This window comes from Oscillibacter sp. MSJ-31, assembly GCF_018918025.1.
Lineage (GTDB): Bacteria > Bacillota > Clostridia > Oscillospirales > Oscillospiraceae > Hominicoprocola.
The window spans coordinates 1-56,319 of the sequence record NZ_JAHLPT010000007.1 but is presented as its reverse complement, the minus strand read 5'-3'; the positions used below and the strand labels follow the sequence as shown (position 1 = coordinate 56,319).

The window sequence follows — 56,319 nt, the reverse complement described above, 5'->3', positions numbered from 1 at the left end:
CAGCGGGTTAAAGAAGCTGCTTCGGGGCGAGATAGGCGAGATAACAAAAGAAGAGAAATCTTATTTAAGCAGGAACCGCGAACAATGCTTAATGGCATTTCTTCAAGAGAAGTTCAAGCGTGAAAACGAGGGCAAAGAGGTCTATATATCTCTTGATATCCCCGAAATCTTAATAAACATCAATGCGTTCGATTAAATCAAGATGATACCCGCCCTGTGAGGCGGGTTTTTATTTTGTATTCAAGAAAACGGTTATGGACAGCTTCCTATCAATTTGTGGTATAGGGATATATTTGGTTGAACATAAAAGGGCAATCTTTTGGTATGCTCAAACCGTTATTTTTCAAAAATTTTTTGAGAAATGGTTATATTCTTATATTTTAATTAATATAATATATTAAGAAGAGACACAAACGAACTTTCTATTTTATGGGGGAATTTCAAATGAAAAATCTTTTTAGAACGATAGCAATTATTGTCCTTGTTGCGGCGATGATGACAGGGGCAACGACTTATTCCAAGGCCGAGATAACAGGGTTCTCAAGGATACAGATGACAGAGAAAAGAGAGAGGGCCGAAAGAATATGCCTTATGGAAGAGATGAGCACAAAAAATGAAAAAACCGCTTATACGGCGAATACAGCCGTTTTGAGAGGGGGTATAGGGTATGGGTGTAGCAAGACAGCAATCATACCCGAAAACGCACAGATAGCCGTATATGGTGAAAGAAACGGCTTTTCTTATGTAAGTTATGGCGAAACATATGGATGGATGAAGAGCGAGAATATCATCGACTACAGAATGGGAACAAAACAGGAAGAAGAGCCAGAGATGACAAGCGAAAAGAAGATACATTATTCTTCGTCTTTTATGAGCACATACCTGAGACAGATGAGAAAGTATGACGGGAACAATGCGATTATAGAGAGCACAAAGGCCAGGATGAGCGATAAACAGATGATGCCAGGTATAGACGATTATGTTTTCTACAAAGAGATAGCAGGGACCTACACAATGGATGACATCGACTTCCGCAGCAGCAGCGATACAATGACAGCCAATGAATTTGCCCACCTTTATTACCTTGACAGCGGTATAACGATTAATCTGACCCAGGACACGAAAGCATACTGGTTCAAGGCAAGCGAGAAAACATATAGAAATCTGAAAGCCCTGGATGCTTACCTGAACAGAATAGTCAGAAGTATCACAAATAAGAATATGACGGAAATGGAAGCCTTGGGGGCCATATACGACTATACAAAGGACAACCTGGAATACCAGAACGAAGAAGAGAACAAGAGGCTAAAAGGCTTAGATACCGTCCTGACAACAGGCTCGAGCATATGTGAGGACTATGCCCTTCTAATATTTGAGTTAGGGACAAGATGTGGCCTGGACATATCATATGTCAGGGGCAATACCGATTTTGGTCTTCACGCCTGGAACAGTGTAGTCATCGACGGGACTACCTACTACCTGGATGCCACCAACTACGATGACACGAGCACAAGCGACTATTTCCTATTCAGCGACAACACATTCAATGACACAGAGAATATGAGAACGATAGACTTTACAATGGGAAGGTGATTTATATGTTATACGGTTCAGAAAATTTAAGACCGTCATTAAAGAAGAGCGTTATATCTGCCCTGGCATTTCTCTTCATTGGTATGTCCATATTTTCATATGTGATGTTCAATGTTGTGATACCCTACCGAGAGAGCCAGGAAGAGAAGCATATCACAGTAAACACCGAGACAGCCGAGACGATAACCATAGACGGAAAAGAATATTACATTATAGATAAGGACGGTGAGGCGAAATGAGACGAAAAATGACAGCAGCCTTGATAGCCCTGACGATATCTTTGACCGCGTTCATCGGGGTATATTCCTATAACAGAGGGATGAAAAGCATCGAGACCCAAAACGAATACGACGGGTTCTGGGGAACCTACCACTATTACCAGCGAACGAGGACAACAGCCCTTGTATGCTACTCAGTAGCCAACCCTGGCGATGTGGAACCAGAGACCGCATACGCGGCCCATACGACCATTATGAGAGCCGGTATGGGTTATGGGTGTGATAAGATTACCGTCATTCCAAAAGGGGCACAGATAGCCGTTTATGAAGAAAGCAGGGGCTTCAGGTTCGTAGAGTATAACGGGATGAAAGGATATATTCCAGCCGATGATATAGCAGCGACCGCCCCTTTGAACGATAGAGAGATAACGGTAGAGCCGAGCAGCAGCAAGATACATTATACTGATTCCTATTTCTCTTACATCATCAATCATATGTATCCCCTGGATGATGACTTTCCCTATCAGTTCGTCCTTGACGAAGAGAAAGAGCGGTTCAAGATAAACTATGGGGACTACATCTACTACGAGACATACCAGGGAAAGTTTGAAGCGAATACCAGGATGTATTACTACCCCAGAGAAGAACTGACAGACTGGAAACCTATCGTAGAGCATACGCAGCTATATAAGGACGCTGACATATTCTTCTTCGATTACGGCCCGTCAGCATATGTCAATGAGAATACCATTCTTCTTTATGCTACCCTGTCCGAGAGAAGATACGAGCAATTAAAGGCCCTGGATGAAGCCCTGGATGCTATTGTTCGAGAGATAACCAACGAAGATATGACCGAGCGGGAAGCAGTAAAGGCCATATTTGATTATGTTTGTGATAATTTCGATTACCCAGACGATGAGGATGAGTATTTACGGGGCCTGGACTTCAATCTTCGGACAGGCACGGCGGTATGTGAGGGATATTCGATGCTATTCTTTGAACTTGCTACCCGCTGTGGTATCCAGGCCGAGTATATAGAGGGTGAGGCAAATGGCGGTGGACACGCCTGGAATAGTGTAGTCATCGACGGGAATACCTACTACCTGGATGCCACCTGGGCAGACAACAAGGGTATCAAAGACGCATACTTCCTTGTCGATGACCAGGACATATCAGGCAGCCAGAGGACAGTATTAGCCCGTTTGAAATGGTAAGACATCAAAAAGTTATATATTAATTAACCACATAATACTATGTAATATAAAACAATTTTAATTTTATGAGAGGTGTTTTTTATGTTATTTTACGGACCATATACAGATGATAACAATAGAGTAATGTCAGAACAGGAGGTGCTTGCCGATATGATTAGTAAGCCGACCGACCCGACCGAGCCGAGCCGTTGTTCAATGGACGAGGTATGTCAGCAGTTCAGATACGCGATGATTTTAAATCGTGGTAAGGATATCTACAACAACTATCAGCGTTTATTCGGTGAGACACTTTCCCACTGTAATGTTCTCTTGAAGTATTACAAGGAATATTCCTGTAGGTGTGAGTATATCTACGACAAGGAAAAAGAGCACTACAGAGAGCCAAGCATCATAGAAATGATGGAAGCCAGGAAAAACTTCAAGCCATCTCTTCGGCAGCAGGCATTAGAATTGGACCCAGCCAACAAGGAAAGAAGAGAAAAGGCAAAGGTCCTGGACGAAATTGAGAAGTAAAATACAGAGGACCGCCCGAAAGAGCGGTCCTTTTTCTATACCCATATATACATACAAAGGCCGTTTTTCTATCAAGCGGTCTTCTTTTTCGCCCATCCATACCCCCTATTTTCCTGTTTAGGACACCATATATACATATATCTCAGGCCCGTAGGGCCAAAAATGTATTAACATTTATACATACATTTTGCGTTTTTCGTTGTTCTTTTCCGAGAATATACATATAAATGTATTAACATTTATACATATATTTATACATACATTTATACATACATTTTGGAAATTTCGGCATTTCGGGGGCAATGTATTAACAAATGTATATACATTTATACATATATTTGTACATACATTTATACATACATTTTGGTTTTTGCCCCCATTTTTGAGAAAATGTATATACATTTATACATACATTTGTACATACATCGGGAAATTAAGAGAAAAATGGTAATACATTTATACATACATCGGGGACCGTCCATCTATCGACGGTCCTTTTCGATTAACGGTATCTGGTAATACGCGGGGACCAAATAACTTGCTTATCGATACTGATAGGGGGCCGCTTGAGGAGTAGCGTCCCCTTTCTTTTCTCTTCCCAGCCTGACCGACCATACCATTTTGCCAGCCACACCGACCGCATTTTTCCCGCTTTTTATCAGACATCTATCCTGCCATATTTCAGGGAATTATTTCCTTATTTTCTATCTCAAATCATCTATGATATCTGGCCTGTTTTCAGGGAATATTTTCCTAAGATTTCTGACATCTCAAAGATAGATTTTACAGGTAATTTTTCCCTATATATTCCCGCATCTTTCAGGGGCATATTTCATCTTGTCCAGTCCTATACCTGACGGTATAGGGTGATGATATTCTGCCAATGTTCCTGCCATCATCTCATCATATTTCATCCTGTTATCATCACATATGGGTATCATCTATCTATCTATTTCAGCGTGTGGGTATCTCATTATCATCCTGGTTTATCCACCTGATATGGCGGGGTATCATCGGGTATAGTTCGTCGTATTTCTCATTATGGTCCATTGTATTTTAGGGTGGTAATTCTCAATTTTTCAATAAATGGACGGTGGGTATGGCTCAAAAATACCATTTCATTTACACGGTATTTTGGGGTATTTTTTCGGTAGCAAGCATTGGCTATTGCGGAACGCAATACCCGCTTGTGCGGGGGATACCCCCTCAACCCCCATTCCGTCCCATTACCCTGACGGGCAATGGATACGGTCGCTACGCGAGCGGGCTGTCGCCCTGAAAATTTTACTTTTTTGGCAGTTATAGATTTCCCTTTTTCTTAATAATATATAATATACATTTTTACAAAAAAGGGGTGATTTCCAATTATGCGAATCGATATGAGAATCAGCGACGATGAATGGAAAGATTATGAAAAACTGGTAGAACTGTCCGATAAAACACCGTCTGCCTACTTCAAGGAAATAGGCAAATGTGGGGTGATATATTCCCCCGATTACACGGCTATCAGAGAGCACACAGAAGAGATAAAAAAATGTCGTGAATACATCACATCTTTACTCTATACGATACAGGATACAGACGAGGCATACAACACCGATATCGAGAACATTTTACTGGTCCTGAACAAGCTGCTGAACAGCGAGAAAAATCTTCTTACAGCAATGGCAAGAGAGAGGAAACAGACATCAGAAGAGATGAAAAAGATAATAGAGAATAAGATAGATGAGATAGCAGCAAAGAGGCTGGAGGTGGGGGCAGATGATATGTAAGATATGGCCCATCAAGGCGGGTAGGGGTGGAGCAGAGAAGAGTTTAAAGGACAGCATCGACTATATCAAGAACGACGAGAAAACAGAGAGCGGCATTGAAATAGCGAGTCAGGAAGAGATAGCACTTGGCAGGACGGTTGCTTATATGGCGAACGAGTATAAGATAGGAAAGCAATACATATCTGGCTATCTGTGCGACCCTGAACTTGCTATTCAGGAATTCAGAGATACAGCAGAGCAGAACCTATCAAGAGTGGGAAAGACCCTGAATGATGACAGTAATGTTATAGCATTCCATATCATCCAGTCCTTTCCTGACAATCTGGACATCGACAACGATTTGGTCCACCAATGCGGCCTGGAACTATGCGAGAAGTTGGGACTACATCAAGCGGTCGTATGCTCTCACATCCATCCAGCAGTAAACGAGAAGACTGGCGAGATAACCGGAGTCCAGAAACATAATCACATTCTTATCAATGCCCACTGTCTTGACCCAGAGAAGCAGTATGGCAGAAAAACAAAGATGAAATACAACAACTGTAAAGAGTCTTATGCCAAGTTGAGAGAATACAACGACGAGATAGCCCTGAAGCACGGGCTACCCATTATAGAGGACCCTGCCAATGATAAATCTCTATCCTGGTATGAAAAGCACCAGATAGATATGGGCGAGAGTTGGAAGCAGACTATCAGGGATGATATAGACAGCATCAAGAGAATATCGAAGTCATGGGATGAGTTCAAAGAGCATATGGAAGAGGCTGGGTATTCGATAAGAGAGGGAAAATACATAACCTATCATCATCCAGACAAAAAGCAGGGCGTTAGAAATAGAAGCCTGGGTATCGGATATGGGAAAGAGGAATTGGAAAACTACTGGAAAGAAATTGAGAAGATAAGAGACCAGGCACGAGAGGAACACGAAGAGTTAAGAGATGCCGAGGGTATGGGGCAGTATTATTATGACCCGAACTGGACGAGCAGAGATTATAAGGTCCCCGTCGAAGATGAGAGAGGAAAAAAGAGGAATATTGTCGAATTGATATTCCGTTTGGCAGTATCAGCGATGATAGCAAACGAACCAGAACCCGAAAAGCAGCCCCAGGTTTATGCCAAAGTCGATTATGCTATTCAGAATATGATTAATACAATGAAAGAGGCACAGGACAAAGGAATAACAAATCTTCCGACATTAGAGAGCAAATTTCATAACACGGGCATTGAGATGTCTAAGGTAAGAAGTAAGAAAACGAAGATGGAAAAGGTCCTTACTGAAATGGACAAAGTAAGAGAGATGATAGATGCTTACAATGAAAGCCCGTCAGATGCCATGAAAGAACTGTTGGCAAAGAAATATTATACGGATGAGAACAGGAAAAAGACATTCATTCAGACGAAAGAAGATATGGACGGGTTTATTAAGGAACACAAGAGGGTCCAGGAAGAGATAGCAAACCTGGAAAGTAAGTATATGGAACTGAAAACTAATTACAGGGACTTAAAGAGAATACAGCACGGTATCGAGAAAGCCCAGGACGAGAACTACTGCTGCTTTAAGAAAGAGAAGACCAGAGAAATTGAAATGGAACCAGAAATCAAACAAAAGGAGGAGCATATCAAATGATGAAAAAACTTCTATCTTTATTATTGGCAGGAATTACAGTAATGTCCCTTGCTACCCCTGCCTATGCTAATTTTCACCGTTTCGCATTCGATTGTGTGGAATTCAGAACTGAATTGCCTCTTCATAGCATCCAGGATGATTTAAACGAGGAAAAGGCATATAACACGGATGACCCGAGACTATTGAGAGACCCGAGCGGGACAATGGCATATGACGCTGGGTTATTCTTCGACAGGGGCATAGCAGAAGACGGGCAGACGATATTACCGCTATTCAGCCAATCATCATATGAAATGGCACGGTATTTTAACAGCCTTGGAAGATTGGATGCCGAGGGCGAGTATTACAATCTGGGAAGAAAGGTATCCGAGGCAGAGGCCGTAGCAAGCCTGGTAAGGATGTTGGGAGAAGAGGAAAACGCACTGAACGGGAACTATTCGATGCCCTATTCCAATGTTCCAGCCCAATACAGCAAATACATAGAATATGCTTATAACAAGGGCTACATAGATGACACATTCAGCCCTAATAAGATGATGGGTATGAGAAAGTATATCGCTATATGCCTGAAGACCATGGGTTTTGTCGAGGGGCAAGATTTTCCGAAGAGCGACCCAAGGCGGTTGGCGAGTAAGGTGGGAATTATTAACCAGCCAGATTGGAACGATAAAGCAGATATAAATAAGCAATGGATGATAGGTTTGGCTTACAATACCCTGGCAGCGAAAGACTTTAAAGATTTGAGAAACGGACACAAGATACAGGGTTACGTAATGACCAAGGATATCAGGACGAATATGATACTTGGTTCAAATGGAATATGGGACTACCGTATTTATGATACGATACAGAGAGGCATATTCCTGAAAGACCCAAAGTTTAAGCTGACGAGCGAAGATTTGTCCTACGGCAAAGAGAGTGTGATATCTGGGTTCCTGGATGCTTACGGCAGCACAGGTTCCGCCTATCTCTACACTAAGGGCGATTATATGGTATACAGCAGCAGAATGAGAATGGAAAGCGATATATATGAGGGGCATCCCATTAAACTTTCAATGAGCATGGAAAAGGCAGCGAAAAATAATAATGGGGACAATATTGAAACCCTGACCACATTCTTCAATGCCGTATATTACCTTACAGGCGATTTGGAATTCAGCAGGAACCTTTATGGACTGATAATGGAAAGATATCTGCTTCAAGATTTGGGCGGAGTCATTCCAAGTGATATGGCGAATAAATACGGGTTTACCGTTAAGAGTGAGATAGAGGACGAAAGAGATATGATTTATTCCACGATATCTTCCCGTGGGAAGACATACAAGATGAGATATTCCTATCAGCCCGATTACTACCAGATAGAGTTCAATTTCTAAAAAAATAAGACCAGGTAATTTCTTACCTGGTCTTTTATTATTACTTTGTGAGTTCCTGGAGGAATGCCACGCGGCCTTCGGTATTCTCTCTGCTTGTGGTGTGGAACTTTGCGAACTTGGCGTATTCTTCGTTCGTATCCTTTTCGGAAATGAATTTACGGAAGTTCATTTTGAAACGGTCAATAGCTGCTTCATCATCTTTGATGCCGTAGATAGTGTAGAGAAGCGGAGCAACCATAGATTTCTTCACATTCCTGAACTCATCGTTCCCAATGATGCTATCGAGAATGGAAAGAGACTTCGCAACACCGTCAACGATTTCATCCTTACTGACGCTGTTGGCGAACCCTTTCAGGAATTCCTTGACTTCCTTGGCAGAAAGGCCGGTAGATGTGCCAGAGCAGAGCATAAAGGTCTGGCAGATGACCATTTCGTTTTCATCTTTCTTCACCTGTCCAGGCGTGAGGCCCAGACGGGACATAACAGGAAGATTGGCGAGTTCTCTGACTTTCATTGCCAGTTCATAGCCCATAACTGTCTTATTCTTCTGGGCCTTGGAAAGAGCCACGCCGTTGTTGAGGCGGTCGAAAATCTCAACGATATCTTCAGGGGACGCATCTTCGAGAGTGATGACCTGAATTTCAGAGGCCATAATCTTGTCCTGAAGTTCTTCGGGCAGCTTATAATACATAAGGCCGTTATATTCGACTTCAACCTTGCCGTCATAGGCAAAGGTATCCAGCTTTTTCAGCTTGAAGCCGTGGCCCTTGTTTTCGGTAAAATCTCGAAGAGTGGAAAGACGCTGGCAACCATCAATAATGGTCTGGACGCTTTCACCTTCGGGGGTAGTATATGCGACCGCATAGACAGGCGGAATGGGATAACCACGCATAAGGGTATCGATAAACTTGGACTGTTGAGCAGGAAGCCACTGGCCCTCTTTTCTCTGAAGGTAAGAGGTAAAATTGATTTTGCCCTTGGCGATATCTTTGAGTAAAGATTGAACTGTCCTGACTTTGATAGTAGTATCCATAATGACAGGTTCCCCTTTCAGTATTGTATAAAAGCATATTATCATTTCTCTAAAAATATGTCAATTTGTCTTTTTGTTGCTTTTTGGCACATAATATCGTATTATGTTTTTATGAGAGGGGGAGCACAATGGATATTTACTTCGAGCCAATGGACCGCTTCCAAATCGAGAAGAATGTTGACGATTTTATTTGTAGCCGTATAGCAGCCAAAATAGAAAACCATTCTTCCACGCCAGACTATGAACTAATTCCAGAATTAAGCAGCATCTTTACTGTTGATGATGTAGCAGACTATTTGAAGATAAATAAGAAAGCCGTATATGCCCTTATTCATTCTGGAAAACTTCCCTATTTCAAACCAGATGGGAAACAGTTCCGTATCACGAAGCGGGACCTTATCAGTTTTATCGAAAGAGGTATCGAAGAGCAGGAACGGGAACGGCAGCAAGGAAATCTCGACAAGTATAAGACATTATTTAAAGGACGGTGAGCGACATTGTTGATATTAGGAATCAATAAGGTGTTGAATTGGGTCCAGATAACGGCAGGCGGAAGAAGATATACCTGTCCCACCAAAATAATTGACGGAGTTCTTCAATTCAAGTTTAAAGGTCAATGGCATCTGGTATCTGACCATGTTTCGGAATATACCCATGAGTTAGTCCGTGAAGCAGGAAAACTAATTTCAAGAGATTATAAGGGATAAAAACAATAGGACCGTCTCACACAAGATGAGGCGGTCCTAATTACAGGAGGTGATGCCGCGTAGCAAATCACTATATATACTACACGGCAGACACCGAAAATATAACGGTATAATGCTTAATAAAAAAGAACATCCGTAAAGGATGTTCTTTCTGGAGCGGGTAATGGGAGTCGAACCCACCTATCAACCTTGGGAAGGTCGCATTCTACCGATGAATTATACCCGCATATTCTCTTGACAGGGGCTATTATAGCATATGAGAAATGAAATATCAATATGCTACATCATAACATATACAACCCGATTGTTCCCGATTAACGATTATAATACCATATACATACCATAACATTTGGCCTTTTGGCCTGTCCGAAAAACCCGCCAGCCCTTGATATTGCTGGGTTTTTCTAAAATGTTTATGGATACTTGGGAAGCCGATGCACTACCGATGTACTAACCCTGCAAAGTGAGGCTATTATAGCAGACTTCCCCGCGCAATGCAAGGCGAAATTTGCCTGCCGGCACAGTTTTCCGTATATGCCCCCGGCGGGCGGCATAGGATGGGGCAAAGGACATAAAAAGGAGTGCATCCCATGAAACGAACGGTATTTTCTCTGCTGGCAGCCTTCGCCCTGTGCGTCAGCGCCGCGGCAGCGGGGCCGGCGGTGAGCTGTCCGAGCGCACTGCTGATGGAAAAGCAGACCGGCACGGTGCTCTTTGCGCAGGATGAACACACGCCGCGTGAGCCGGCGAGCGTGACGAAGATCATGACGCTGCTGCTGGTGATGGAGGCCATCGACTCCGGCGCGCTCTCCTACGACGATGTGGTGACGGGCTCGGCGCACGCGGCGGGCATGGGCGGCAGCCAGATCTGGCTCAAGGAGAACGAACAGATGACGGTGCGCGACCTGCTCAAGGCTGTGTGCATCGTCTCGGGCAACGACGCGGCGGTGGCGCTCGCCGAGCACCTTGCCGGCAGCGAGGACGCCTTCGTGGAGCGCATGAACGCGCGGGCGCAGGAGCTCGGCATGAATGACACGCACTTCGTCAACTGCACGGGCCTGCCCGCGGCGGGACACCTCACGAGCGCCTATGACATCGCGCTCATGTCGCGCGAGCTGATCCTCAGGCACCCCGACATCCGGCAATTCACGACCGTCTGGATGGATTCGCTGCGCGGCGGAGAGTCCATGCTCGTAAATACAAACAAGCTCATCCGCTTCTACGACGGCGCAACCGGCCTCAAGACCGGCTCGACCGGCTCGGCGGGCTATTGCCTGAGCGCGACGGCGGAGAAAAACGGCATGGAGCTCATCGCGGTCGTGCTCAAGGGCAAGACAAGCGACGAGCGCTTCTCCGACGCCAAGAGCCTGCTCAACTACGGCTTTTCGACCTGGTCGCTCGTGACCGTCACACCCGACGAAGTGCTGCCGCCCGTACCGGTGACGCTCGGCGTGCGCGGCACGGTGCAACCGGTGCTCACGAGCGAGAACGCCCTGCTGGTGGAAAAGGCGCTGGCAAACGGCCTGACGAAGGAGGTCGCGCTGGCGGAAAGCGTCGCCGCGCCGGTATACGCGGGCGACACGCTCGGTCAGCTCACGGTGCGCGACGCGGCGGGGAACACGGTCGCCGAGCTGCCCATCCTCGCGGGCGAGGACGTGGGCCATGTGACCTTCGTGCAGATGCTGGGACGCTGTCTTGCGCGTGGCTTCTGCATGGGACCGCAGAGCTGAACCCCACCGAAAGCGGCAAAATTCGCGAAATGACCAAAAGAAGCCGCAAAAATTTTACATTTTCTCTTGACAAAACGCGGCAATGGTGTATACTATCCTTGTTTTTAATAAGTCTTGATAGAGGCGCGGCCAACATCAGTAGCTCTGCATAACCGGCAGGAACCGGAGAGCGAAAGGGGCGGCCGCCGAGGGGACACACGGATTCCTGTGCGTGTGTTCACCGGGCCGGGGGATAACATCCGTCGGACTGTCGCCGAAAGGCGGAGAGCTGTCATGATCGGAATACGACCGAAAGCGTATTTGCAAAAGGTGTTGTGTTTAAGTCATGATGGAAGCATCATGGCTTAAATTTTTTGTGCAGACGCACGAAAGGAGAATTCCTCATGTTTGTCAACACCTTCTGGTCCCTCGTTCCCCCGATCGTCGCCATCGGCCTTGCCCTGCTGACGAAGGAGACCTACTCCTCCCTCTTCATCGGCATCGTCGTCGGCGCCCTGCTCGCCACGGACTTCAGCCCCATCGGCGCGCTCGACACCATCATCAACGACGGTCTGACCGCCGCCATCGCCGACAACGCCGGCATCTTCCTCTTCCTCGTGATCCTCGGCGTGATGGTCGCGCTCGTCAACGCCACCGGCGGCTCCGCCGCCTTCGGCCGCTGGGCCGCGAGCCACATCCATTCCAAGGCCGGTGCGCTGCTCGCCACCTTCGCCCTCGGCGTGCTGATCTTCATCGACGACTACTTCAACTGCCTCACCGTCGGCTCCGTCATGACGCCCGTGACCGACAGCCAGAAGATCTCCCGCGTGAAGCTCGCCTACCTCATTGACGCCACCGCCGCGCCGATCTGCATGATCGCGCCGATCTCCTCGTGGGCGGCCGCCGTCTCCGGCGTCGCCGCGAAGCTCGACACCGGCGTGTCCGGCATCCAGCTCTTCATTGAGGCCATTCCCTATAACTTCTACTCTCTGCTCACCATCGTGTTCGTCATCACCATGGTCGTTCTCGGTGTGGACTACGGTCCCATGGCCGCGGCAGAGCTCAAGGCTGCCCAGACCGGCGACCTCGGCGCGCTGAGCGACGAGCACGAGGAGGGCTCCTCTCGCGCGAATATGTGGGATATGCTCATTCCCATCTTCCTGCTCATCATCTTCTGCGTCATCGGTCTGATCTACGTCGGCGGCTTTTGGGATCCTGAGACCAACGCGGGCGACTTCATCGCAGCCTTCGGTGATACCGATGCCTTTGTGGGCCTGCCCTGGGGCGCGTTGATCGCGCTGGTCCTGTCCATCATCTACCTCTGCGCGCGCCGTGTCATCACCTTCAAGGGCGCTATGGGCTGCATGACCAAGGGCTTCAACGCCATGGTCCCCGCCATTCTGATCCTCACCTTCGCCGTCTCCCTCAAGAGCATGACGGGTCTCCTCGGCGCCGCCGATTATGTGGAAGGTCTGATGAAGCAGGCGTCCGAAGGTCTCTTCATGCTGCTGCCCGCTATCATCTTCGTGGTCGCCTGCCTGCTGGCCTTCGCCACCGGCACGAGCTGGGGCACCTTCGGCATCCTCATCCCCATCGTGCTTCCTATCTTCAACGCGGCTCCCGACCTGCAGATCATGGGCATTTCCGCCTGTCTCGCCGGTGCGGTCTGCGGCGACCACTGCTCCCCCATCTCCGACACCACCATCATGGCGTCCGCCGGTGCGAACTGCAACCACATCGAGCATGTCTCCACGCAGATCCCCTACGCCGTCACCGTGGCTGCCATCTGCTTTGTGAACTACATCCTTGCGGCGTTTATCCGCAACGTGGTCATCAGCCTCGCCATCGGCGTGGTCATGGTCATCGGCACGCTGCTGGTCATCCGCTCCGTGCAGAGCAGGAAGGCCGCCTGAGCGTAAGGCTCTGCGCACTGCTTCCGCCGATAAAAACGCTCCGACCGATTTTCGGTCGGAGCGTTTTCTTATAGGCTTTGGTATCCCAAGCGGCGCACTTCTATGATAACGAGATTTTAGGGTATCAAGCACAATCTTATCGAGGAAAATCGAGCAAAAAAGAATGGTGGTATGTGGCGGCCAGTAAAAATTGCCCCGACACAGGCAGACGAGGGCCATCTACAATTTCCCTTAAAAACCTTTGTTGAGTAAGTTGCTTGCTATCATTGTTACTATCCCAAATTGAAAAAGGTGCAGAAAAAAGAAGAAAGCGGGTGGAAAGCCCGTAGTCCAGGCGCTCCGTAAGGGGCGCCTTTCTTTTTGCCCAATGGAGGTGAGAACGTGGGCAAGCAAGCATTTGACTATTATTACGGCGACGAAAGCAATCAATTTTCGTTCTACCGTATCCCCCGCCAGCTTATCACCGGCGAACAGTTCAAGAAGCTGTCTACCGACGCCAAGCTGCTCTATGGCCTTCTCCTTGACCGCATGGGGCTGTCCGCTAAAAACGGCTGGTACGACGACCAAGGCCGTGTTTATATCTACTACACACTGGACGAGATACAGGCAGACCTGGGCTGCGGGCATGAGAAGGCCGTCAAGCTGCTGGCCGAGTTGGACACAGGCAAGGGTTTTGGCCTGATCGAGCGCGTCAAGCGGGGCCAGGGCCGTCCTGCAAAAATCTATGTCAAGCGGTTCACCACCGGCGAAAAACCGCCGCAACCCTCCCAGCCGCAGGACATTCCCAGACTTCCGATTTTCGGAAGTCAAGACTTCGGAAAATCGGAAGTCAAGAGTTCCGAAAAGCAGAAGTCAAGACTTCCGGTTTTCGGAAGTGCAGACTTCGGAAAATCGGACGCAATCTATATTGAATCAAATCAAACTGACCCCATTCAGCTTGATCCATCTGTCCATCCATCCCCCTCCCCTCCGGGAACAGGATGGATAGATCGGATTGATTGCGGGAGAGATGTGCGGGAAAGTATTGACTACGCTGCCCTCTGTACCCAGTTCAACCGTGAGGACGTGGATGAGGTGGCGGAGTTGATAACCGATGTTCTATGCAGCACCCGCGCCACCCTCCGCATCGGCGGCGAGGAACTTCCCACCGCCCAGGTGAAGGAACGCTTTTATAAACTGGACTATTCGCACCTGGAATATGTTTTTGACTGTCTGCGGAAGAACACGACCAAAATCCGCAACATCCGCGCCTATCTGCTGACTGCCCTTTACAATGCCCCGGCCACCATCAACAACTACTATCAAGCGGAGGTACAGCACGATTTTGGCCCTTAATATCGGTTGAAAATGCGTCTCAAATCGAGACGCATTTTTCGACAAAATAAGCAAAAGGAGGACTCACCATGCCAGACAAGAAGAACCCGTTGATCGGCGCTTTCCGCGCCCCCGTCCCCGGCGCACCGCCTGATAAGCCCGCCGAGGAAAAGAAACCCGTCGAGCCGCCCAAGGCCGCGCCTGACCCCAAGGCCACCGCCGACGCTCCCGGCAAGCCCACCGAGGAAAAGAAACCCGCCGAGCAGCCCAAGGCCGCGCCTGACCCCAAGGCCACCGTTGCCGCTCCCGGCAAGCCTGCCGAGGAGAAGAAACCCGCCGAGCCGCCCAAGGCCGCACCTGACCCCAAGGCCCCCACCGACGCTCCCGGCAAGCCCGCCGAGGAAAAGAAGCCCGCCGAGCCGCCCAAGGCCACGCCTGACCCCAAGGCCCCCGCCGACGCTCCCGGCAAGCCTGCCGAGGAAAAGAAACCCGCCGAGCCGCCCAAGGCCGCGCCTGACCCCAAGGCCCCCGCTGATGCTCCCGACAAGCCCGCCGAGGGAAAGAAGCCCGCCGAGCCACCCAAGGCCACGCCTGACCCCAAGGCCCCCGCCGACGCTCCCGGTAAGCCTGCCGGGGAAAAGAAGGGTGCCAAAGCGTCCAAGGCGGCGGCTGACCCCAAAGCCCCCGCCGCACCCGACAAGCCTGCCGAGGAAAAGAAGCCTGCCGAACCGCCGAAAGACCCCAGCCTCCGTTTCGTCAAGCTGTCCGAGATCGTTCCCCTCCCCGGCACCTACGTCAAGGACACCCCCAGGAAGGACTACGGCGATATGATTGCCGACATCAAAAAGAACGGCCTGCAAAAGCCGGTCATTCTCCGCCAGGGGGAAAAGGGAGAGCTACAGCTTGTAGACGGTTTCCATCGCTGCAAGGCGCTGGAACAGGCCGGTATGCTGGAAGTCCGGGCGGATGTTTACGAAATGGCCCTTACGGACGCCAGCCGCTACCGCAAGGAACACAGGAAAAACCCCGACCTGCCCATTCCCGGCAAGCTGGTAGACCCCCACCCCGCCGAGCCGGAAAAGACGGGGGCTGAACAAGCGCCCGCCGCCGCGCCCGATAAGCCCACCGAGGACGAAATCCCCAAGGACTTTACGCTCCCCATCACCAGGGAGGGGCAGTCGGAGATCATCACCACGCTGAAGGTGTCGGAGATACACCCCTTTGAGGGCCATCCGTTCAACGTCAAGGACGACCAGGACATGATGGACCTGGTGGACAGCGTAAAGAAATTCGGAGTGTTGGAGCCTGCCGTGGTCATCCCCCGCAAGGCGGGCGGCTATGAGATGGTGTCCGGCCACCGCCGCCGCCGGGCCTGCGAGCTGGCGGGTATCGCCACCATGCCGGTCATCGTCCGCCAGCTTGACCGGGACGAGGCCACGATCTCTATGGTGGACGCCAACCTGAAGCGGGAGAACATCAGCCCGATGGAGAAGGCCCGCGCCTATGCCATGAAGCTGGAAGCCATGAAGCACAAGGCCGGACGGCGCACCAAGGAGGAAACCGCCAAGCTGGCGGCCGAGGGCAAGAAGCCCATGCGGGCTGACGAGGAACTGGCCCAGCAGACCGGCGAGAGCCGTAGCAATATCCAGAAACTTGTCCGTCTGAACAACCTGACCCCGGAATTACAGCAGATGGTGGAGGATAAGAAGCTCCCCGTCCACACCGCCGCAGACCTCTCATATCTGAAAAAAGAGGAACAGGCGGCGGTAGCCGACGCCATCAAGAAGGAGGATAAAGTCCCCTCCGGCACCCAGGCGGTGGAACTGAAAAAGGCCAGCCAGGAAGGGACGCTGACCACGGACAAGATCGAAAAGTCGGTAGCCCCCACCAAGCGGGAGGAGACGCCGCAACTGAAAATCACGCTGACCGAGGAGGATCTGCGTCCGTACTTCCCGGATAAGCGGACTACCATCCCTGACGCAAAGCGCGGGGTGTTCGAGGCCCTTGACCTGCGGAAAAAGGCCATTGAGCGCCAGAAGGCCAAGGCCGAAGCGGAAAAGGCGGGTAAGGGCAAAAAGCCCCCTTCCCCTTCGAGGTAAGCGGCTATGGCGGATGATAGAGTATGCGAGGGCTACCACGTTATCAAAAGCAAGCGCATCAAGGACGTGGAGATCGTGCTGGCCCACAACCCGAAAGCACCATCCCCCTATGTGACCTGGAAATCCTACGCCCACAGGCAGTTTAAGGAATTTGCCTATGGCAACTATTTCGGAGACCGGGAGAGCGCAGAAAAGGATTTTCGCCGGAGAGTTGAGGAACTGCGGCAAGACTACGGCCTGCCGCCCAAGCCCCGCAAGCCGCCCGGCCATGACGATATGGCGAGGTGACACCATGACAGAAATCTTGATCGCGTCCGCCGCCGCCAGCAACTATGAGGGCATGGACGCCCTGGTGGGCGAGGATGGGCGGGTGTATCTCGGCAGGAGCGAAAACTATTGCCCCGGAGACGGCGAGGCCCCCGCGTTTTACGACAATTCGGACAACTCCCTGCAACTGATCTCCGACAACATCAAAATGTTCCATTTCCTTTACGGCGAGGGCTGGCCGGTGTCCCAGCGCCAAATGCGCCGGGAGCGGTGCTTTACCAAGGCGGACTATATCGAGTTTGCCAGCCTGCGGGACGGGGTGCTGTCCCATTACCGTCCCATCCGGGAAGTGACCTTCGCCGGGAGGCCCTTTGTCCCGCCCAAGGCATATTGCCGTATGCACCGGGCGCGGCCCGCCGCCGTCCGCTGAAATTCGTCTCAAATTGAGACGAATTTCGACATTTTATCCGGGGCGGCGAGAGCCGCCCCACCACTTTTTGGAAAGGAGTGATCCCCATAGATACCAACAGCCGTATGAAAGAGATCGCCGGGAACCTGCGCCGGGATGTGAAAGACCTGCTGGGCGAGAGCGCAAGCATCGTGACCGGCTTTTTCAAAAATGGCCTTTGCACCGTCCGGGGCGCGGCCACCCGCTGGAGGAACTTCACCCGTGATATTTCCGGGGCGTTTGTGTCCCTGTTCAAATCCGCCAAGGAGGCCACCCTGCCCGACCTGTCCCCGGAACAGGAACCCATCGTCACCGTCATGGAGAGCGCCGACGAGCATCTTCCCGCTGGCGCCCGCATGACGCTGTCCGAGGCGGAGACCCGGATGGAGGCGATAAACCAGGAATACTGGAACACTGACGAGCCGAGCCGCCCGGTCAAGGTTGCCATCGACTATATGCTGGACGGCGAGGTTGACCGCTACTGGCTGCCCCTCTCTACCGGGCCGGGCTACGGCTCCATGCTGGAACAAATGCAAGACCTTGTTGAAAATAACCTGAACCACCCGGAGAATCTGACCGGGATCTTCGAGGACGCGCCCGTTGGCCTGCGTGAATTGCTCCATGAACAGTTTGGCCTCCAGCTCCATGACGACCTGGAAAAGCTGGCGACCAGAGTGATCGGCTTTTTCCAGCAGCATTACACCATCACCAGATTGGAGCAGCAATTCCAGGCGCAGGCGGCGGTCATGCCGGAGAAGGAAAAGGGGAAATTCCTGGCATATACAAAAGCGGCGGTCACAGATTTGCGGAAGGCCGCGAATACCAGCCAGACCTCCGCCCCGGTGCAGGAACGCGCCGCCCCGGCCCGTAATGATGACCGGCCCCGGCAATCGGTCAAGGTGAAACTGCGCCAGATCAAAGAGGGCCAGACCGCCAAAGCGCCCCAGCGCCAGCGGAACCATCCCCAGCGGCAGAGATAGGGGGCGCGGTATGGTATTCAAGTATTATTCCACCCAGCGCCCCATCGACATTGGCACCTATCCCAAACTGCCAAACGACCCCCAGGTGGAAATGACGTTCTTTAGCGGACGCCAGCCAGTGGAGAGCGGCACCGTCCTGGCCTGGGGCGTTCTGGCCTATAACGCCCCCCTGTCCCCAAAGCAGATCGAGGACTATGAACTGCGCCCCGCCAGGGACAACCCCGACATTAAGGAGCGCATGAGCGTCCAGGCCCAGGCCGTGGGCGCGTGGGAACGGCGCAACCACATCCCGGAGGAAAAGCGTCTGACCCGCTGGGACCCGGACAGCAAGACCTATGAGCCGCTGGACAGCGTGAGGATGGAGGAATTACAACGGCAGTTTGAAATCGCGCTGGAATTTCCGACCGTTCCCTCCCGTGACAGGAAAAAGCCATCCCCCCAGCGCGGCGAGCGATAGGAGGGGCGGTCTATGGCAGAACAAAAACGGAAAGAGCCGACCTTTTACCGCGTATTGCACCGTACAGACAAATTCAATCCCGGTGAACATATCGAACTGGAACGCTCCGTGGAGTTTGACAGGTGGAATGTTGACCGCAGCGATCTGGCAGAGCTGGTCAAGCTGCCCTTGCAGGAGTTGCAAGCCAAGCGTAAGGACGGAGCAACGGCAGAAAAGACCATTTTCGGAAAAGTGCAGGTCGCCGCCGAGGAATGGGTGGAGCAGGCCGCCCAGACCATGCTCCTGGACAGGGCCATCGAGTACGTCAAGACCCCGGAGGTCAAGCACACGTCAAACGAGTGGAAACGGCAAAAGGACGGTGTTTGGGAGATCAGCAACCGCGTCTACATCATGCGCTATAAGATAATGCAGGAGACGACGGGCAATCACCAAGGCCAGTGGCTTGTGACCTGGGGCATCGCCATCAACCGCCCGCCCCGGCCCTCTACGGAAAAATACTACTATTCCGGCGATGTTATGGTAGTGGAGATAAAGAAGAAATACTACAACGCCGAGGCCGACGCACAGAACTATATCCAAGGCCGCTTTGATGTGTACGCCCGGCTTTTTACGGAGTTGTCCCCTCCCGTCCCGGACGAGTTCAAGCGTTCCTTTTATATCAACGGCGTTCTTCTCCCCGGCTATACCATAGCGCCCAAGGAGAGAGCGCCCCAGGAGGTGGCCGACGAGCTGCTGGACTTGCTGGACGATGGAGACCTTGCACCGCCGTCCGACCCGGAGCCGCCCAAGGCCCCGAAGAAATCGCCCCCGCCCCAGGGGAAGGCCAGCCCGGAAAAGCCAGCCGCCGCGCAGAAGCGGAGAGCGACCCCAGCAAAAAAGCCTACCGCCAAGAAAAAGGCCGCCGCTAAAAAGCAGTCGGCCCCGGTACGTTAGGGAGGCGCGAATATGGGATATACACACCTTGACCCCGGCAGGGAACTTGAAATTTCAAGTCACATCTATTTTTCGAGCAGCCAGTCCGACCTCTCCGAGTTGGTCAAACTTTCTCCCGACGCGCTGAAAGAACAGGAGCAGGCCAGTGTTGACCAGGAAAAAGCCATTTATGCAGAAATATTGAAAGTCAGCGAGAAGTGGGTACAGCAGGCGATGAAAACCTGTGAATTGAGGAAGGCACAGCAATATCTGACAATACCGCCCACCCCTCACACGGCTAACGTCTGGATAGATGGTGAGTACGACTGGCATGAGATCAGCAACATGGTCTACAAAATGTCGTGGCGCGTCTATGAGAACACCCGCTATGACAAAGCCAAAAAGGAATCTGTGCCGGTCTCCTGGGAAATTTCGTGGTATCTGACATTCAACACCCCCAGGGAGCCGGACTATTCCGGCCCTGGCCGTCAAATCGCCGGTCAGGACAGGAAACGCTTTACCGACAAGGCGGCGATGGAAAAGTACCTCCAAGGCCGTATCAACGCCTACGCCCACCTGTTCACCGAACTCTCCCCGCCCATCCCCAAGGGGGAGGAACGCCGCTTTTCCGTCAACGGTATCCTTCTCCCCGGCTACACCGTGGAAGTCCCGGAGAAAACGCCCCAGGAGGTTGCCGATGAACTGCTGGGCTTTCTGGAGGACGGGGATACGCCCCCGCCACCGGCAGAGCCGGAAAAGCCCAAACATCAACATCCCAGCCGCCCAACCCATAAGAAGCCCCAGCCCCGCAAGCAAAGGGACTCCGCCCCGACACGGTAGACAGCGGCGCCGTTGGCGCCGCTGTCCGCGCAAGCATGGCATTTTGACTGCAAAATGCCGCTTGTTAGGGGCAAGCCCCTAATACCCCCATTCCCCGGAAATGCGTCTCAATTTGAGACGCATTATTTTTTGTCGAAAGGAGCCAGCTATGCCAAAGCCCTATAAGACTATCACCCTGCGGCTGAACGCCGACGAGTATGCCCACCTCCAGGCGCAGGCCGGGGCCACCGGCTTAAAGATGGAGCCGCTATTACGTCAGCTTATCATGGGCGTTGAACTCCGCCCCCGTCCCCCCGACACCTACGCCGCCCTTCTCCGGGAACTGTCCGCCATCGGAAATAACGTCAATCAGCTTGCCCATCAGGCCAACGCCAGAGGGGAGGCCACCAGGGACGAGATCACCGAGGCCGCCCGCCTTGTGCGGCAAATGGCCCGGCTGGTGAGGGATACGCTCTAATGGCCTACACAAAAATCCTTGTGGTGCATAACCGGCTGGACAAGAGCGTGGACTACGCCCAGAACGAGGAAAAGACCTCGCTGGAAACAGCCATCGACTACGCCCTCAACCGGGACAAGACCGAGCGCACCTGTTTTGAGACCGCCATCAACTGCGACCGGGATACGGTCTATGCCGATATGATGGACACGAAACGTCGCTGGGGCAAGGAGGGCCGCAAGCGGAAGGGCTATCACATCATCCAGTCCTTCGCCCCCGGCGAGGTCACGCCGGAACAGGCCCATGCCGTAGGTGTGGAGCTTGCCCGGAGGCTTTTGGGAGACCGCTACGAGGTCATTGTCGCCACCCACCTGAACAAAGAGCATCTTCACTCCCACATCGTTTTCAACAGCGTTTCCTTTGTGGATGGGATGATGTACCGGGACACCAAGAAGGACTACTACCAAGGCATCCGGGGGACCTCGGACGCCATCTGTCAGGAGTACGGCCTATCCATCATCGACCCGGAAAGCAAAGGCAAACAGTACAGCGAGTGGCAGGCGGAGCGGAAGGGCAAGCCCACCCTGCGGGGCCTTGTGCGGCAGGACATTGACGCCGCCCTTTTCAGGGCCTACACCATGAAAACCTTTTGGCAGGAGCTTAACCGGCTGGGCTACGCCGTCAAGCGCGGCCCCAACGTGAAGCATACCGCCGTCAAGCCCCCCGGCGCTCCACGTTTTATCCGGCTGGACAGTTTGGGGGACGGCTACACCGAGGCGGACATTCTATCCCGCCTGTCCGCCGCCCGTTCCGGGGCGGCCCCGCCGCCACCCGAACCGCCGCCCCCGGCCTTTCAATGGCTGACACCGGGACGGAGATACCGGCCCCGTGGCGGACTTCCCCGCAAGCCCCGGAAGCTGAAAGGGCTTCGCGCCCTCTACTTCAAGTACCTCTATCTGCTGGGAGCCATCCCCAACCGCCGCCCCAGGCGGCAGACCGCCCTCGTTTCGTGGCGGGAGGTCATCAAGTTTGACCGCTACCAGGAGCAATTTATATACCTGATGAAAAACCGCATTGAGACGATGGGCCAGCTTTCCATGCAGTATGACGCTATCCAGGCCGAGATAGACGCCCTCACCGGCCAGCGCCGGGAACTGTACCCCCTGCGGCGGGCCGGGACGGAGGGGGCCGAGGCGGAGATCGACGCCATCAACGACCGCCTGCGGGCGCTGCGCCGGGAATTGAAGCTGTGCGCCCGCATTGAAAACGACGCCCCTACGGTACGCGCCAATGTGGGGGCCGACAGGAGCGAGACCCATGAAAAGACTGATAAAAGCAGACCTGACCGCCATCCTCCGTCTGGCGGGAGAGTGCCAGCCGATAGAGGCCGATAGGCTGGACATGAGCCTTTCCAAGCTATGCCGACAGGAATTTTCCGACTATCTCTTTTTAGCGCGGCGCGGCTGGTGCGGCCTGTTCGACTTCCCGGCCATCTATGAGAAGGACAGCTACGCCAACCTGTGCTGGACGGCCTACCGGGCCGTCCCCGGCGGGCCGGTCATCGCCCTGCTGCTCCATGTGGACAAGAGCGTGGGGGGACTGCCCTGGGGCAGCGTCACCATTTTGAACTACCGGGCCTCCGTGGAGGATGTGGAGATATTCGCCCCTCTGCCCCAGGCCCAGCGGGAACGGCATATCAGGCTGATCCTGCGCCGGTATCTTCACAATCCCCGGTACTGCTGCGTCCGGGAAGTCATTGAATATCTGAAAACGGGAGGTGAAAGTCAATGGATGTAAGCGGTGATGTGGCCGATCTGATGGTCAAAGAGAGCATCCAGCTCACCGAGGCCAGTATCAAGCTGCTGGCAGCGGGGAGCAAAAATCTGGCGGCGTTCCTATGGGCGCTGTCCAAGGACAACAAAAAGCTGGTTGGCAAGACCCACATGGCCCGCCTGCTCCGGGAGGGCAAGGAGTTGAAGGTGTTTCGCATTAAGGAGAGCGACCTTGCGGAGTTCCGGGCCTTTGCCAAGAAAAACGTCCTTTTTGCCGCCGTAAAGGACAGCCGGGCCGAGGACGGTATGGTAGACCTTGTGACCAACGTGGATTTTGTGTCCCAAGTCAACCTGTTCATGGAGCGCCGGGGCTATGGCGCTCCCGCAAGGGGCCAGGAGGCGGAACCGCCAAAAAAAGCCGCCCCCCGCGCTCCGCAAGGGCGCTCCTCACCACAGCGCGGGAGTGGCTCGACACAATCGCAGAGCAAGAGGACGACGACGAGGACGACGAGGACTACTGACACCCCGGAGAAGATCAGCGACATCCCCTCCGTCAAGGGGCGGCTGGCCGCCCTCCAAGCCGCAGCCGAGAGCATGAACCAGGGCAAGGCCCCCAAACAGCATACCCGTACCACTCCACCCAAAACACGATAATTGTAGGAGGTAATTCACAATGGCAGATTTGAAACAGATCGTAAGCCGCAAGGCCGAGAACGATACCAAGTGGCGGGAACAGCAGCAGGCAGAACGGGAGAACACCGTGGCCATGCAGGACGCCGGTATCACCGAGATCACCACCACCCCGGAAGCCTATGCCCGGTATCTGGAAATGCAGGGGGACAACCCGACGTACAGCGCCGGGAACATCGCCCTGGTCATGTTCGGCCAGCCGCAGGCCACCATCTTCGCCACCCGTGACCGCTGGAAAACGCTGAACCGTTCCGTGATGGAAGCGGAGAAGGGCAAGGGGACAAAGATTTTCGCCCGTTCCCCGATGGGCCGGGGCTACACCCTGGCCGATGCCTACGACATTAGCCAGACCCAGGGCCGGGAGATCAAGCAGACCGTCCTGCGGGACGACACCAAGGATATGGAGACCGCCCTCTCCACGGTGCTGAATTACGCCGTTGTCCCGGTGGTCATCGACGAGGAACTGCCCGTGGCCGCGTTCTACGACCAGCGCAACATGGAGCTTGCCGTCAACCCCACCTTCCCGGACAGCGAGGCGTTTGCCGCCATCGCTGCGGAGGTGGCGCACTCCCGGCTCCATGCCAAAGGCGCGTTTCCCGGCTATGACCGGGACGAGTGCGACCTGGACGCCCAGAGCGTGTCCTATATCCTCTGCCGCCGCTTCGGGATCGAGCGTCCCATGCCCGATATGTCCCGCCTGCCGGAACTTTACGAGGGCTGGGACCCCTAGCAGCGGCGGCAAGCCCTGGACAACATTCAGGACATGAGCAAGCAGTTTGGCCGTTCCATCGACAAGAGCCTGGAAGCGGACAAGCAACGGGGCCGCGCCCCTGTCCGCCCTGTTCGCCGCCCTGTCCGTTAAGCCCCTGCGGGGGTGTTTTTCCCCTGCGGGAGTGTAATCCGCCGCCCGTCCCCCGTCAAGGCCGCACGATTGCTGGCGCAATCGTGCGCGAGCCGACCAGTCTGCGGACTGGTCGGGCCTTGACAGGGGCCGTCCGGCGGATTTTAAGGTTATCAAGGGGAAAACACCCCAAAGCCGCCAGTTGGCGGCTTTGCTATACTGGGAGAGCGCGGCGGCCTGACGGGAGCGCCAGCGTGACCCCACGCGCCCCGCCGCAAGCCGTCGGCGGGGCAGCCAGCCCGGAAATGCGTCTCGAATTGAGACGCATTTCGACATTTTACACGAAATGAGGTAATGACTATGAAACGAGCAGCGCCCGTCCTGTTTGCGGCGCTCCTGATCTGTACCCTGACCTGCCCGGCTCTGGCCGCCGAGCCTGCGGAGGGAACGCCGCCCCCCAAGCAGACGGCGGCGTTCTACCCGGCAGAGGTCAGGGAAACCGCCGAGGGAGACGCCCGCAGGCTGGAAAAAATCTATTTGGAGTATCTGCGGAGCATCCTGCAAGTTGACTGGCTACCCAGCGTCCGGCGGGTCACATTCGTTCCGATAGTCGTTCTGTCTGATACCCCGGAGCGTGATTTGCACTCTTTAATACATCATGGTGTGGATATATGTATTTCAAGCAAACAAGCGCCATTCCTGATTGCGGACATAATACTTTCCCAGTTGCGGCGTTACACAGAGTACAATCATTTCAACAATCCAGAAAACGCAGAAGCAGCTTCTTTCCAAGCCGGAGACATTTTTATTGATCCGCCCCGTCGTATGGTAAAAGTCCGGGGGCAGTCCGTAAACCTGCGACCCCGTGAGTTCTCTTTGCTGCTGTACTTCATGCGGAATATCAACATTGTACTAACCTCTGAACAGATATGTGAACACGCTTGGGGAATGGAGGGAAGCTATAAGCGAGGTGTGTCTGGCCCTATTGCTATTCTGCGAAAAATAATCGAAACAGACCCTACCTGCCCCCGTTACATCGAAACCGTCTCCCGAATCGGGTATCGCTTTACGGCGTATCATAGCGAAATTTGCGATAATTATAGCGATGATGAAGTCGCTCTGTAGGGGTTTTGTAGGAATTGAAATGTAAAATGCTGGTATTTACTGGAAAGGAGCATTTTACATGAAAACTCCACGAATGATAGCAAACCATGAGAAGGCCGTCGTCCCAAGGCAAGGGACGGCGGCCTTTTCCATTTCGACACAGTTCCACCAACTTCCAAACAGAATGGCATTTCCGGCCATTTCTCACGGGCGGGGTGAGAAATGCAGCACAATAGATAACCTTTTGCCGAAAGCCCACTACTTTCGCCGCGGTTTGGCAAAACACCCCCTTCCACTTGTAATAAGGATAGAGGGGCAAATAAAGCCCTTCTCCGGCCGGGAGGTATTGCCATGAGTATGGAGCAAAACAAGGAACACGCCTTTGACGCCTTTTGTAAGCGGGTGGTCAAGAACGAGGCAGTAAATATCCAGTTGGAGTATTCCAGGCAGGAGCAACAGGAGGTTGTTTTCTCTGACCTCACCCCGGAGGAACGGCGGCAGCTTCAATACATAGATACCTATGCCCCGGAACGGAGAGTATTCCGTCTTTTCGGAATGGATATGGAAATCTCGGACGGCAACCTGGGGCGGGCGCTGGACGCTGTTTCAAAAGAGCGGCGTGATATTGTTCTGCTGGCCTATCTGCTGGGAATGACAGATGTGGAAATTGCCAAACGGCTCGGTCTTAATCGCTCCACGGTGCAATACCGCCGTACAAGCACGTTGGAACAACTACGGAAGATCATGGAGGAAAACGGATATGAATACCACAAACAGTAAGCAGCAGAAACTCCGCACCCCCCGCTATAAGCTCCTGCCCTATGCTACCATCCAAGCGGCCACCCAAGGCGATCCTGACGCTATCGCCGCTGTCTTGCGGCACTATGAGGGTTATATCGCCAAGCTGTCCACCCGCCGCTTGTTTGACGAGATGGGGAATGTTTATCTCTGCGTGGACGAGACCATGCGGCGGCGTCTGGAAATCAAGCTGATCGCTGGAATCTTGACCTTCAAGGTAGCATGACCTTTTCATTGGCCCGGCTGGCAGCCTGTCCAGCCGGGCCGGAGAAATACGTCTCAAATTGAGACACATTTCGACACCGCCGCCATCCGGCCCAAGCCCACCGCACCCGGCGGGCCTGTGCGGGCTGGCGACAGCCCTTCTATCTGCTACAACATAAGGCAGACCCCCTTGTACCTTGAAAATTGCATGACCGGCCAAACAGGATATGCCTTTCCGGGAAAGTGTGCATTTGCGCGCCAAGGGGAGCAATACGTCGCTGAATGATGTGCAGGGGCAGGAACGGGTTTGGATAGAACGGCATTTATACCAGGGCTGCATCCGCATGAGGGTGCGGCCCTGCCATTTTACAGAAGGGAAGTTATGCTTATGAACAAAGCGGCTCCACTTGCGGCCCTGCCCGATAAAGGCCCGCAGGCCCAGGTGCTTTTTGTCGATGGTCATAAGGTCACGGTCAGATACAGCGGGGATAAAAATCCCCCGGCGCTCCAGGCCATCAAGGACGTGCTTATCAATAGCGTTTCCACTCAAAAAGACTGATTTTTTGCATATTTTGGTGAAATATGAGATAATAATGGTGTAGATGGCACCTTGAAAAATAAATAGAACTGGCCGCCATATAGCACCGCCAGAACAGGAGGTAATCTATATGGCGGAACAAATCATCCAACTTGCGAAAAATGTCTTAAAACGAGTGGTATGTCTTTACCGTGTTTCCACGGTGGGACAGGTAGAAAAAGACGACATTCCCATGCAAAAGCAGTTTTGCCGTGAGTTTGTCCAGCGTCAACCGGGATGGGAGATCGTCAAGGAGTTTTCCGAGAAAGGTGTTTCCGGCTTCAAGGTCTCGGCCAAGAAAAGGGACGCAGTACAGGAGATACAGCGGATGGCCCTGCAAGGCGAGTTTGATATTCTGCTGGTATTCATGTTTGACCGCCTGGGCCGAAAGGACGATGAAACTCCCTTTGTGGTGGAGTGGTTCGTGAAGAACGGCATCGAGGTTTGGAGCGCGATGGAGGGACAACAGCGTTTCGATAATCACGTTGATAAACTGCTGAACTACATACGCTACTGGCAAGCCTCCGGGGAGAGCATTAAAACCTCTGTCCGTGTCAAGACCCGCATTAGCCAGTTGACCGAGGAAGGCTATTATACCGGCGGCATCGTCCCCTACGGCTACCGCCTGGAAAATCGGGGCCGCACAAACAAACGGAATAAAGAGGTCTGCGACCTTGCCATTGACCTCGACGAGGCCGAAGTTGTTAAAGTGATTTTCCAGAAGTATGTCTATGAGGGCTACGGCTCCCAGCGCATTTCCCGGTATCTGGCCGAGCAGGGCTTCCGCAATCGCAAGGGGGGCAATATTCCCACCACCAGCATTAACCGCATTATCAAAAATCCCCTCTATATCGGTATCCTCTGCAACGGTGAGAGTAGGTCAGAAAATGTATTGACCGAGCTTCAAATCATCGACGTTGACCTGTTTGAGAGGGCGCAGAAGATGATAGAGAGCCGGGCAAAGCCCCGCACCGCCCACAAGGAGATCCCACTCAATACCAGAGGGCAATCCCTTTTGGTGGGGAATGTTTATTGCGGCCATTGTGGCAAGCGGCTGACGCTGGCGACCAGCGGACGGAAGTATCAGAAGAAGGACGGCACCGTAGTCAACAAGACCTACGCCCGCTATCAATGCTCTTATAACATTCAGCACCCCGGCGGGTGTGATGGGCCGTCAGGCTACGGCGCGGCCAAGCTGGACGACCTTGTGGATCAAATCATCCGCATCCAGTTTGAACGCATTAAAACGGCCCCGCCCCAAGCGTTGATACGGGAACAGCAGAGCCGGGAGGTAGAAATCGCCAAGGCAAAGCTGAACCTGCTGAACGGCCAGTATCAGCAGAAGCAGAGGGACTATCAGGACTTGAGGGCTGAAACGCTCCGTGTCATTCGAGGCGACAGCCGCTTGAATGTGGACTTTCTAAACAGCATTGTGGACGAGACCATTACGCAACTCAAAGAATTGGGACAGCAGGTGAAAGAAGCAGAAGCGGAGTTGCGTGAATTGGTGTCCGGGGCCGAACAGGTGAAAGAGGAATACGCGCAACTGATGAACTGGGCCGAGTTGTACGACAAATGCACCTTTGAAGCAAAGAAAATGATTGCGGCACAGTTTGTAAAGGCCGTACACGTCAAACGGGACTATGAGATAGATGTTGAGTTTAATGTAGCCTTTGACGAGTTCCAGAGCATTTACCTGGAGCCGGAGAAGGAGGACGAAAAGAAACGTGGAGCGTCAACGCTCCTGGCCCTGGGCGAAAATGTAGGGCAGGCGGTTTGACCGCTTGCCCCGGTTTAATCGGATGGTAGTCAACGGCGCTATAAGTGACAGGAACATTTTTCGACATTCCGTTTTCGTGCAAGTTAAATGCCTGCAAGCAACTAACACCAAAAAATATCTTTTGCTAAAACCGCACCGCTTGCCATTCGGTCCTCATTTTGTCCGAAGCTGCCAGAACGCCACGGCGCTTGCCGCCGCCACGTTGAGCGAATCCACGCCGTGCGCCATGGGAATCTTCACCGTGTAGTCGCACGCGGCAATGGTGCGCGGCGAAAGGCCGTCGCCCTCCGTGCCGAGCACGATCGCCAGCCGCGGCTCGGCAGCGAGCTGCGCGTCGTCAATGCTTACGGAGTCGTCCGTCAGCGCCATCGCCGCAGTCCGGAAGCCGAGCGCGTGCAGACGCTCAACGCCCTTTTGCGGCCAGTCGGCGGCGTCCTCGCCGATGCGTGCCCACGGCACCTGAAAGACCGTGCCCATGCTCACGCGCACCGCGCGGCGGTAAAAGGGGTCGCAGCAGGTCGGCGTCACCAGCACCGCGTCGATACCGAGCGCGGCTGCCGAGCGGAAGATCGCCCCCACATTCGTGTGGTCCACGATGCCCTCGAGCACCGCCACGCGCCGCGCCCTCGCGCAGACCTCCTCCACGCTCGGGAGCCTTGGCCGGCGCATGGCGCACAGTACCCCGCGCGTGAGTTCAAAGCCCGTCAGCCGTGCGAGCATTTCGCGTTCGGCGGTGTAGACGGGAATGCCGCCGCAGCGCGCAAGGATGGGCTGCGCGTCGCCCTCGATGTGCCGCCGCTCCATCAAAAGCGAGAGCGGCTCATAGCCCGCGTCGAGCGCGGTGGCGATGACCTTGGGACTCTCGGCGATGAAAACGCCCTTGTCCGGCTCCAGACGGTTTCGCAGCTGCGCCTCGGTCAGGCGGGCGTAGACGTCCAGCTCCGGCGCGGTCAGGTCGGTCACTTCGATGATGTGCGGCATAGTCTCGGCTCCTCTCCCCTCGCCGGAACAAGCCGGCAAGAGCGGAAATTCTGCTCTCAGTATAGCAAACGCACCGGGGCTTGTCCATCGAAACTTCTCTCCTCGACGCCGTTCGACGGAACATTCGCTATATTTTTTCGTTTCAGGTGTTGACACGGTGACCGAAATATGGTATATTAATCGTTGCCGATATCCGCCGGTGTGGTGGAATAGGTAGACACAGGGGACTTAAAATCCCCCGGTAGCGATACTGTACCGGTTCGAGTCCGGTCACCGGCACCAGTATTTCCACAATTCCATATCGCGGGATAGAGCAGCTGGTAGCTCGTCGGGCTCATAACCCGGAGGTCGGAGGTTCAAGTCCTCCTCCCGCAACCATCTTGAGTGACCAAAATAGATACACTCACCTGAAACCCCTGAGAAATCAGGGGTTTCAGCGTTTTTATGCCCTGTTTTTTCAAAGCGTGTTTTATAGATACACAAGGGCATTTCAGAGCGTTAGGCAGGACTTGAACTAAATTCTCGGCTGATTTGGCCTGCTTTATGGCGGGCTTTACGCTCTCGGTTACTTTTTATTGCTCGTCTTTCCTAAATAATTTGAAACTTTTTATTGAAGAGGCTGGTATCACATTTTGATACCAACCTCTTTTCAGTTTATCAAATCCTTAGGGCGGAGATGAGCATCCAATGAACACAGAAGCTGTAATCTGTCCCCTTTGCGGTGCAATCAACAAAGGCCTCATAAGGCCGGATGCATATCGGCAAGGTAGTCAGCACACAATGAAGTATGGGACAATCGCAGACACGCCCCCTTAATGTCTTTATTTATTGACAATTATAGATGTATCGTCTATAATAACAAGCACAAAGATGATATAGAGGTGGTGTGCAGAATGGGACGAAAGAGTGTTGCTGTGCTGCCGCAGACGCAGGCGATTTTAGAACAGCTCGGAGAACAGATCAAACTTGCCAGATTACGGCGGCATCTGTCTGCCGAATTGGTCGCGGAAAGAGCTGGCGTAAGCCGAGCCACAGTGTGGAATGTTGAAAAGGGAAACCCCTCTGTCGCGATTGGGATCTATGCCGCCGTGCTGCACGCGCTGAACAATATGGATAAAGACCTTCTGCTCGTTGCAAAGGATGATGAGCTGGGGCGTAAACTCCAAGACCTTGAACTTACCACGCGCAAGAGAGCACCACGAAACAGAGGTGATTAACCGTGGCGTCAAACCAAAAAGTAATTTATGTCTATGAGAGCTTCAGATCTACAACGCCAAACTTCCTGGGGACTCTCTTCGTGGAGAATGTCCGTGGCCGGGAGAGCTACTCCTTTGAGTATGATGCTGACTGGTTAAAAAGCAGCGCAAACTACATGTGGCGGTGCTGCTCTTTATGGCAGCCGTTCTCGTCACGCTGGAGAAAAGCGCCAAGGGCGGCATGCAGAAATTCTTCAAGTACGTTCCTGCGGTCGTTCTCTGCTACCTCATCGCCATGTTCCTGTGCACGCTGGGCGTGTGGGATATGGCCGAGACCAAGCCCGCATACTCCGCTTTGAAAAACAACCTCACCTACGCGATGATCTTCGCGATGCTGCTCCGCTGCGACATCCGTAAGCTCCTCAAGCTCGACCTCTTCACCGCGGGCGTGGCCTCTCTCGCCAACATCGGCGGTACGGCCTCCGCGCCGGTCCTCGCCGGCTCCTACTCCGGTTCTCTCGTTCCCGTCGGCATCCGGATGGCCCTCATGGGCTATGTGGTCGGCACGCCGCTGGCGGTCGTCTGCGCGCACATCATGGAGTCTCTGGCCTGAGAACCCTGACGCTGCGGCGTTTCCGCGCCGCGCCATGACTGCTTCGACTGTGTAGGTGAACGCCGTTTCACCTGCACAGTTGCCCTAAGAACCCATTTGAAGGAGCAACGCTATGCCTGTTTTATCCGATCTTGAGCCGCGCGAGGTATTTGCCTGGTTTGAACGCCTGTGCGCCATCCCTCACGGCTCGCACCACACAAAAGCGATCAGCGACTATCTGGTCGCGTTCGCCCGCGAACGCGGTCTTGCCTGCCGGCAGGACGCTGCCAACAATGTCGTCATCCGCAAGGCAGCCTCCGCCGGATACGAAAACGCGCCGGTCGTCATGCTGCAGGGCCATATCGACATGGTCTGCGAAAAGGGCGCGGACTGCGGCAAGGATATGGAAACGGAGGGGCTCGACCTCTTCGTGGACGGCGACGTGATCGGCGCGCGGGGCACGACGCGAGCGACCTGAAGGCAAAGTACCTCATCAACATCGACTCGGAGGAGGAAAAGGTCCTCACGGTCAGCTGCGCCGGCGCCTGCCGCACGCTCTGCACGCTGCCCGTCACGCGCGTGCCCTTTGATGGAGAAACGCTCCGCGTCAAGATCAGCGGTCTTGTCGGCGGGCACTCCGGCGAGGAGATCCACAAGGGCCGCGCCAACGCCAACCTTTTGCTCGGCCGCGCGCTCGACGAAATGAGCCGTGCGGGCGTGCTGCGTCTCATCCGCGTCTCGGGTGGCGCCAAGGACAACGCCATCCCGCGTGAGGCCGAGGCCGTCGTCCGCACCGGCGACGCCGCCGCCCTTCGCCGTGCGGCGGAAGCGCTCGCCGCCGCGCTGCGCGCGGAATATCACGCCGCCGACGGTCATATCACCGTAACGGTCACTGAGACCGACGACGGGCTTACGCCCATGGACGCCGCCAGCACGGAGCGCGCCATCACGCTGCTGCTCTGCGCGCCGAACGGCGTGGTGGAGATGAGCATGGACGTGCCGGGTCTTGTGCAGACCTCGCTCAACCTCGGTCGGCTCACCTCCGATGAAGCGAGCCTCCGCGCCAGCTTTATGATCCGCTCAAGCATCAATTCCCAGAAGAATGCCGTGGCCTCGCGTCTCGCGCGGCTGGCGGAGGCGCTGGGCGGGCAGACAGAGCTGGACTCCGACTACAGCGCCTGGCCGTACCGCCCCGAATCGCCCCTGCGCGACCGCGTCGCGGAGGTCTTTTACGAGCAGTACGGCGAAAAGCCGCGCATCGCCGCGCTTCACGCCGGACTGGAGTGCGGCATCCTCTCCGGCAAGCTGCCGGAGCTGGACTGCATCTCCCTCGGCCCTGACCTGACCGACATCCACACCCCGCGCGAGCGCCTGCACATTGCCTCCACCGAACGGACGTGGCGGCTGCTGCTCGGAACGCTCAAGCGGCTGGATGCGTGAGCCCTCTTATGGCAGAAAATGAAAAAAGGAGTATGACCCCATGAACAGCTATGGATTGATCGACCTGCATTGCGACACGCTGGCAGAATACTGGAAATACGCGCACACCGGCAATCCCGATACGCTGGACGACCCCGGCCGCGTGCTGTCGCTGTCCAATATGCCGAAGGATGTCCACTGGGCGCAGTTCTACGCCGTGTTCATCCCCGACGAGGAGCGCGGGCAGGCCGCCATCGACTACTTTGAAAAGAACCGCGCAAATTTCTACCGCCAGATGGAGAAGTTCGGCGACCGCGTCGCCCCCTGCCGCAACGCCGACGATATGGAGAAGGCCTGGGCGGCGGGCAAGACCGCCGCGTTCCTGACCATTGAGAACGGCAGCGCGCTCGCCGGCGACCTTTCCCGCGTCCACACGCTCGCCGAGCAGGGCGTGCGTGCCATCACTCTGACCTGGAACGGCGAGAACGAGCTCGGCTCGGGCCACACCACGGACCACGGCATGAGCGAGTTCGGCAAGGCCGCCGTGCGCGAGATGGAAAAGGAAAACATTCTGGTGGACGTGTCCCACCTCAACGATCCTGGCTTCGCGGATCTGCTGGAGGTCGCGACGAAGCCCTTCGTTGCCACGCACTCCAACGCCCGCGCGCTGTGCAGCCACAAGCGCAACCTGACGGACGACATGATCCGCGAGATGGTGCGCCGCGACTGCCTGATCGGTCTGAACTACTTTGTGAAGTTCCTGCGCGACGACGGCGACGTAAAGAGCCTTGACGATCTCTACCGCCACGCCATGCACTTCTTCGAGCTGGGCGCGCGGAAGAATCTCGCCCTCGGCTCGGACTTCGACGGCTCCGTGCTGCCCGAATGCCTGAATACGCCCACCAAGGTCGCCTCGTTCTATGAATACCTGCTCTCCCGCGGCATTTCGCAGGAGGACGCGGACGGCGTCTTCTACAAGAACGCACAGGCGTTCTTCCACAAGAATCTTCGGTGACCGCAAGGGCGGATGGCTCATACGACAGAAAGACCGACGTTTTCCCCGTGAAAACGCCGGCCTTTTCTTGGCGCCTTCCGGCGCCAATCACAGCGGGACGGTCCGATGGACCGCCCCGCTGTGTCCTTTATGAAGCTGTATCCGACGGATCGTCGGACGCTGGTCGAAAAGGGACGCTTCCTTTTGTGGAAACGCCCCTCTTGCAAAAGTAAAATATTGTGTTACAATCGCGGCATAAAGCATTGAGGAGGTAACGCCACATGGCTGCAAACACCGATCCGCGCCTGCAAAATCAGGTGATCTATTCCATTTACGTCCGCAACCACACGTCGGAGGGCACCTTCCGCGCCGTCATTCCCGACCTCGACCGCATCCGCGCGCTGGGGACGGATATCATCTGGCTGATGCCCATTCACCCCATCGGCGTCGAGGGCAAGAAAGGCACGCTGGGCTGCCCCTATGCCAACCGCGACTACCGCGCCGTCAACCCCGCCTACGGCACGATGGAGGACTTTGAAGCGCTGGTGCGCGAGATCCACGCACGCGGCATGAAATGCATGATCGATGTGGTCTACAACCACACCTCGCCCGACTCCGTGCTCTACCGTGAACATCCGGAATACTTCTACCGCGGGCCCGACGGCAAGCCGGGCAACAAGCTCGGTGATTGGGCAGACGTCATCGACCTTGATTACTCCAATCGCGGGCTTTGGCAATATCTGACGGACACGCTCGTAATGTGGGCTGGTCTGGTGGACGGCTTCCGCTGCGATGTGGCGTCCTTCGTTCCTGTGGAATTCTGGCTGCAGGCCCGCGCGGCGGTCGCTGATGCAAACCCGGACTGCGTATGGCTCGCCGAAACGGTCCACCGCAGCTATGGCTGTCTCGCGCGGCGGCACGGCGTCTATTCCGCGTCGGACGGCGAGGTGTTTCGTGCCTTCGATCTGGAATACGAGTACGACGTGCGCGAGGTATTCGACCGGTATTTGCGCGGCGAGGTCCCCCTGAGCCGCTATCTGGATGCGCTGAATTTTCAGGAGGCCTGCTACCCCGCGAACTACAACAAGCTCCGCTTTCTGGAAAACCACGACCAGCCGCGCATCGCGTCCTTCGTGCGCGACGAGCGCGCGCTCGTGAACTACACGGCGATGCTCTATTTTCTCAAGGGCACGACACTACTCTACGCGGGGCAGGAATTTGAAAACGACCATCTGCCCAGCCTTTCTGACCTCGACCCCATCGACCGCCGCACCGGCCGCGACCTGAGTGGGCTGCTGCGCCGCCTGTACGCGGTCAAGCAGCAGCTTGGCAGCGCCGACTGGTTCTTCGCCGACGCGGACGATGCGAACGACCTCGCGCTCCTTCAGCGCGGAAGCGCGGGTAAGCGCTTTGTGGGCGTATTCTCCCTCAAGGCGAAAGCCGCCGACGTGCGCGTGGACGCCGCCGACGGCGTGTATGAAAACCTCATCGACCGCAGTGCCGTCACCGTGAAAAACGGTATTCTCTCCTGCACGGGCGAGCCGGTGATCCTCCGCACGGAAGGCTGAGCGCTTACCGCTCCACCCGCGCAAGCAGCGGCTTCATCGTCTCCGCCGCGCGGCGGATGGCCTCCTCCGCCGGCAGGGCGAGCACGTTCGGGTCCATGACCTCGACGGAGCAGGGGCCGTCGTAGCCGATCGCCCGGACGCTCCGCAGCAGCTCCTCCAAAGGAGCGTCACCCTCGCCGGGCCAGTAGCTCTCCGCGCGCTGCGCCGTGAACGGGGCGCGCGCCGGGCAGTCGCTGACATGGACCATAAAGAGCCGGTCGCCGCGCAGAGCCGACAGCTCCTCCGGCCGCGAGCCGCCGGCGCAGAAATGCCAGGTGTCGAGCAGCATTCCCACGTTGGCGCGGTCCACGGTTTCCAGGATCTCCGCGCACTGCGCGAAGGTCCGCACGGAGCTGCCCGGCACGGCCATAAATTCCAGCGCCAGCCGCACGCCGTAATCCGCCGCAGCGTCCGAGAGCCGCAGCAGCGAATCGGCGGTCTCGCGGCAGATCGCCGCCGCGGAGGTCCCCTCCGGCACGTGGAAGGACGCGATGACCTCCATGCAGCCGCAGCCGAGCACGCGGCAGGCCGCAAAGCACCATTCGCTCAGCTCGCGCAGCATCCGCCCGCCGGCCTTGGTCTGAAAGGAAACGCTCTCAAGCGCGTTCAGACTCGCCGCGCGGACGTGCTGCTCTTCCAGCGTCTGCCGCAGCGCCTCCAGCGTCCCGCCGCCGCGCAGATAGCGCAGGAGCGTGCCCTTGCGCAGCTCCACAGCGGAAAAGCCCGCCTGTGCGCAAAGCGTGATATCCTCCGGCAGCGCGCCGTTTTTCATCACGGTTATTTCATTGAAGCAAAGCTCCATTTTCTCGCTCTCCTTTGTTTTCTTGAAAATTTTACACAGAGGGCTCCCGCCCTCACGCGTCCCGCAGCACCGCGCGGTACTGCCGCGCGGTGCTGCGCTTTCTATTTCTTCCGCCATACACGCAGCGCCCGCACGAGCGCCGCCGCGTCGAGCGATTTTTCGATTCATCATACCATATTTTCCCGGCTCTGCCAAGAGTCCGGCAGGCGCGGTATGCATTTCGTGCCGCAAAAACATACATTTCAGGCAGATTGTTCGCACCCGCTCAAATATTGTGGTATGCTCTATTTTGTAAAATTGTCGGGAAACAGGTCGTTTCCCCTCGAATTTTGGAATAAGGACGCGTCACGTTTTTATTTCCTGACCGGGTTTCCCGTTCAGCATGGCAGATCAACCGCAGACTTTTAGGGAGGACAGAGAAAATCATGGACAAGAAGAGCAACATGAAGAAGGCTATGTACGAAATGTTCGGCGTCGGCGGAGACGGCTCCGAGGCGGCAAGTACTGCTCCGGCGCAGGTCAAGAGCGCGTCCGTCGAGGTCAAGAGCGCCCCCGGTGCGGAGAAAAAGAGCGTGGATCACGCTCCGGTCAAGACACCCGAGGCCAGACCCGCCGCCAGCTTTCTTGCCCCCGGCACGGTCTTTGAGGGCTCCTTCCGCGCCAAGGGCGACATTGAGATCGCCGGCGAGCTCAAGGGCGACGTGGCCTCCGAGGGCAGCGTGCTGCTGCGCTCCAACCTGCAGAGCAATATCACGGCGGGCAGCGTGAAGCTCACCGGCTGCACCCTCATCGGCGACATCACCGCGAACGGTCCCGTCACCGTCAGCGAGGATTCCAAGGTCACGGGCAACATCACGGCGCAGTCTCTGCTGTGCGCCGGCGAGATCAACGGCGACATCCGCATCAGCGGCAACACCCAGATGGACGCTAACGCGCGCGTGAGCGGCAGCGTTGTCACCGGCACGATCTCCGTAGCGGCGGGCGCGGTCCTGAACGGCAGCGTTGAGATGAAGGGCACAATGGAGGCGAAGTCTTGAACGCCGCGGCAAAGGAACTGCCCGTCTCCTACGATCTGAGCAAGCCGCAGGAGGACAAGGAGCCCTACATCGGCAGCGTTCTGTTTTTCAAGCACGTTATCTTCACCGTGACGCTGCTGCTGATCCTCATTCCCACCACGCTGTCCATTTACCTCTTCGCGCAGGTCCGCAGCCTGAACCGGCAGCTCGACGCGGCGGGCAGCCAGCTGGCGGCCATGCAGGAGCAGCTTCCGTCGACCGCGCCCGAGGGCGGCGAGCCTACGCCGGCCAAGCCCGAGCCTCCGGCGGCCGAGGTCCCCGCCTACACAGAGCTTTACCCCGAGCTGTACGCCGACGATTCGCTGCGCGGCACCGTGGACGTGGACAACGCCGTCTACCTGACCTTTGACGACGGTCCCTCAGCGCGCACGGATGAAATTCTGGAGATCCTTGACAAGTACGGCGTCAAGGCTACCTTCTTCGTGGTCGGCGCAAATGAGGAGGGCGATCTCGAGCGGATGCAGAAGATCGTCGCGGCGGGCCACACGCTTGCTATCCACAGCTACTCGCACGACTACAAGAAAATTTACGCCTCGGTCGAAGCATATCTGGAGGACTTCAATCAGATGTTCTGCCAGATCTACGAGGCCACCGGCGTCAAGCCGCAGATCTTCCGCTTCCCCGGCGGCAGCGTCAACAGCTATAATGTCGGCATCCATCAGCAGCTCATCGCCGAAATGACGCGGCGCGGCTTCGTCTACTTCGACTGGAACGTCGCCAACGGCGACGCCGTGTTCTCCAAAATTCAGCCCTCGTCGACGCTGACGGCCAACGCGCTCAAGGGTGTCGGCACCGCGCGGCGCGCCATCATCCTCATGCACGACAGCAGCGCCAAGACCACCACCGTCGAGGCCCTGCCTGCCATCATCGAGGGCTATCTTGAGGCGGGCTACTCCTTCGCCGCTCTCACCCCATCGACCCGTTCCGTCACGTTCAGCTATCTGGACTGACCGCAAACGGCAAAAAAAGATCGACCCCGCAGGGCCATTTGACCCTGCGGGGTTTTCTGTTTGCATCCTTCGCCGCGGTCCGTGCCGGACCGTGGCGGGCAGGATGTCAGCCAAGCCTTTCGCACAGGTCCTCGAGCGCGGCGGTCATGGCCTCCTCAAAGGAGGGATGCGGGCGCATCGCGCGGCAGAACTGCTCGGCGGTCAGGTGGTTGGCGAGCGCCTGCGCCACACCGCCGATCATGTCGCTCGCATGCTCGCACATGAGCTGCGCGCCGATCAGCTCGCGCGTTTCGGCGTGGGCGACAAGCTTCATGAAGCAGCGGCCCGGGTCGGCGATGACCGTCTTGGCGTTGCCGAACATGACGTGCTTGCCGACCTTGACGGGGATCCCCTTCTCCTTGGCTTCCGCCTCCGTGAGGCCGACGACCGCGATCTCGGGACGACAGTAGATGCAGCTCGGCACGACCGAGAGATCGGTGTGATCCTGCACGCCGCACAGGCGCTCGACACAGGCAATGCCCTGCGCGGTGGCGACGTGGGCGAGCTGGATTTTTGAGGACACATCGCCGATGGCGTAGACGCGCGGCAGGCTCGTTTCAAAATTTGCGTTCACCGCGATGCTGCGGCCATTCATTTCGACACCGACGCCGTCGGCGAACAGGCCGTCGCAGTAAGCACGGCGGCCGATGGCGCAAAGCACCGCTTCGCTGGAGACGGTCTCCTCCTTTTCCTTGCAGGTGAAGTGTACGGCAAGGTCCTCGCCCGCCTGCTCCACGCGCTGTACCATCGCGTTCGTGAAGACCTTCACGCCCTGCTTTTTCAGAATGAGCGCGAGGTTCTGCCCCAGCTCCTTATCCATGTTCGGCAGCAGGCGGTCCATGCCCTCGATGACCGTGACGGCACAGCCGAGGTCGGCGTAAAACGTGGCAAATTCGATGCCGATGACGCCGCCGCCGATGATGGCGATGGAGCGGTAGAGGTGGTCGCAGCCCTCGAGCAGCTCGTCGGAGGTCATGGCAAGCTCCAGCCCCGGGATCGGCGGGCGGGACGGCACGGAGCCGGTGGCAATGAGAATGTCGTCGCAGGTGTAGTCGTTGGCGCTGCCGTCCGCGTCCGTCACGCGGACGCAGCCGGAGCCGGTGATGAGCGCCGTGCCGCGCAGCAGGTCGATCTTCGCGGTCTTGAAAAGCGACTCGATGCCGGCGGAGAGCTTCTGTGAAACGGCGCGCTTGTAAGCAAAAATTTCAGCCATGTCGGCATGGATATCCTCGGTGTGGATGCCGCAGTGCGCGCCGTTCTTCGCGTCGCGGTAGATGGCGGAGGCGTGGAGCAGCGTTTTGGTCGGGATGCAGCCGCGGTTCAGGCAGGTGCCGCCCGCCTCGCGCCGCTCGACCACGGCGACCCTTTTGCCCAGCTTTGCCGCGCGGAGCGCGGCCTCGTAGCCGCCGGGGCCGGCGCCGATGACGATGAGTTGATAATCAGCCATAGTGTTTCTTTCCTTTTGAGGGCAATGCCGCCGTTTTCGCGGCGGCATTGCGTGTTTTTTATTGCGCGAACGAATAGCGCAGGATCATGTTGCGCGCCGCGCCGACCTCATCGAGACGGCGGACGGGCGTATCATGCGGCGCGGTATGGAGCGCGTCGGGGTCGGAATAGGCAAGGTCGAAGAGCCTGCCGTAGATGTCGCAGACCTCGTCCATCGTCTCCTTGCTCTCGGTCTCGCAGGGCTCGACCATGAGCGCCTCGTGGACGATGAGCGGGAAGTACATCGTGGGCGGATGCAGGCCGTAGTCGAGCATGCCCTTGGCAAGGTCGAGCGCGGAAACGCCCGTCTCCTTGTGCAGATCGACCAGCGACATGACGAACTCGTGCATACAAATTTCGTCGTAGGCCATGGTGAATTTCTCCGCGAGCTTTACGCGCATATAGTTGGCGTTGAGCACGGCGTTCATCGCGGCCTCGGGGATGCCGGCCCTTCCGAGCGTGAGAACGTAGGTCAGCGCCTTGATGCAGACGTCGAAGTTGCCGTAGAACAGCTTCACGCGGCCGATGGACTTCTCGGGATAGTCGAAGGCAAGCCCGCCGTCTTTCTCCACCACCAGCGGGCCGGGCATGAACTTTCGCAGAAAGTCCTTGCAGCCGACCGCGCCCGCACCGGGGCCACCGCCGCCATGCGGCGTGGCGAAGGTCTTGTGCAGGTTCGAGTGGATGCAGTCGAAGCCCATGTCGCCCGGGCGGACGACGCCCATGACGGCGTTGAGGTTCGCGCCGTCGTAGTAGCACAGGCCGCCCGCGTCGTGGACGATCTTCGTGATCTCCAAAATGTTCTTATCGAAGATGCCGACCGTGTTCGGGTTCGTGAGCATCAGTCCCGCCGTGTCGGGGCCGACGGCGGCGCGCAGCGCGTCGAGATCGACGCAGCCGTCCGCGCCGGAGGGGATGTTCACCACCTGATAGCCGCACATGGCGGCGGTGGCGGGGTTCGTTCCGTGGGCGGAGTCGGGCACGATGATCTTCGTGCGCGCGGTGTCGCCGCGGTCGGTGTGGTATGCCTTGATGAGCAGCACACCGGTGAATTCGCCGTGTGCGCCCGCGGCAGGCTGGAATGTGACCGCGTCCATGCCGAAGATCTCGCCCAGCTCGCTGCCCAGAACATGCAGCGCCTCGAGCGCGCCCTGCGCCGTTTCGACCGGCTGGAGCGGGTGGAGCTGCGTGAAGCCAGGCAGCGCCGCCATGTCCTCGTCGATTTTGGGGTTGTACTTCATCGTGCAGGAGCCGAGGGGATAGAAGCCGTCGTTCACGCCGTGGATGCGCTTGCAAAGCGCCGTGTAGTGGCGCGTCAGCTCATTTTCACTCACATGGGGTAGGCGCAGGGGCGCTGTGCGCTCCTCGGGGAGCGTGTATTCCGGCACATCGCACGCAGGCATCAGGCTCAGACCGCGGCCCTCCGTGCCAAGCTCAAAGATCAGCTTCATTTCAGCACCTCCTTCACGATGGAAACGGCTTTATCAAGCTGCGCCTTGCTCACAAGCTCGGTCACGCACCAGAGGATGCCGCCGTCCACCTCCGCGCCGCCGAGGATGTCCGCCGCGTCGAGCGCGTCAAGGATCTTTTTGCGGCAGTTGGGGCACTCAGCCTCGGTCACGAACTCGTGGAAGAATTCGCCCTGATACTTGAGCTTGCAGTCGGCCTTGACAAGCTCGGCGGCAAAGTAGTGCGCCTTTGAAGTGCAGAGCCGTGCGCACTGCTTCATGCCCGCTTCGCCCATCGCCGCCATGTAAACGCCCGCGGTGAAGGCGCACAGCGCCTGATTCGAGCAGATGTTGGAGCTGGCCTTCTCGCGGCGGATGTGCTGCTCGCGCGCGGAGAGCGTGAGGACATAGCCGGTCTTGCCGTCTACGTCCTTCGTCTGACCGACGATGCGGCCGGGAAGCTTGCGCGTCATGGCGGCGGTCGTCGCCATAAAGCCGAGGTAGGGGCCGCCGAAGGCGGTGTCGAGCCCGAGGGGCTGACCGTCGCCCACGGCGATGTCAGCGCCCATCTCACGTGGAGTTGGCAAAAGAGCACAGGCGATGGGGTTCACGCCCATGACGAACTTCGCGCCCGCAGCGTGGACGAGCTCGCCGATGGCTCTTGCGTCTTCGATCTGACCGAAGTAATTCGGCTGCTGGAGGTAGAAGCACGCGGCGTCCTCGCCGAGCGCGGCCTTGAGCGCATCGAGGTCGGTCCTGCCGTCCTTTGCGGGAACGACGGTCAGCTCGGTGTTCGAGGCGAAGCAGTAGGTCCGCATGACCTCGATGACCTGCGGGTTCGCGCAGGCGGAGACATACGCCTTCATGCGCTTGCGGTCGCGGCACATGGGGATGGTCTCGGCGGCGGCGGTCGCGCCGTCGTAGTGGGAGGCGTTGGCAACGTCCATGCCCGTCAGCTCGCAGATCATGGTCTGGAATTCGAACGTACCTTGCAGCACGCCCTGACTGATCTCCGCCTGATAGGGCGTGTAGCAGGTGACCAGCTCCTCGCGGGAGGTGATAGACTTCACAACGGCGGGAATGAAGTGGCGGTAGGCGCCCGCGCCGCGCAGAACGGTCTTGTAGACCTTGTTCTTCTCCGCCATGGCGGTGACGGCCTCGCGTACCTCCAGCTCGCTCATGCCCTCGGGGATGTTGAGCGTCCCGTTCAGCAGCATCTCCTGCGGAACCGCCTGATACAGGTCCTCAAGGCTTTTGACCCCGATGGCAGCAAGCATTCCCCCCCGTTCCGCCGCGGTGGTCGGAACATAAGAGCCCATCAGCCCTCCTCGGCGCAATGCGCCTCATAAGCCGCCGCGTTGAGCAGCTCCTCGGTGCCGCCGATGCCCTCGACCTTGATGATCCACGCGCCGTAGGGATCGGAGTTGAGCGTTTCGGGCGCGTCGGCCAGCGCCTCGTTGACCGCGCAGATGGTGCCGCTGACGGGGGAAATGATGTCGGAGACCGCCTTGACGGATTCAACATCGCCGAAGCTCTCGCCTGCGGTGACGGAATCGCCCTCGGCGGGCAGGTTGATAAACACCACGTCGCCCAGCGCGTCCTGCGCAAAATCGGAGATGCCGACGACGGCGATCTCGCCGTCCATCCTGACCCACTCGTGGGACTTGGAATACTTCAGCTCAGCAGGAAAATTCATTGTGTTGTCCTCCTCAAATTTTTGTTGTAGAAATCGTTGTGGTAGTATGTATGCTTACTTGTCCAGCTTATAGAACGGCATGGGCACGATCTCCAGCTCGACCATGCGCCCGCGCACGTCGGCGTTGAGGTGCCGGCCGATCTCGATATCCTCAACCGGGATGTAGCCCATCGCGACGCCGCAGCCGATAAACGGCGCGAACGTGCCCGAGGACGTCCAGCCGAGCTTCTCGCCCTCCATCGAATAGAGGTCGCAGTGCTCGCGCACGATGCCGCGGCCGACCACTTTCATGCCGATGCGCTTTAACTTCGGCGCGCCAAGCGCGACGAGCGCGTCGCGGCCGATGAAGTCCTTGCCCGTCAGCTTGCAGGGGAGCCCCGCCATCCTCGGCGTGATCTCCTCGTTCATCTCGTGGCCGTAGAGCGGCATGGAGGCCTCGAGCCGCAGCGTGTCGCGCGCGCCGAGTCCGCAGGGGATCAGGCCGTACTCCTCGCCCGCGGCGAGCAGGGCGTGCCAGAGGTCAACGGTGTCCTCAGCCCTGCAGTAAATTTCAAAGCCGTATTCGCCGGTGTAGCCGGTCTGGGAAACGAGAGCGTGAATGGTGCGGCTGCCGAGGTCGAGCGGAACGTTGTCGATAAAGGTGTAATACTTCGCGGGAATGTACTGCTCCGCGCAGAGCTTTTTGAGAATGTCGCCGGACTTTGGCCCTTGCAGCGCGACCTGTCCCCAGTCGTCACCCTCGTCGCGGTAGTCCACGTCGCCGAACAGATGGCTCTCGACCCACGCGGCGTCCTTGTCGCGGTTGCCCGCATTGACGACCAGCCAGTAGTCGTCGGCGGCACAGCGGTAAACGATGAAATCGTCAAGGATGCCGCCCGCGTCGTTGCAGAACATGGCGTACTTGATGTCGCCGTCCTGCATGGCGGAGATGTCCGCGGTGATGAGCTTCTGCACGTTTGCGACCGCGTCGGGGCCCTTGAGCCGCAGCTCGCCCATGTGCGACACGTCAAAGAGTCCCGCCTTCTGCCGCACGGCCATGTGCTCGGCGAGCACGCCGGTGGGGTACTGCACGGGCATCAGAAAGCCGCCGAACTCAACGATCTTTCCGCCCGCGTCCACATGGGTCTGATACAGGGGTGTTTTCCTTTCCATAAGCTGTTTCCTCCTCCATTATCATTCTTGAATGATGTCATAAAAATGATTAAAATATGACATAGAAAAAAGGCACAAAGTCCCCCTTGGAACTTTGTGCCTCCGTTTTATGACCTGAGAGTTTCCCTGACACAGCATATCGCATTTTTGCAGGTTGCACCTTCGGCGTGCGGCAAGCCGCACTTTTCGGAGCGTCGTCCGAGTCCGGTCCTTTTGCCTGAGAGCTTCTGCATTCCCCTTCGGCGCCGCGGCAGATATTCCGCGGTCTCTCCCGTGACCCATCATCCGATCACTTTATCCACTTACCTTTTTAAGGTAACACAGGCGATGTGCTTTTGTCAAGAAAGATATTTTGTCGTTTCGCCGAAAAATATGCAGGTGCGAGAGAAGAGCTGCTTTTCGGATGTTTTGTTACCAAACGCTCACGCGCGTCTCCGGTGCGGTCCACATCCCGTCGCCGGGCCGTATACCATAGGTCGTGTAGAATTCCGGCAGCGTCTGCAGTACGCGGTTGCAGCGCAGCTTATCCGGCGCGTGGACGTCGGTCACGGCCAGATACTCGCGCATCTGCCGCGAGGTCGTGGACGCCCAGGTGTTCGCGACGGCGCGGAAGAGCTTGTCGAGGTCGGGGTGGTCGAGCTTCTTCGCCGCCGCAACGATGCACTTTGCCGCGCCGAGGTCTGCCACGTTCTCCGAGATCGTCAGTGCGCCGCTGCACGCGATGCCGGGATAAGCCTCCTGCCCGTCGTACCATTCGGCCACAGCCTGACATTTCTGCTGGAAGGCGGCGTAGTCCTCCGCCGTCCACCAGTCGGCGGCGCTGCCGTTCTCGTCGAACTTCGCGCCGTTGTTGTCAAAGGCGTGGGTGATCTCGTGGGCAATGATGTAGCCGATGCCGCCGAGATTCTCCTCCCGGCTGGCGTTCACGTCGTAAAGCGGCGACTGCAGAATGGCGGCGGGGAAGGTGATGTCGTTGGCGCTGGGATTGTAGCAGGCGTTGACCGTAAAGGGCGTCATGATCCATTCGCTCTTGTCCGGCGCGTCGTTCTGATGGGCGAGGACATCCTGCTTCATCGCCATCTGAATGGCGATGACGTTGGAAAAGAAGGAGCCGCCCTCGGCGGGGGACTTGATCTCCGCACGGTCAAGACAGCTTTCCCAGCTGTCGGGATAGCCGACCTTGACGCCCATGGTGTCGAGCTTCTTTACGGCCTTGGCCTTGGTTTCGGCGCTCATCCAGTCCTGCGCCAGAATGCGCTCCTTGTAGATGGCGATGAACTCGCCGATCATCTCCTCCACATCGGACTTGGCCTTGGCGGAGAAGTATTCGTCCACATAGGTGCGGCTGAGGTAGTCGGCAAGCAGCGCCTGCACCTGCTGCGCCGCGATCTGCTCGTTGACCGTCAGGCTCAGGCCGTAGAACGGACCGTTGATGGACAGGCCCGCGGGAATGTCGGAGCCGTCCAGCCAGCTTTTGTTGACGGCGGCGTAGTAGTCGTCCCTGAGGTTCGTTCCCTTGGCGGCGTAGGCGCGGCGGAGCAGCGCCGAGAGTGCTTCGGCGCTCATAGCCTCGTTTGCGTCGCCGTCTGCAAGGCCGGCGGCGAGGACGGAGGAAAGCTCCTCCGCCGCCCATGCGGGAACATTCGTCAGGCTGCTTGCGGGCAACGCCATGCGGGCGTTGTCCCCCACAGGGATGGCAAAGCCGCCGAAGGCGCGCGTGAGCATCACCAGCGCCTGTGCGCGTGTCAGCGTGCCGTCGAGCGCAAGGCTGCCGTCGGGATAGCCCTTGAGAATATCGGACCGCTGCACGCCGGGGTTATAGTCCTGCGCGGCAGAGAGCAGCGCCTGCGCGGCCTCGCCGCGCGTGAGCGCCGCCGCCTGCACGGGCAGCGTGCCGAGCGTCAGCACCAGTGCGAGCAGCAGCGGCACAAATCGTTTTTGGAATTTCATCATGTCATCTCTCCTTTGGATGCTTGGATCGTTTAAATGCTCCGCGGCGTTCTTCCCTTCGCCGCAGAGAACGACATTGTAGAGCCCTTTCTCATTTTTGTCAAGTGTTCAAAAATGATTTTGGAGCAAATCAACGCTGTGCGCGCTCTTGCAAAGAGCGGCGGCTTCTGCTACACTGTAAGCAATCTATTGGGATGCGGCAATGCCCGCGAAGGAGAGAAAATGGAACAGACCAATAAAGGGTTGAGCGGCAATCAGCTCAAGCTCATCGCCATGCTTGCCATGACGGTCGACCACTTCACCAGCGTGATCTGGCCGGATTATCCGCGGGACTGGTGGATATTGCTGCTGCACATCATCGGGCGCATGGCCGCGCCGATCTTCTGGTTCATGGTGGCGGAGGGCTACCACTACACCCGCAATCTGAAAAAGTACGCCGGACGGCTTCTGCTCTTTGCCGTCATCGGGCATTTTGCCTACAATTTTGCCTTCGGCATTCCCTTTGTCCCGCTCAAAACCGGCGTATTCAACCAAACCAGCGTGATGTGGCCGCTGTTTCTCGGCGTCGTCGGACTCTATACGGTGGAGCGGCCCGAGCTCACGCAATGGCAAAAGACGCTTGCCGTGGTCGCCCTTACGCTTCTCGCCTTCCCGGGCGACTGGAGCAGTATCGCCGTGCTTGCCATTCTGGAGATTGGGCAGAACCGCGGCGACTTCCGCCGCCAGATGACGCGCATGATGCTCTGGGTCGCGATGTACGCGCTGATCTACGCGCTCTTCATCGACCCCGTCTACGGTATACTTCAGCTCTTCGCCGGGCTGACCATTCCGCTGCTCAAGCGCTACAACGGCACACGCGGCGCGGGCCGGGGCATGAAATATCTTTTCTATCTCTACTATCCCGCGCACCTCTTCCTCTGCGGCCTTGTCCGCATCCTGCTCTACGGCAACGTCGGCGTGATGGTCGGCGGACAGTAAGGCAATACCGGCAAAAGGGGAGCTCCCATACGAAACGTATGGGAGCTCCCCTTCCTTTTCACTTTTCAGAACGCGACGTGCATGAACAGCGCCACGCAGCAGAGGATCACAGCCAGCGGGACATAGACATAGCGTCCCACGCTGTACCAGAGGTTTCCGCGCAGCTTGCCGCTGCCGGTGTTGACGGCGTCGAGCAGCTCGTCCTTCTTCATCACATAGAACCAGGAGATCGCACCGAGCGTCGCGCCGATGGGAATGATGTAAATGGAAACGAGGTCCATCCACGGGCCCCACTTGTCGATGGTCTCCATGCCGATGCCGAAGCCGAGGCACACCACGCACAGGATTACCAGAACCGCCGTGCGGCTGAGTCTGGGGAACTTGTGCATCAGGGATTCCGCGACGGCCTCGAACATATTCTGCAGCGAGCTGACGCCCGCGAAGATCATCGCAACGTAGAGAATGATGGCGAACAGGCGGCCGAGCGGGATATCCTGCAGGATGGTCGGCAGCGTGACGAACAGCAGGCTCGGGCCCGCGCCGACGTCCAGTCCGTAGGAGAAGCAGGCGGGGATAATGACCAGCGCCGCGACCACGGCGGCAATGGTGTCAAAGAGCGCCGTGTGCTGCGCGACGTCCACCACGTCCTCGTCCTTGGAGAGGTATGCGCCGTAGACGATCATACCGCTGCCGGTGACGGACAGCGAGAAGAACGCCTGCCCCATCGCCCAGATCCAGATCATCGGGTCGGTCAGAGCCTCCCAGCGCGGGGTGAACATGAAAAGATATCCCTCCGCCGCGTTCGGCAGCAGCGCCACGCGCACCGCCAGAACGAGGAAGATGAGGAAAAAGAGCGGCATCATGACCTTGTTGGTCTTTTCGATGCTGTGTGCGCCGAGAAAGAGCGTCAGCAGCGTGCCGACGACCACGACGATGTGATAGGGAATGACCGAGTAGGGCGTGCCGGAGAAGGCTCCGAACCACGCGGCGGTGTCTGCGGTCATGAGCGTACCGAGGAGGGAGTCCGCCAGCGCCTTGAGGATGTAGGTCACAATGACGGCGTAGCCGATGGCGATGCACATGGAGCCTGCCAGCGGCAGCCAGCCGAGCAGTCCGCCGGCCTTGCCCGCGCTCCTGCCGCGCGTGGCCCAAGCATTTTCATAGGCACCCAGCGTGCCGGTCGCCGCGCGGCGGCCCATCGCAAACTCCGCCGGCAGGCCGACGTAGCTGAAAATGAACACGAACAGCAGGTAGATCAGCAAAAAGGCCCCGCCGCCGTTGCTGCCCAGCTTGTTGGGAAAACCCCATACGTTTGCCATACCGACCGCCGAGCCGACCGAGGCCAGAATAAAGCCCCAGCGGCTGGCAAAGCTCTTTGTGTTTTTCGTGTGCTTCATGGTGTTCTCCCCTTGGGCCGTCCGCATCCCGGCAAGGCGGCCTGCTTCCTTCCGTAATCATAGCAAAGCCCCGACCCGCAGCGGTCAGGACTTTGTTATTCTAAAGCTTTGATGCGTAAAAGTCAAGCGTTTTCCGGAAAACGCATCCGGATCACGGCGACGGGATCCGATTCACCGCCGGGCTGCGGTAAGCGAAAACGAAATTTGCCGCGGCGTGCGCCAAAAAAGGCTTGCGTGCCGCGCCTTTTTTGCACATAATAGGGACAAGAAATTTTCCCCGACGGAGGTTATTTTATGTCTAAGCCGATTCGCAAGCGCAGCGCGGTCGCTGCCGAGTTTACCTGGGATCTCACCGACATCTTCCCCTCGGACGAGGCGTGGAGGGCCGAGTACGAGGCGCTCAAGCCCTATGCCGAAACAGTCGCTGCCTATCGGGGCCGCCTCGGTGAGAGCGCGGAGATGCTGCTGGCCTATTTCCGGCTCGACGATGAGCTGAATGTCCGCGTCGGCCGGCTCTACGGCTACGCCAACTGCAAGGCGGACGAGGATACCTCGAACGGCTTTTATCAGGACCTGCGCGGCAAGGCGCTGAGCCTGTCCGTCACGCTCTCCGGCGCGGGCGCGTTCGCCGCGAGCGAGCTGCTTGCACTCGGCGATGAAACGCTCACGCGCTTCTACGCCGAGCAGCCGGAGCTGGCGACCTATCGCCGTCCCATCGAGCGGGTCCGCCGCCGCAGGGCGCACATCCTCTCCCCGGAGTGCGAGGCGCTGCTGGCGAATGCCGGCGAGATGGCCGACAGCCCCGACGCCATCTTCGGCGTGTTCCACAACGCCGATCTCCGCTTTCCCGCCGTGACCGACGGCGCGGGCGCGGAGCAGCCGCTGACCGATGCGACCTTTGTTCCCCTGCTCCAAAGCGGCGACCGCACACTGCGGCGCAATGCGTTTGAGACCTACTACGCAACGCTCGGCGGCTATCGCAATACGCTCGCCGCGACGCTTGACGCGCAGTTCAAGCAGCTCCGCTTTTTTGCGAACGCGCGCAGGTACCCCTCCACGCTCGACGCCGCGCTCGACGCGGCCGAGGTGCCGGTGAGCGTTTACGACAGCCTCATCGAGAGCGTCCACGCGAACCTCGACAGGATGTACCGCTATGTCGCCCTGCGCCGCCGTCTGCTCGGTGTGGACGAGCTGCACATGTACGACGTCTATACGCCCATCGTCCCCGACGTGGCGGAGGAGATCCCCTTTGAGCAGGCGAAGGCCACCGTGCTCGACGCGCTCGCCGTGCTCGGCGAGGATTATACCGCCATGCTGCGCGAGGGCTTTGACCATCGCTGGCTCGACGTGTATCCCAACGTCGGCAAGCGCGGCGGCGCGTACTCCTCCGGCATCGCGCGCCCGCACCCCTACGTTCTGCTCAATCAGACCGACGACCTCGACAGCCAGTTCACCATCGCGCACGAGATGGGCCACGCCATGCACAGCTATCTGAGCTGCAAGCATCAGCCCGTCTGCACGAGCGACTACGTCATCTTCGTCGCCGAGGTCGCCTCGACCTGCAACGAGGTGCTGCTCATGCGGCATCTGCTGAACAAAAGCACCGATAAGCGCGAGCGGGCCTATCTCATCAATCATTTCCTCGACCAGTTCAAGGGCACGGTCTACCGCCAGACGATGTTTGCCGAGTTCGAGCGCGAGCTGGGACGCATGGCAGAGCGCGGCGAGACGCTGACCGCCGACGCGCTGGACGAAAAATACCTCGCGCTCAACCGCCTCTACTTCGGCCCCGACATGGTGAGCGACGCGCAGATCGCGCTCGAGTGGGCGCGCATCCCGCACTTCTATTACAATTACTATGTGTTCCAGTACGCCACCGGCTTCTCCGCCGCGGTCGCTCTGGCTGATCGCATCCTGCGCGAGGGCGAGCCTGCCGTTGCGGACTACAAGCGCTTCCTTTCCGGCGGCAGCAGCACCGACCCTATCTCGCTTCTGAAGCTCGCGGGCGTGGATATGAGCACCCCTGCGCCGGTCGACGCCGCGCTCGCCATGTTCGGCGAGCTGGTCGATGAGCTCGACGCCCTCACCCGCTGAACGATACTTCCGGCGCCAAATATTATAGAATAAAACTCTTGTTCTAATTCGAGCGTTGTGGTATACTGTCCGACAGAGGGGAGGGCTGCGCCATGCTGCAAAACGAGCGGACCTATATCGCCATTGATCTCAAGTCGTATTACGCGTCCGTAGAGTGCATGGAGCGCGGCCTGGACCCGATGCAGACGAACCTTGTGGTGGCAGACCCGAGCCGCACGGAAAAGACCATCTGCCTCGCGGTGTCGCCGGCGCTGAAGGCCTACGGCATCCCGGGCCGTGCGCGGCTCTTCGAGGTAGTCGAGCGCGTGCGGCAGGTCAACGCCGAACGGCAGCGCCGCGCGCCGGGCGGGCGGCTGACCGGAAAGAGCGCGGACGCCCTTGCGCTGAAGGCCGACGCGTCCCTCGCGGTCGACTATCTGGTGGCGCCGCCGCGCATGGCGAAATACATCGAGGTCAGTATGCAGATCTACGGCATCTACCTAAAGTATATTTCGCCTGAGGATATCCACACCTACTCCATCGACGAGGTGCTGATGGACGTTACCGGCTATCTGGAGACCTACCGCACGACCGCCCGCGAGCTGGCGAAGACCATGATCCTCGACGTGCTGCACACGACGGGCATCACGGCGACGGCGGGCATCGGCAGCAACCTCTATCTCTGCAAGGTTGCCATGGACATGATGGCCAAGCGTGTTTCGCCGGACGAGAACGGCGTGCGCATCGCGCAGCTTGACGAGCGGAGCTACCGCGCGCTGCTTTGGGAGCACCGTCCGCTGACGGACTTCTGGCGCGTGGGCCGCGGCTACGCGAAAAAGCTGGAGGAGCACGGGCTGTATACAATGGGCGACGTCGCGCGCTGCTCCATCGGGAAGCCGAACGAGTATTATAACGAGGGGCTCCTCTATAAGCTATTCGGCGTCAATGCCGAGCTGCTCATCGACCACGCCTGGGGCTGGGAGCCGTGCCGCATGGCGGACATCAAGGCCTACCGGCCGGAAACGAACAGCATCAGCTCCGGTCAGGTGCTGCAATGCCCCTATCCCTATGACAAGGCGCGGCTCGTCGTGCGGGAGATGGCCGAGGCGGTCGCGCTGGAGCTGCTGGAAAAGCGGATCGTGACCGACCAGCTCACGCTGACGGTCGGATACGACATTGAAAACACGGCAAGCGGCAGCTACCGCGGCGAGACGGTGCTCGACCCTTACGGCCGAAAAATTCCAAAGCACGCGCACGGCACAGCGACGCTGGGGCAGAAAACATCCTCGGTGCGCCGCATCGTGGATGCCGTGCTCGGCGTCTATGACGAAAAGGCCGACCCGAAGCTGACGGTCCGCCGTCTGACCGTCACCGCCAACCGGCTCGTGCGCGAGGAGGATGTCCTGCGTGAGCCGGAGCAGCCGGTGCAGTTCAGCCTCTTTGACGATCCCGCGGCGCAGGAGCGGCAGCTTCGGCAGGAGGAAGTCAGGCAGGAGCGGGAGCGCCGGATCCAGGAGGCCCTGCTGGACATCAAGAAAAAGTACGGCAAAAACGCCATCCTCAGCGGCGGCAGCTACCTTGACGGGGCGACCGCACGCGAGCGGAACCGCCAGATCGGAGGACACAAGGCATGAGCGGAAAATACGACGATATCATCGACCTGCCGCACCCCGAGCCGCAGACGCATCCGCGGATGCCCATGCGCGACCGCGCGGCGCAGTTCGCGCCCTTTGCGGCGCTCACCGGTCACCGTGCCGCCCTTGCGGAGACGGAGCGCCGCGCCGCCGACGCGGCGGAGCCGGAGAACGAGCGGTTCTCGGAGCCGTAGCCTGCGGCGCAGAGCTTGTATTCAGGGACGGGGTATGTTTGGGAGGAGCGGCGGCAATACAGGCGCCATCGCGCCCCGACAAAATGTCAGGAGACGAAGCAGCCATCCGGCCGCCTCGTCTCTTTTTTGTACGAAGCCCCGCTCGTCGGAGCAGCCGCACCGCCAAACGGCAGACGCCGCAATTCGGCAAGCGAAGCGGCGGAAAAGCAGCGTAAGCGGCATGGGTAGAAGCGCTCTCAAAATTCTGCTATAATTTTCGGAAAAGCCTTGAAAATCATGTAGTATTTGCGGTCAAAGCCGTAATATACAGGTGAAGCCGGAAAGGAGGCGGTACAAGTGATGGAAGATGCAGGAATCATCGAATTATTCTTTGAGCGTTCAGAGCAGGGCATACGAGAGCTGGATATAAAATACGGTAAAGCCTGCCGCAAATTATCATACAACATTGTGAACGACCGGCAGGACGCGGAGGAATGCGTCAATGACGCTTACTTAGGCGCATGGAACGCGATCCCGCCGGTGAAGCCCGACCCGCTGCTGACCTACATCTGTAAAATCGTCCGGAACATTTCCTTGAACCTCTATCACAGAAAAGAAGCAGCCAAACGAAGCAGTCGCTATACAATTGCTATGGAGGAGATCGAAGCCTGCATAGCAGCCACCAACGCAGTGGAAGCCGAGATCGAGGCCGTAGAGTTAGCTCATATCATCGAAAGATTTTTGGACACGCTGACCGTCGAAAACCGCGTTCTCTTTATGCGCCGCTATTGGTTTTCCGACAGCTGCAGGGACATCGCCGGGCTTATGGGGCTTACAGAGAAAAATGTCTCCGTCCGGCTGACCCGCATCCGCGAAAAGCTGAGACAATATCTGATCGAACGAGAGGTGTTTATATGAATGCAAGACAGTTTGCCGAGGCCATGAGCGAGCTGGATGACCGATATGTCGCGGAGGCCCTCTCCTACAAACGCCCGTACACATCGAAGGCAAGCCCCAAAAAGCTCGTCCTACTGATCGCCGCCATCGTTGCCGTATTGGCACTTTGCGGTTTTACGGCGCATGAGCTTGGGCTGTTTGACCGGTGGTTTCAAAAGCCCTCCGCCGATCCGACGCAAACCGTCCAAAGTGCGATCGAGGGGCAGGCCAACAAGGTGTATACGATCTGCGTGCGCATCGAGGCGATTAACGTGGACGAAAGCGAAACCGAGCGTGTTGTCCGGATGTACGCCGGCAGCGAGCTCGCCGGATCAAGAGGCTGGACGGACGAATATCTATCCGAGCATTTTGTCGTGGTTTCGGCAAAATACTATGTGGAGTACGACCATACAAAAACCTTTCTGGACGACGGTTACACGGAACAGTATTTCTATTTGGTTCAGGACCCGAAAACCGAAAAATGGGAAATTATTGACAATACCTCGCCAAGCACGAGCAATGAGCCGTAAGATCAACCTTCAGCAGAGCGCGGTCGCCGTATTTTCTGTGCGGGTCAGCTTTCGCTCAATACGATGACACGTATGCTTACACTTGGCGAAGGCTTTGGCTATCTCTTTTCTGCGGTAAAAGAGGCTAAAGTTGTTGATGAATACACGGTTGAATTTGTATTGCAATATAGGTGAAGCTGGCAGAAGATTTCTGCGTTAGCTTATCCGGCTCTGGGACATCTCTACATGGACAAGATCACCGCGCGGCAGCTTCAGAAGTTTATCTCCGGCCTGTCTGAGCCGGGAGCAAATGAGAAAGACGCCACCAAGGGCCTCCACCCTAAATCCATCCGAAATTACCTCTCGTTCGTCTCCAGCGTGTTCGCCTATGCCTTGCGGATGGGCGTGGTCAAAGAGAATCCCTGTTCGCGTATTGTGCTCCCGGAGCGCCAGGAGGGTGAGAAGAAGATCTTCACCATAGAAGAGACACAAGCGTTCCTCGACGCGCTTGACGGTGAGCCGCTGCGCTATGTGGTCTTTTTCGTGCTGGCAATCTTCGGCGGATACCGCCGCGAGGAGCTGCTCGGCTTCGAGTTCCGAGATTTCAACTTCACAACCAACGTCGTCACGGTCGAGCGCGTCTCCCTCTACGATCCAGCGCATGGAATATTCACAGGCCCGCCAAAGACAGCACGCTCTCATCGCTCCCTGAAACTCCCTGTGTGGATCTTCGACATGGTGAAGGCGCTACGGGCAGAGCAATCCATGCGGCGTATGGAGCTGGGTGACCAATGGCACGAGAGTGGCCGACTCTTTACCAAGCTCGACGGATCGCCGGCACGCCCCGGCGATTTCTATGACTGGGGAAAAGAGCTTTGCGAACGTCACGGCCTGCCGTGGTACGGCATCCATCAGTTTCGACATCTCAATGCCTCGCTGCTCATCGCCAATCACACCGATGTGCGCACCGTTTCTGCCGCGCTCGGCCACTCTCAGACATCGACCACGCTGAACATCTATTCCCACGCCTTCGAGACTGCACAGGCTGAAGCAAGTGCCGGTCTTGCAGCAGCGCTCCCGGTCAATTTTGGAAAGAAAAAGGCATAGTGGAACAAACGTGGAACAAAACGCCGTTTTAGGCAAAAGAAAAAGCCTTGAAACCCTTGTGGCTTCAAGACTTTTCTGTGGTGCGCGGTACAGGACTCGAATTCAAGAAAAGTTCCCTTTTGCAACAAATTCCATCAAATTTTGTGATAAACAGTTCTGAAACTATAAAACACAGTACCAGTCAGTCCAGTTGTTTTATAAGAGCTAACGCTATAAAGGGTACAAATAAGGGTAAAATCAAAGCTCAAGAAAGGACTGTCACACAATGGAAATCACATATAGCAAGTACGGAGATTACTACCTGCCGAATTTGGTGCTATCCGAGGAAGAACCAGCAACTTATGGACGCTTTGGCCGTATGCGGCTCAAGTATCTGAAAGAACACCGTAGAGCAACCTATACCAATTTGAAAACGTCCGGTCAACTGACGCATCACCTCAGCGAGACTGATCGTGAAGCAAATAAGATGCTGCGGCTGCTGATCGAGCAGATGGCACAGGCGCAAGGCATCACAGAGCAGCTAAAAGCCGAGGATCAGATGGCGTGGGTAGGTGCGATGAACAACACCTTCAATGCGGCGGAGAAAATCGTGCTACTTTCTTTTAAGCAGTTCAAGGCTGTTGACAAAGTAGTATTTGGTGCTGCAAATCCACCAAAAAGTTAATATACTATGCCTTCATTTCGCGTTATACACCTCGATGGCTTTTTTGAGAATATCCATCGCGCGCTCGAGCTTCTCGCACTCGATGACATACGCCATACGCACCTCGTTGAGACCCTTGCCGGGCGTTGCGTACATCGGCGCGCCGGGGGCGAACATGACGGTCTCGCCGTTGTCGTTGAACTCCTCGAGCAGCCAGCGCTGGAAGGTGTCGGCATTGTCCACCGGCAGAGCCGCCATCAGGTAGAACGCGCCCTTCGGGCAGTCGAA

At 56.7% G+C, this 56,319-nt stretch carries 56 protein-coding genes, 3 tRNA genes, 1 pseudogene and 2 riboswitches (1 of these 62 only partly in view); of the genes and pseudogenes, 48 read left to right on the top strand and 12 right to left on the bottom strand.

Features of this window, described 5'->3' with window-relative positions:
* From KQI17_RS06965 to KQI17_RS06930, 8 genes are all read left to right on the top strand, one after another.
* A protein-coding gene (locus KQI17_RS06965) for a hypothetical protein (RefSeq protein ID WP_216495470.1) crosses the window boundary here: on the top strand, positions 1-196 show its 3' portion. Its footprint begins 188 nt before the window's first position; 196 of the gene's 384 nt are visible here — the last part of the coding sequence; its start codon lies off the left edge, out of view; its stop codon occupies positions 194-196.
* Between the two features lie 248 nt (positions 197-444).
* Positions 445-1,593, top strand: a complete 1,149-nt coding sequence (locus tag KQI17_RS06960) for a transglutaminase domain-containing protein (RefSeq protein WP_216495469.1) — start codon at positions 445-447, stop codon at positions 1,591-1,593.
* 5 nt (positions 1,594-1,598) lie between these two features.
* Positions 1,599-1,832, top strand: a complete 234-nt coding sequence (locus KQI17_RS06955; protein WP_216495468.1) for a hypothetical protein — start codon at positions 1,599-1,601, stop codon at positions 1,830-1,832.
* Positions 1,829-3,025, top strand: a complete 1,197-nt coding sequence (locus KQI17_RS06950; protein ID WP_216495467.1) for a transglutaminase domain-containing protein — start codon at positions 1,829-1,831, stop codon at positions 3,023-3,025. The genes KQI17_RS06955 and KQI17_RS06950 overlap by 4 nt, the downstream gene beginning before the upstream one ends.
* Positions 3,026-3,106: 81 nt before the next feature.
* Positions 3,107-3,538, top strand: a complete 432-nt coding sequence (locus tag KQI17_RS06945; protein WP_216495466.1) for a hypothetical protein — start codon at positions 3,107-3,109, stop codon at positions 3,536-3,538.
* Positions 3,539-4,917: 1,379 nt separating this feature from the next.
* Positions 4,918-5,310: a hypothetical protein gene (locus tag KQI17_RS06940; RefSeq protein ID WP_216495465.1), complete on the top strand. Its 393-nt coding sequence runs from the start codon at positions 4,918-4,920 to the stop codon at positions 5,308-5,310.
* Complete coding sequence (locus KQI17_RS06935) at positions 5,300-6,937, top strand: relaxase/mobilization nuclease domain-containing protein (protein ID WP_216495464.1); 1,638 nt, start codon at positions 5,300-5,302, stop codon at positions 6,935-6,937. The genes KQI17_RS06940 and KQI17_RS06935 overlap by 11 nt, the downstream gene beginning before the upstream one ends.
* Positions 6,934-8,313 carry a hypothetical protein gene (locus tag KQI17_RS06930; protein WP_216495463.1) on the top strand — a complete coding sequence of 460 codons (1,380 nt, stop codon included), beginning with the start codon at positions 6,934-6,936 and terminating at the stop codon, positions 8,311-8,313. The genes KQI17_RS06935 and KQI17_RS06930 overlap by 4 nt, the downstream gene beginning before the upstream one ends.
* Before the next feature lie 40 nt (positions 8,314-8,353).
* Here KQI17_RS06930 and KQI17_RS06925 read toward each other — a convergent pair whose 3' ends face one another.
* Positions 8,354-9,346, bottom strand: a complete 993-nt coding sequence (locus KQI17_RS06925) for a DUF262 domain-containing protein (RefSeq protein ID WP_216495462.1) — start codon at positions 9,344-9,346, stop codon at positions 8,354-8,356.
* 128 nt (positions 9,347-9,474) lie between these two features.
* On the opposite strand from KQI17_RS06925, the gene KQI17_RS06920 reads away from it, so the two are divergent.
* Positions 9,475-9,837 (top strand): helix-turn-helix domain-containing protein, encoded by a 363-nt coding sequence (locus KQI17_RS06920; protein ID WP_216495461.1) that lies wholly within the window; start codon positions 9,475-9,477, stop codon positions 9,835-9,837.
* Positions 9,838-10,205: 368 nt separating this feature from the next.
* On the opposite strand, the gene KQI17_RS06915 is transcribed toward KQI17_RS06920, so the two are convergent.
* Positions 10,206-10,279, bottom strand: a tRNA-Gly gene (locus KQI17_RS06915).
* Positions 10,280-10,643: 364 nt separating this feature from the next.
* On the opposite strand from KQI17_RS06915, the gene KQI17_RS06910 reads away from it, so the two are divergent.
* The 21 genes from KQI17_RS06910 (at position 10,644) to KQI17_RS06810 (ending at position 29,194) form a co-directional block, all read left to right on the top strand.
* Entirely contained in the window at positions 10,644-11,783 is a 1,140-nt protein-coding gene (locus KQI17_RS06910; RefSeq protein ID WP_216495460.1) for a D-alanyl-D-alanine carboxypeptidase family protein, read from the top strand.
* Between the two features lie 110 nt (positions 11,784-11,893).
* Positions 11,894-12,062: riboswitch (Lysine riboswitch) on the top strand.
* A gap of 104 nt (positions 12,063-12,166) precedes the next feature.
* Complete coding sequence (locus KQI17_RS06905) at positions 12,167-13,675, top strand: Na+/H+ antiporter NhaC family protein (protein ID WP_216495459.1); 1,509 nt, start codon at positions 12,167-12,169, stop codon at positions 13,673-13,675.
* 381 nt (positions 13,676-14,056) lie between these two features.
* On the top strand, positions 14,057-15,010 hold the full coding sequence (locus KQI17_RS06900; protein ID WP_173017486.1) for a DUF6017 domain-containing protein: 954 nt from the start codon (positions 14,057-14,059) through the stop codon (positions 15,008-15,010).
* 68 nt (positions 15,011-15,078) lie between these two features.
* A complete protein-coding gene (locus KQI17_RS06895; protein WP_160234859.1) occupies positions 15,079-17,088 on the top strand; it encodes a ParB/RepB/Spo0J family partition protein in 2,010 nt (669 codons plus the stop codon).
* Positions 17,089-17,094: 6 nt separating this feature from the next.
* On the top strand, positions 17,095-17,376 hold the full coding sequence (locus KQI17_RS06890; protein WP_154250152.1) for a hypothetical protein: 282 nt from the start codon (positions 17,095-17,097) through the stop codon (positions 17,374-17,376).
* A 4-nt stretch (positions 17,377-17,380) separates the two neighbouring features.
* Positions 17,381-17,785, top strand: coding sequence for a hypothetical protein (locus tag KQI17_RS06885; RefSeq protein ID WP_154250153.1), 405 nt, complete (start codon positions 17,381-17,383; stop codon positions 17,783-17,785).
* A gap of 104 nt (positions 17,786-17,889) precedes the next feature.
* Positions 17,890-18,783 carry an LPD25 domain-containing protein gene (locus KQI17_RS06880; protein ID WP_154250154.1) on the top strand — a complete coding sequence of 298 codons (894 nt, stop codon included), beginning with the start codon at positions 17,890-17,892 and terminating at the stop codon, positions 18,781-18,783.
* 10 nt (positions 18,784-18,793) lie between these two features.
* Complete coding sequence (locus KQI17_RS06875; RefSeq protein WP_154250155.1) at positions 18,794-19,240, top strand: hypothetical protein; 447 nt, start codon at positions 18,794-18,796, stop codon at positions 19,238-19,240.
* 12 nt (positions 19,241-19,252) lie between these two features.
* Complete coding sequence (locus tag KQI17_RS06870) at positions 19,253-20,173, top strand: hypothetical protein (RefSeq protein ID WP_154250156.1); 921 nt, start codon at positions 19,253-19,255, stop codon at positions 20,171-20,173.
* 12 nt (positions 20,174-20,185) lie between these two features.
* A complete protein-coding gene (locus KQI17_RS06865) occupies positions 20,186-20,992 on the top strand; it encodes a hypothetical protein (protein WP_154250157.1) in 807 nt (268 codons plus the stop codon).
* Between the two features lie 148 nt (positions 20,993-21,140).
* The gene (locus KQI17_RS06860) at positions 21,141-21,449 is read left to right on the top strand and encodes a MobC family plasmid mobilization relaxosome protein (RefSeq protein ID WP_154250158.1); all 309 of its coding nucleotides are present in this window, start codon (positions 21,141-21,143) and stop codon (positions 21,447-21,449) included.
* Entirely contained in the window at positions 21,449-22,822 is a 1,374-nt protein-coding gene (locus tag KQI17_RS06855; protein WP_154250159.1) for a relaxase/mobilization nuclease domain-containing protein, read from the top strand. The genes KQI17_RS06860 and KQI17_RS06855 overlap by 1 nt, the downstream gene beginning before the upstream one ends.
* Positions 22,746-23,225 carry a hypothetical protein gene (locus KQI17_RS06850; protein WP_154250160.1) on the top strand — a complete coding sequence of 160 codons (480 nt, stop codon included), beginning with the start codon at positions 22,746-22,748 and terminating at the stop codon, positions 23,223-23,225. Before KQI17_RS06855 ends, KQI17_RS06850 begins: the two co-directional genes overlap by 77 nt.
* Positions 23,216-23,854 carry a DUF3801 domain-containing protein gene (locus tag KQI17_RS06845; protein WP_154250161.1) on the top strand — a complete coding sequence of 213 codons (639 nt, stop codon included), beginning with the start codon at positions 23,216-23,218 and terminating at the stop codon, positions 23,852-23,854. Before KQI17_RS06850 ends, KQI17_RS06845 begins: the two co-directional genes overlap by 10 nt.
* A 19-nt stretch (positions 23,855-23,873) precedes the next feature.
* Positions 23,874-24,620, top strand: coding sequence for a hypothetical protein (locus KQI17_RS06840; RefSeq protein WP_216495458.1), 747 nt, complete (start codon positions 23,874-23,876; stop codon positions 24,618-24,620).
* 471 nt (positions 24,621-25,091) lie between these two features.
* Positions 25,092-25,856, top strand: coding sequence for a response regulator transcription factor (locus KQI17_RS06835; RefSeq protein WP_216495457.1), 765 nt, complete (start codon positions 25,092-25,094; stop codon positions 25,854-25,856).
* Between the two features lie 58 nt (positions 25,857-25,914).
* Positions 25,915-26,190, top strand: coding sequence for a hypothetical protein (locus KQI17_RS06830; protein WP_195308450.1), 276 nt, complete (start codon positions 25,915-25,917; stop codon positions 26,188-26,190).
* Positions 26,187-26,615 (top strand): RNA polymerase sigma factor, encoded by a 429-nt coding sequence (locus KQI17_RS06825; protein WP_154250456.1) that lies wholly within the window; start codon positions 26,187-26,189, stop codon positions 26,613-26,615. Before KQI17_RS06830 ends, KQI17_RS06825 begins: the two co-directional genes overlap by 4 nt.
* On the top strand, positions 26,596-26,859 hold the full coding sequence (locus KQI17_RS06820; protein ID WP_154250457.1) for a helix-turn-helix domain-containing protein: 264 nt from the start codon (positions 26,596-26,598) through the stop codon (positions 26,857-26,859). Before KQI17_RS06825 ends, KQI17_RS06820 begins: the two co-directional genes overlap by 20 nt.
* 360 nt (positions 26,860-27,219) lie before the next feature.
* Complete coding sequence (locus KQI17_RS06815; protein WP_216495517.1) at positions 27,220-27,396, top strand: hypothetical protein; 177 nt, start codon at positions 27,220-27,222, stop codon at positions 27,394-27,396.
* Between the two features lie 109 nt (positions 27,397-27,505).
* The gene (locus KQI17_RS06810; RefSeq protein ID WP_154250458.1) at positions 27,506-29,194 is read left to right on the top strand and encodes a recombinase family protein; all 1,689 of its coding nucleotides are present in this window, start codon (positions 27,506-27,508) and stop codon (positions 29,192-29,194) included.
* Between the two features lie 153 nt (positions 29,195-29,347).
* On the opposite strand, the gene KQI17_RS06805 is transcribed toward KQI17_RS06810, so the two are convergent.
* Positions 29,348-30,175, bottom strand: coding sequence for an RNA methyltransferase (locus KQI17_RS06805; RefSeq protein WP_216495456.1), 828 nt, complete (start codon positions 30,173-30,175; stop codon positions 29,348-29,350).
* A gap of 195 nt (positions 30,176-30,370) precedes the next feature.
* On the opposite strand from KQI17_RS06805, the gene KQI17_RS06800 reads away from it, so the two are divergent.
* From KQI17_RS06800 to KQI17_RS06770, 8 genes are all read left to right on the top strand, one after another.
* Positions 30,371-30,457 (top strand) — tRNA-Leu (locus KQI17_RS06800).
* 20 nt (positions 30,458-30,477) lie between these two features.
* A tRNA-Met gene (locus tag KQI17_RS06795) sits at positions 30,478-30,553 on the top strand.
* Positions 30,554-31,068: 515 nt separating this feature from the next.
* On the top strand, positions 31,069-31,392 hold the full coding sequence (locus KQI17_RS06790) for a helix-turn-helix domain-containing protein (RefSeq protein ID WP_216495455.1): 324 nt from the start codon (positions 31,069-31,071) through the stop codon (positions 31,390-31,392).
* A 157-nt stretch (positions 31,393-31,549) separates the two neighbouring features.
* Positions 31,550-31,984 carry a DUF819 family protein gene (locus tag KQI17_RS06785; RefSeq protein WP_371821973.1) on the top strand — a complete coding sequence of 145 codons (435 nt, stop codon included), beginning with the start codon at positions 31,550-31,552 and terminating at the stop codon, positions 31,982-31,984.
* Between the two features lie 112 nt (positions 31,985-32,096).
* Positions 32,097-32,441 carry a hypothetical protein gene (locus KQI17_RS13580; RefSeq protein WP_253285722.1) on the top strand — a complete coding sequence of 115 codons (345 nt, stop codon included), beginning with the start codon at positions 32,097-32,099 and terminating at the stop codon, positions 32,439-32,441.
* Positions 32,442-32,542: 101 nt separating this feature from the next.
* On the top strand, positions 32,543-33,403 hold the full coding sequence (locus KQI17_RS06780; RefSeq protein WP_253285721.1) for a peptidase dimerization domain-containing protein: 861 nt from the start codon (positions 32,543-32,545) through the stop codon (positions 33,401-33,403).
* A 40-nt stretch (positions 33,404-33,443) separates the two neighbouring features.
* Positions 33,444-34,397, top strand: coding sequence for a dipeptidase (locus KQI17_RS06775; RefSeq protein ID WP_216495453.1), 954 nt, complete (start codon positions 33,444-33,446; stop codon positions 34,395-34,397).
* Between the two features lie 260 nt (positions 34,398-34,657).
* The gene (locus tag KQI17_RS06770; RefSeq protein WP_216495452.1) at positions 34,658-35,944 is read left to right on the top strand and encodes an alpha-amylase family glycosyl hydrolase; all 1,287 of its coding nucleotides are present in this window, start codon (positions 34,658-34,660) and stop codon (positions 35,942-35,944) included.
* Positions 35,945-35,948: 4 nt separating this feature from the next.
* Here the strand turns inward: KQI17_RS06770 and KQI17_RS06765 are convergent, their stop codons facing one another.
* Positions 35,949-36,785: a sugar phosphate isomerase/epimerase gene (locus KQI17_RS06765; protein ID WP_216495451.1), complete on the bottom strand. Its 837-nt coding sequence runs from the start codon at positions 36,783-36,785 to the stop codon at positions 35,949-35,951.
* 425 nt (positions 36,786-37,210) lie between these two features.
* Between KQI17_RS06765 and KQI17_RS06760 the strand changes: the two genes are divergently transcribed.
* Entirely contained in the window at positions 37,211-37,822 is a 612-nt protein-coding gene (locus KQI17_RS06760; RefSeq protein ID WP_216495450.1) for a polymer-forming cytoskeletal protein, read from the top strand.
* Complete coding sequence (locus KQI17_RS06755) at positions 37,819-38,811, top strand: polysaccharide deacetylase family protein (RefSeq protein ID WP_216495449.1); 993 nt, start codon at positions 37,819-37,821, stop codon at positions 38,809-38,811. The genes KQI17_RS06760 and KQI17_RS06755 overlap by 4 nt, the downstream gene beginning before the upstream one ends.
* A gap of 106 nt (positions 38,812-38,917) precedes the next feature.
* Here the strand turns inward: KQI17_RS06755 and lpdA are convergent, their stop codons facing one another.
* The 6 genes from lpdA to KQI17_RS06725 all read right to left on the bottom strand — a co-directional run bounded on the left by lpdA (position 38,918) and on the right by KQI17_RS06725 (position 46,584).
* Complete coding sequence (lpdA, locus tag KQI17_RS06750; protein ID WP_216495448.1) at positions 38,918-40,297, bottom strand: dihydrolipoyl dehydrogenase; 1,380 nt, start codon at positions 40,295-40,297, stop codon at positions 38,918-38,920.
* Positions 40,298-40,355: 58 nt separating this feature from the next.
* Complete coding sequence (gcvPB, locus tag KQI17_RS06745) at positions 40,356-41,786, bottom strand: aminomethyl-transferring glycine dehydrogenase subunit GcvPB (RefSeq protein ID WP_216495447.1); 1,431 nt, start codon at positions 41,784-41,786, stop codon at positions 40,356-40,358.
* Positions 41,783-43,102 carry an aminomethyl-transferring glycine dehydrogenase subunit GcvPA gene (gene gcvPA, locus KQI17_RS06740; protein ID WP_216495446.1) on the bottom strand — a complete coding sequence of 440 codons (1,320 nt, stop codon included), beginning with the start codon at positions 43,100-43,102 and terminating at the stop codon, positions 41,783-41,785. Before gcvPA ends, gcvPB begins: the two co-directional genes overlap by 4 nt.
* Complete coding sequence (gcvH, locus tag KQI17_RS06735; protein WP_216495445.1) at positions 43,102-43,479, bottom strand: glycine cleavage system protein GcvH; 378 nt, start codon at positions 43,477-43,479, stop codon at positions 43,102-43,104. Before gcvH ends, gcvPA begins: the two co-directional genes overlap by 1 nt.
* A 54-nt stretch (positions 43,480-43,533) precedes the next feature.
* A complete protein-coding gene (gcvT, locus tag KQI17_RS06730) occupies positions 43,534-44,631 on the bottom strand; it encodes a glycine cleavage system aminomethyltransferase GcvT (RefSeq protein WP_216495444.1) in 1,098 nt (365 codons plus the stop codon).
* A gap of 196 nt (positions 44,632-44,827) precedes the next feature.
* Positions 44,828-44,915: riboswitch (glycine riboswitch) on the bottom strand.
* 127 nt (positions 44,916-45,042) lie between these two features.
* Entirely contained in the window at positions 45,043-46,584 is a 1,542-nt protein-coding gene (locus tag KQI17_RS06725; protein WP_216495443.1) for a M13 family metallopeptidase, read from the bottom strand.
* A gap of 219 nt (positions 46,585-46,803) precedes the next feature.
* Here KQI17_RS06725 and KQI17_RS06720 point away from each other — a divergent pair, with 219 nt between their 5' ends.
* Positions 46,804-47,559: a TraX family protein gene (locus tag KQI17_RS06720; protein WP_216495442.1), complete on the top strand. Its 756-nt coding sequence runs from the start codon at positions 46,804-46,806 to the stop codon at positions 47,557-47,559.
* Positions 47,560-47,624: 65 nt separating this feature from the next.
* Here KQI17_RS06720 and KQI17_RS06715 read toward each other — a convergent pair whose 3' ends face one another.
* Positions 47,625-48,956: a sodium-dependent transporter gene (locus KQI17_RS06715; protein ID WP_216495441.1), complete on the bottom strand. Its 1,332-nt coding sequence runs from the start codon at positions 48,954-48,956 to the stop codon at positions 47,625-47,627.
* 294 nt (positions 48,957-49,250) lie between these two features.
* On the opposite strand from KQI17_RS06715, the gene pepF reads away from it, so the two are divergent.
* The 7 genes from pepF (at position 49,251) to KQI17_RS06680 (ending at position 56,052) form a co-directional block, all read left to right on the top strand.
* Positions 49,251-51,050, top strand: a complete 1,800-nt coding sequence (gene pepF, locus KQI17_RS06710) for an oligoendopeptidase F (protein ID WP_216495440.1) — start codon at positions 49,251-49,253, stop codon at positions 51,048-51,050.
* Positions 51,051-51,142: 92 nt separating this feature from the next.
* Positions 51,143-52,663, top strand: a complete 1,521-nt coding sequence (locus KQI17_RS06705) for a DNA methylase (RefSeq protein ID WP_216495439.1) — start codon at positions 51,143-51,145, stop codon at positions 52,661-52,663.
* Positions 52,660-52,857: a hypothetical protein gene (locus KQI17_RS06700; RefSeq protein ID WP_216495438.1), complete on the top strand. Its 198-nt coding sequence runs from the start codon at positions 52,660-52,662 to the stop codon at positions 52,855-52,857. The genes KQI17_RS06705 and KQI17_RS06700 overlap by 4 nt, the downstream gene beginning before the upstream one ends.
* A 339-nt stretch (positions 52,858-53,196) precedes the next feature.
* A complete protein-coding gene (locus KQI17_RS06695; RefSeq protein WP_253285724.1) occupies positions 53,197-53,754 on the top strand; it encodes an RNA polymerase sigma factor in 558 nt (185 codons plus the stop codon).
* On the top strand, positions 53,751-54,302 hold the full coding sequence (locus KQI17_RS06690) for a hypothetical protein (protein ID WP_216495436.1): 552 nt from the start codon (positions 53,751-53,753) through the stop codon (positions 54,300-54,302). Before KQI17_RS06695 ends, KQI17_RS06690 begins: the two co-directional genes overlap by 4 nt.
* 225 nt (positions 54,303-54,527) lie before the next feature.
* Positions 54,528-55,388 carry a site-specific integrase gene (locus tag KQI17_RS06685; protein WP_216495435.1) on the top strand — a complete coding sequence of 287 codons (861 nt, stop codon included), beginning with the start codon at positions 54,528-54,530 and terminating at the stop codon, positions 55,386-55,388.
* A 265-nt stretch (positions 55,389-55,653) separates the two neighbouring features.
* A complete protein-coding gene (locus KQI17_RS06680; protein ID WP_216495434.1) occupies positions 55,654-56,052 on the top strand; it encodes a TnpV protein in 399 nt (132 codons plus the stop codon).
* Positions 56,053-56,064: 12 nt separating this feature from the next.
* On the opposite strand, the pseudogene KQI17_RS06675 reads toward KQI17_RS06680, so the two are convergent.
* Positions 56,065-56,319: pseudogene (locus tag KQI17_RS06675) on the bottom strand (pyridoxal phosphate-dependent aminotransferase); the annotation flags it as partial.

Excerpts from the sequence above, each read along its gene's own strand:
- KQI17_RS06960 (WP_216495469.1), top strand. The coding sequence starts at position 445 with ATGAAAAATCTTTTTAGAACGATAGCAATTATTGTCCTTGTTGCGGCG.
- KQI17_RS06955 (WP_216495468.1), top strand. The coding sequence starts at position 1,599 with ATGTTATACGGTTCAGAAAATTTAAGACCGTCATTAAAGAAGAGCGTT.
- KQI17_RS06950 (WP_216495467.1), top strand. The coding sequence starts at position 1,829 with ATGAGACGAAAAATGACAGCAGCCTTGATAGCCCTGACGATATCTTTG.
- KQI17_RS06945 (WP_216495466.1), top strand. The coding sequence starts at position 3,107 with ATGTTATTTTACGGACCATATACAGATGATAACAATAGAGTAATGTCA.
- KQI17_RS06940 (WP_216495465.1), top strand. The coding sequence starts at position 4,918 with ATGAGAATCAGCGACGATGAATGGAAAGATTATGAAAAACTGGTAGAA.
- KQI17_RS06935 (WP_216495464.1), top strand. The coding sequence starts at position 5,300 with ATGATATGTAAGATATGGCCCATCAAGGCGGGTAGGGGTGGAGCAGAG.
- KQI17_RS06930 (WP_216495463.1), top strand. The coding sequence starts at position 6,934 with ATGATGAAAAAACTTCTATCTTTATTATTGGCAGGAATTACAGTAATG.
- KQI17_RS06925 (WP_216495462.1), bottom strand. The coding sequence starts at position 9,346 with ATGGATACTACTATCAAAGTCAGGACAGTTCAATCTTTACTCAAAGAT.
- KQI17_RS06920 (WP_216495461.1), top strand. The coding sequence starts at position 9,475 with ATGGATATTTACTTCGAGCCAATGGACCGCTTCCAAATCGAGAAGAAT.
- KQI17_RS06910 (WP_216495460.1), top strand. The coding sequence starts at position 10,644 with ATGAAACGAACGGTATTTTCTCTGCTGGCAGCCTTCGCCCTGTGCGTC.
- KQI17_RS06905 (WP_216495459.1), top strand. The coding sequence starts at position 12,167 with ATGTTTGTCAACACCTTCTGGTCCCTCGTTCCCCCGATCGTCGCCATC.
- KQI17_RS06895 (WP_160234859.1), top strand. The coding sequence starts at position 15,079 with ATGCCAGACAAGAAGAACCCGTTGATCGGCGCTTTCCGCGCCCCCGTC.
- KQI17_RS06890 (WP_154250152.1), top strand. The coding sequence starts at position 17,095 with ATGGCGGATGATAGAGTATGCGAGGGCTACCACGTTATCAAAAGCAAG.
- KQI17_RS06885 (WP_154250153.1), top strand. The coding sequence starts at position 17,381 with ATGACAGAAATCTTGATCGCGTCCGCCGCCGCCAGCAACTATGAGGGC.
- KQI17_RS06880 (WP_154250154.1), top strand. The coding sequence starts at position 17,890 with ATGAAAGAGATCGCCGGGAACCTGCGCCGGGATGTGAAAGACCTGCTG.
- KQI17_RS06875 (WP_154250155.1), top strand. The coding sequence starts at position 18,794 with ATGGTATTCAAGTATTATTCCACCCAGCGCCCCATCGACATTGGCACC.
- KQI17_RS06870 (WP_154250156.1), top strand. The coding sequence starts at position 19,253 with ATGGCAGAACAAAAACGGAAAGAGCCGACCTTTTACCGCGTATTGCAC.
- KQI17_RS06865 (WP_154250157.1), top strand. The coding sequence starts at position 20,186 with ATGGGATATACACACCTTGACCCCGGCAGGGAACTTGAAATTTCAAGT.
- KQI17_RS06860 (WP_154250158.1), top strand. The coding sequence starts at position 21,141 with ATGCCAAAGCCCTATAAGACTATCACCCTGCGGCTGAACGCCGACGAG.
- KQI17_RS06855 (WP_154250159.1), top strand. The coding sequence starts at position 21,449 with ATGGCCTACACAAAAATCCTTGTGGTGCATAACCGGCTGGACAAGAGC.
- KQI17_RS06850 (WP_154250160.1), top strand. The coding sequence starts at position 22,746 with ATGAAAAGACTGATAAAAGCAGACCTGACCGCCATCCTCCGTCTGGCG.
- KQI17_RS06845 (WP_154250161.1), top strand. The coding sequence starts at position 23,216 with ATGGATGTAAGCGGTGATGTGGCCGATCTGATGGTCAAAGAGAGCATC.
- KQI17_RS06840 (WP_216495458.1), top strand. The coding sequence starts at position 23,874 with ATGGCAGATTTGAAACAGATCGTAAGCCGCAAGGCCGAGAACGATACC.
- KQI17_RS06835 (WP_216495457.1), top strand. The coding sequence starts at position 25,092 with ATGAAACGAGCAGCGCCCGTCCTGTTTGCGGCGCTCCTGATCTGTACC.
- KQI17_RS06830 (WP_195308450.1), top strand. The coding sequence starts at position 25,915 with ATGAAAACTCCACGAATGATAGCAAACCATGAGAAGGCCGTCGTCCCA.
- KQI17_RS06825 (WP_154250456.1), top strand. The coding sequence starts at position 26,187 with ATGAGTATGGAGCAAAACAAGGAACACGCCTTTGACGCCTTTTGTAAG.
- KQI17_RS06820 (WP_154250457.1), top strand. The coding sequence starts at position 26,596 with ATGAATACCACAAACAGTAAGCAGCAGAAACTCCGCACCCCCCGCTAT.
- KQI17_RS06815 (WP_216495517.1), top strand. The coding sequence starts at position 27,220 with ATGCTTATGAACAAAGCGGCTCCACTTGCGGCCCTGCCCGATAAAGGC.
- KQI17_RS06810 (WP_154250458.1), top strand. The coding sequence starts at position 27,506 with ATGGCGGAACAAATCATCCAACTTGCGAAAAATGTCTTAAAACGAGTG.
- KQI17_RS06805 (WP_216495456.1), bottom strand. The coding sequence starts at position 30,175 with ATGCCGCACATCATCGAAGTGACCGACCTGACCGCGCCGGAGCTGGAC.
- KQI17_RS06790 (WP_216495455.1), top strand. The coding sequence starts at position 31,069 with ATGGGACGAAAGAGTGTTGCTGTGCTGCCGCAGACGCAGGCGATTTTA.
- KQI17_RS13580 (WP_253285722.1), top strand. The coding sequence starts at position 32,097 with ATGCCTGTTTTATCCGATCTTGAGCCGCGCGAGGTATTTGCCTGGTTT.
- KQI17_RS06775 (WP_216495453.1), top strand. The coding sequence starts at position 33,444 with ATGAACAGCTATGGATTGATCGACCTGCATTGCGACACGCTGGCAGAA.
- KQI17_RS06770 (WP_216495452.1), top strand. The coding sequence starts at position 34,658 with ATGGCTGCAAACACCGATCCGCGCCTGCAAAATCAGGTGATCTATTCC.
- KQI17_RS06765 (WP_216495451.1), bottom strand. The coding sequence starts at position 36,785 with ATGGAGCTTTGCTTCAATGAAATAACCGTGATGAAAAACGGCGCGCTG.
- KQI17_RS06760 (WP_216495450.1), top strand. The coding sequence starts at position 37,211 with ATGGACAAGAAGAGCAACATGAAGAAGGCTATGTACGAAATGTTCGGC.
- lpdA (WP_216495448.1), bottom strand. The coding sequence starts at position 40,297 with ATGGCTGATTATCAACTCATCGTCATCGGCGCCGGCCCCGGCGGCTAC.
- gcvPB (WP_216495447.1), bottom strand. The coding sequence starts at position 41,786 with ATGAAGCTGATCTTTGAGCTTGGCACGGAGGGCCGCGGTCTGAGCCTG.
- gcvPA (WP_216495446.1), bottom strand. The coding sequence starts at position 43,102 with ATGGGCTCTTATGTTCCGACCACCGCGGCGGAACGGGGGGGAATGCTT.
- gcvH (WP_216495445.1), bottom strand. The coding sequence starts at position 43,479 with ATGAATTTTCCTGCTGAGCTGAAGTATTCCAAGTCCCACGAGTGGGTC.
- gcvT (WP_216495444.1), bottom strand. The coding sequence starts at position 44,631 with ATGGAAAGGAAAACACCCCTGTATCAGACCCATGTGGACGCGGGCGGA.
- KQI17_RS06725 (WP_216495443.1), bottom strand. The coding sequence starts at position 46,584 with ATGATGAAATTCCAAAAACGATTTGTGCCGCTGCTGCTCGCACTGGTG.
- KQI17_RS06720 (WP_216495442.1), top strand. The coding sequence starts at position 46,804 with ATGGAACAGACCAATAAAGGGTTGAGCGGCAATCAGCTCAAGCTCATC.
- KQI17_RS06715 (WP_216495441.1), bottom strand. The coding sequence starts at position 48,956 with ATGAAGCACACGAAAAACACAAAGAGCTTTGCCAGCCGCTGGGGCTTT.
- pepF (WP_216495440.1), top strand. The coding sequence starts at position 49,251 with ATGTCTAAGCCGATTCGCAAGCGCAGCGCGGTCGCTGCCGAGTTTACC.
- KQI17_RS06705 (WP_216495439.1), top strand. The coding sequence starts at position 51,143 with ATGCTGCAAAACGAGCGGACCTATATCGCCATTGATCTCAAGTCGTAT.
- KQI17_RS06700 (WP_216495438.1), top strand. The coding sequence starts at position 52,660 with ATGAGCGGAAAATACGACGATATCATCGACCTGCCGCACCCCGAGCCG.
- KQI17_RS06695 (WP_253285724.1), top strand. The coding sequence starts at position 53,197 with ATGGAAGATGCAGGAATCATCGAATTATTCTTTGAGCGTTCAGAGCAG.
- KQI17_RS06690 (WP_216495436.1), top strand. The coding sequence starts at position 53,751 with ATGAATGCAAGACAGTTTGCCGAGGCCATGAGCGAGCTGGATGACCGA.
- KQI17_RS06685 (WP_216495435.1), top strand. The coding sequence starts at position 54,528 with ATGGACAAGATCACCGCGCGGCAGCTTCAGAAGTTTATCTCCGGCCTG.
- KQI17_RS06680 (WP_216495434.1), top strand. The coding sequence starts at position 55,654 with ATGGAAATCACATATAGCAAGTACGGAGATTACTACCTGCCGAATTTG.